Origin of the sequence: Vibrio sp. 1457 (assembly GCF_033340195.1) — a bacterium.
GTDB lineage: Bacteria > Pseudomonadota > Gammaproteobacteria > Enterobacterales > Vibrionaceae > Vibrio > Vibrio alginolyticus.
The window spans coordinates 261852-319522 of sequence record NZ_JAWOWA010000004.1; the positions used below are offsets into that span (position 1 = coordinate 261852).

A 57671-nucleotide genomic window follows, 5' to 3' on the forward strand; every position below is an offset into this window, starting at 1 on the left:
CAAAGCGCGCAAAGCGAAGCAAGCAGACTCAACCGAAGCGGAAGAAGCTGACGCACCTGCCGAGCAAACCGACGATCTGAAAAAAGCCGCCGTGGCAGCTGCCATTGCACGTGCCAAAGCACGTAAAGCGAAGCAAGAAACGCAAACTGAGCCTGTTGAAGACGCAACTTCTGAAGAACCAGAAGTGGATCCGAAAAAAGCCGCGGTTGCCGCAGCAATTGCGCGCGCGAAGGCTCGTAAAGCGAAACAAGCAGACTCAACTGAAGCGGAAGAAGCTGAAGCACCTGCCGAGCAAACCGAAGATCCGAAAAAAGCCGCCGTGGCTGCTGCCATTGCACGTGCCAAAGCGCGTAAAGCTAAGCAAGAAACGCAAACTGAGCCTGTTGAAGAAGCAACTTCTGAAGAACCAGAAGTGGATCCGAAAAAAGCCGCGGTTGCCGCAGCAATTGCGCGCGCGAAGGCCCGCAAAGCGCAACAAGAAGCTAATAAAAATAATACTGAGGAGAACGAGTAGTGTCGTTTTTTATTGCCAGTTCACCGCATACCCACAGTCGTCGTAGTACGCCAGACTTAATGAAATGGGTGGCACTTTGCGCACTTCCAGGTTTAGTAGCTCAAACCTACTTCTTTGGCTGGGGAACGCTTATTCAGCTGATTTTTGCCATCGCAGTCGCTGTATCACTTGAAGCCTTAGTTATGGTCTTCCGTAAACGTTCGCCGATGCGAGCACTACGTGATAACAGTGCGATCGTTACCGCTTGGTTATTAGCCGTTGCTATTCCACCATGGTCTCCGTGGTGGATTATGGTGATCGGACTTATTTTCGCGATCGTAATTGCTAAACACCTATATGGTGGCCTTGGTCAAAACTTATTCAATCCTGCCATGGTCGCTTATGTGGTCTTGTTAATCTCATTCCCAGTGCAAATGACGAGTTGGAGTGCCCCGACGTCACTCATACCTGATCACGTAAATTTTGCAGATACACTCTCTTTAATTTTTACGGGCTATGATTACGACGGCTTATCACTTCAGCAAGTTCGCTCAGGTGTTGACGGTGTGACAATGGCGACACCACTTGATGCATTTAAGACTGGCATTCTTACAGGTGCCACTCCAAGCGAAGTAATGTCGCAGCCGATATTTGATGGCTTAGGTGGTATTGGTTGGCAATGGGTAAACCTTGCTTACCTTCTTGGCGGCATAGTCATGATCAAAAAGCGTATCATCCAATGGTATATTCCAGCAGGTTTCCTTGCGAGTCTGACTCTGTTTAGCCTAGTGTTCACGTTGCTGACGCCAGGGGGAACTGCGTCGCCAATTTTACACTTGTTATCTGGTGCAACCATGCTTGGCGCATTCTTTATTGCAACCGATCCCGTTTCGGCGTCTACCACCGTCAAAGGACGTTTAATCTTCGGTGCGCTTATTGGTGCTTTGGTTTTTATCATTCGCAGTTGGGGCGGTTTCCCAGATGGTGTTGCATTTGCAGTGTTGCTTGCAAATATGTGTGTGCCACTGATCGATTACTACACCAAACCTAGAACTTACGGTCACTGAGGTAAACATGTTAACCGCTATTAGAAAAAATGGTCTGACACTCGCGATATTTGCATGTGCAACAACCGGATTAGTCGCCCTTACTCAGTACCTAACAAAAGACCAAATCAAGGTACAAGAGCAAAAACAATTACTTTCTGTTTTGAATCAAGTCATTCCAGAAAACATGCATGACAACGCACTCACGCAAGCTTGTACAATGGTCACGTCTCCAGATCTGGGGACATTACGTGCGATGCCAGCCTACCTCGCCACGAAGAATGGTGAACCAACAGCAATCGCAATAGAATCTATCGCGCCAGATGGCTACAATGGTGAGATAAAAGTGATTACTGGGATTGATAATCAGGGCAATATTTTGGGGACACGCGTCCTAAACCACCAAGAAACCCCTGGTCTGGGCGATAAAATCGATCTTCGTGTCACCGACTGGATCCTGAGCTTTACAGGAAAACAAGTCACGGAAAACAATTGGAATTCGTGGAAAGTTCGTAAAGATGGCGGCGATTTCGATCAATTTACTGGTGCAACGATCACGCCAAGAGCCGTCGTAAAAGTGGTGCGAAATACCGTTAACTACGTAAACCAATCTCGTGAAGACATTCTTAGCCAGCCTTTGGGCTGTGAAGGAGAGCAGTAATGAGTGAAAATAAATTGCTGATGAAAAACGGTATGTGGAGCAATAACCCTGCTCTCGTACAGCTGCTGGGTCTGTGTCCACTACTAGCGGTTTCTTCCACGATAACCAATGCCTTAGGTCTTGGTATTGCAACCTTATTAGTGCTGGTCGGCTCCAACGTCACGGTTTCTCTTATTCGTAATTACGTACCAAAAGAGATCCGCATTCCTGTGTTCGTGATGATCATTGCCTCTCTCGTTACCTGTGTTCAGTTATTGATGAATGCCTATGCGTATGGTTTATACCTATCTCTTGGTATCTTTATTCCTCTGATTGTAACCAACTGCATCATTATTGGTCGAGCTGAAGCATATGCTTCAAAAAATGATGTTGCACCCGCTGCGCTAGATGGTTTGTGGATGGGCCTTGGTATGACGAGCGTCTTGGTTGTTTTAGGTGCCATGCGCGAATTAATTGGTAATGGCACACTATTCGACGGAGTAGACCTTCTCCTAGGAGACTGGGCTTCAGCTCTACGGATTCAAGTTTTCCAATTTGACAATAGCTTCCTGTTAGCGCTTCTCCCACCTGGTGCATTTATCGGTGTTGGGCTGTTGATAGCGCTCAAAAATGTCATAGATAATTCAATTCAGGCACGTCAACCAAAAGAAGAAAAACCAACCATAGAACGTGCTCGCGTCACTAACGCATAACAAGATAAGGCTCTGTCATAGGAGCCTTTTTCATAAACCGCAGAGACGGTATTGGAAGTCAGCAATGAACAAAATAAAAAGAATCGAAATTCTTGAGCGATTACGAGAAAACAATCCGAATCCTCAAACTGAGCTTAACTGGAGCTCCCCTTTTGAGCTGCTAATCGCTGTATTACTATCAGCTCAAGCAACCGATGTAAGCGTCAATAAAGCCACCGACAAGCTTTTCCCTGTAGCGAATACACCTCAAAGCATTCTTGATTTGGGAGTCGATGGCTTAAAAGAATACATAAAGACCATCGGTTTGTTTAACTCAAAGGCAGAAAACACAATCAAGACTTGTAAGATCTTGTTGGAAAAACACAATGGTGAAGTTCCTGAAGATCGTGCAGCGTTAGAAGCGCTGCCAGGCGTAGGTCGCAAGACCGCAAACGTCGTGCTCAACACCGCTTTTGGTTGGCCAACTATTGCCGTCGATACGCACATTTATCGCGTGTCGAATCGCACTAAATTTGCGATGGGAAAAACGGTTGATGATGTCGAGCAGAAGCTATTAAAAGTTGTGCCAAAAGAGTTCAAACTCGATGTGCACCACTGGCTCATTCTTCATGGTCGTTATACGTGCGTAGCAAGAAAGCCTCGCTGCGGTAGCTGCATTATCGAAGATTTGTGCGAATATAAAGAGAAAGTATACCCAGATAGCTAACGCTATTTGTAAATCAAAGCTAGGAGCAAAAAATGTCAAACGGTCGAATTCTCCACACTATGCTTCGCGTAGGTGATCTAGACAAATCCATCAAGTTTTACACTGAAGTTATGGGCATGCAGCTGCTTCGTACTAACGAAAATAAAGAGTACGAATACACGCTAGCGTTTCTTGGTTATGGTGACGAATCCCAAGGTGCAGTGATCGAACTGACTTACAACTGGGGTAAAACTGAGTATGACTTAGGTACCGCTTTTGGTCATATCGCCATTGGTGTTGATGATATCTACACAACTTGCGACGCTATCAAAGCGGCGGGCGGTAATGTGACGCGTGAGCCAGGTCCAGTAAAAGGCGGAAGCACGCACATTGCATTCGTAAAAGACCCAGATGGTTATATGATTGAGCTTATTCAAAACAAGCAAGCTTCAGCAGGTCTTGAAGGCTAAGCGGCACTTCTAATAATCACTTGTACTGCAAGTTGAACTCCGATTACAGGCAGGTCTGCGATCTGCCTGTCCTTTTATAAACAAAACTCTTTACTTGATAATAGTTATCGTTTAGATTTATCCGCAACTTCGATATGCGGGATTACGATAATGATCAGTGAATGGGAAAAACACACACTTCTAGCCGATACGGCACTTCAACTAGATGACCCTGTTCGCAGCATTCTTCATTACCAGCAAGCCCTAAGCCTGAGTGAAGATATCAGCGAATGTGTGGAAATTGAGGCGGACGAGCGATTATTAATTTCTGTGATTTCTTGTCATAACTTAGCTCAGTTCTGGCGTTGGGCCGGAGATACTGACTATGAACTCAAATACCTTCAACTGGCCTCTGAGAAAGTCTTAACACTTATCCCACAATGCCCAAATAAAGAGTGTGCAAGCTTTATCGACTCGATAGGATGCTGTACTAAGGCGTTGATAGACTTTATGAAGCGTCACCCTAATCCAGCTATTGCCAAACAGGTTGAAAAAATAGATACCGCAACCAATTGCGAAGTCATTGCCAAATTCCGCTTAAACTAACATTCAAATTATACAGCAGGAATCACCGAAAGGTGCTTGGCAAAATACCACTAAAATATTATTAACAACGTCAGTAAATCAAAAACGCCGAAGCTTTCAGCTTCGGCGTTTTTATAAGCATCACACTTGGGTTCGCCCTAGAGATATCACGACTCGGCGGTTTTTGTCTTTTCCTATTGGCGAACCGTTATCTGCAATAGGACGACGCTTGCCGTACCCTTGCACTTGAATTCGATCTTCCGGTAGCCCTAGAGACTGAAAATAGTCACGAAGTGACTCTGCACGTCGCTCTGATAAACTTTGACTCGCACTTTTACCATCGGTTGAATCTGTGTACGTCGCCACCAGCACGAGATCGATATCTTGATTATGTCGGATATAATCTGCAATTTGTGATAAACGCTTTTTAGAAGCCTTGGTTAACTGATCACCTTGTCTTTCGTAGTGCAAAATCGTAAAAGCAATGTCCTCAAAACTATATTTCAATAAGTTGGAAATACAGTCGCTAAACGCGTTGTACTTGTTTTGAAATAGTACTGATGACAATGCGACTTCAATTCTCTGATCTCGGCTCTGCCAATCTTGGTAACTAAAAGTCGGATAACGGCCTTTTTCCAGCTCAGACAAAATGCCCCATGCTGTTTGCCCTCCGACATAACCATCAAACTGTTTAAAAAACTTTAGGTTTGTAATTCGATCGGCGTGTTCACCTGGCCGCCAAGGTGGCGGCATAGAAATGAGACTGACGTTACGTGTTTCTCCCATCGGACGACGCATTTTTAACTCAAAGTCTAAATTGATTTTTTTATTTGCACGAGATGAAAATACCGCATCTCCAAAGCTTGGAATGGGGTGTACAAGCTGACATTCTAATGGTGTATTGACCACCATTTCCCATTGAGATTGCTGTGGAGTTGCAGCATAACGTTTGCCCATCAAAGCGAAGCTGCTTGTGCTAAACAACGAAAATACAACACCACTGGTAATCAGCCATTTCTTCATCTAATACTGTCTCTTAAACGGCAGTCTGTTGCCGTCAAATTGCATCAATAAAACCACTTCAACCGGCATGCAAAAATCTCGCCAATATCGGAATATCTGTCACACTGCCATTAATGTGAGCCATAGTGTTCCAATCACCTTAACCGCCACTTAGCGTTTTACTTCCTCATGTTTTATCGGTTTACATGATGCAAAGTATGGCGAATAAACGTCTACATAATATGCAATACAAACTTATTGATTGGATGCAAAATAGAATTCCGGTTTTCTCTTAAATTGCGGTTTTTCTCATCGGTATAATCTGCAATAATGCAGCCTTCGTCACACAAAAATAAGCCAACATGACACTAGAAAATGAAGCTCTAACCTTGAAAAAACGCTTTCGTGGTTATTTCCCTGTGGTAGTAGACGTTGAGACCGCTGGTTTCAATGCTCAAACTGATGCACTTTTAGAAATCTGTGCCGTTACGTTGAAAATGGACGAACATGGCGTGTTGCATCCGGCCTCCACCATTCATTTTCATGTGGAACCATTTGAAGGCGCTAACTTAGAAAAAGAAGCGCTTGAATTCAATGGTATTCGTGACCCTTTCAGCCCTCTTCGTGGTGCTGTTTCTGAGCAAGAGGCGCTAAAGGAAATTTATAAGCTTATTCGCAAAGAACAAAAAGCCGCAGATTGCTCACGTGCAATTATGGTTGCTCATAACGCAGCATTCGACTTGGGTTTTGTAAATGCAGCAAATGAACGCTGTAAACTAAAAAGAGTCCCTTTTCATCCCTTTGCTACTTTTGATACGGCTACATTAAGTGGCCTTGCTTATGGCCAAACAGTTCTCGCTAAAGCATGCAAAACAGCCGGGATGGAATTTGATAACCGTGAAGCACACTCTGCGCTTTACGATACACAAAAAACAGCAGAATTATTCTGCGGTATTGTCAACAAATGGAAGGCCCTCGGCGGTTGGCCGCTTGTCGACGAAGAATAATAAGTAAACACAACATATTAGGAAAAGTATGAATCCTGTCGTTATATCAGTGTGCGTCATGCTCGTGTTAGCATTGATGCGCGTAAACGTGGTGGTTGCCCTCACGTTTAGTGCCATCGTAGGCGGCCTAGTCGCAGGCATGAGCCTTGGGGATACGGTTGCCGCATTTGAAAGTGGTCTAGGTGGCGGTGCAACTATCGCGCTAAGCTACGCCATGTTAGGTACTTTCGCTGTTGCCATCTCGAAATCAGGCATCACGGATCTACTGGCCAAAAGTGTTATCAAGCGCTTAAATGGCAAAGAAAACTCCGCTTCCACTACTGGCTTAAAGTACGCCGTGTTGGTGGCATTAGTGCTTGTTACGATGTCGTCTCAGAACGTAATTCCGGTCCATATCGCCTTTATTCCAATTTTGATTCCACCTCTTTTGGGCGTATTTGCGAAACTTAAACTCGACCGACGTTTGGTCGCGTGTGTTCTTACCTTCGGTTTGATCACACCTTACATGATCTTACCTGTTGGTTTCGGCGGTATTTTCTTAAACAACATTCTATTAAAGAACCTACATGACAACGGTTTGGAAAACGTGGTTGCAAGCCAAGTCCCAACCGCCATGTTACTGCCAGGTGCAGGGATGCTGTTTGGTCTATTACTGGCTATCTTTGTTAGCTATCGTAAACCGCGTGTCTACAAAGAAACTGAGTTGACTGTCGTTGACGAAACCGATCATGTCATCAATAAAAAGCACATCTTAGTTGCGGCACTTGGTATTGTCGCTGCATTGGGTGTTCAGCTTTACACGGGTTCAATGATTATCGGTGCTCTAGCTGGCTTTATGGTGTTTACTTTCGGCGGCGTTATTGCATGGAAAGAGACGCACGACGTGTTCACTAAAGGTGTACACATGATGGCAATGATTGGCTTCATCATGATTGCAGCGGCAGGTTTTGCAGCAGTAATGAAGCAAACTGGCGGTGTTGAAACACTAGTACAATCGCTATCAACCAGCATCGGTGACAATAAGCCTCTAGCTGCACTACTGATGCTGATCGTTGGTCTATTAGTAACAATGGGCATTGGTTCATCGTTCTCTACGATTCCAATCCTTGCAACTATCTATGTGCCTCTTGCGCTAGCATTCGGCTTCTCGCCGATGGCAACGATTGCACTGGTAGGTACTGCGGCTGCGTTAGGTGATGCAGGCTCTCCAGCTTCTGACTCTACATTAGGCCCTACATCTGGTCTAAATGCCGACGGTCAACATGAGCACATTTGGGAAACAGTCGTTCCAACCTTTATCCATTACAATATCCCTCTAATCATCTTTGGTTGGATTGCAGCAATGGTGCTTTAATACTATCGTTTGGATGGATATACATTTAGTTACGAAAAAGCCGCTCAATGAGCGGCTTTTTGTTATTCATAACTGTGGTTATTGCGCTGGCATATTGTCAATAATACGCTCACGAATCAGCTTCAAGGTTGGTTCTGTCGACAGGTAATCGATGGCAATCGGAAAATAAGCGTCGTTAATTTTAAGAACCAAGCTAGGGTAAGAGTTCACACCTAGGCTCTTTGCAAGGCTCAATTGATCTTCGAACACACCCTCTAAGAAAGAGCCATCCATGTCATTCTTGAATTGCTGAACATTCAAGCCAATTTCTCTCGCTAGTTGCAAGTGAGTGGCTTCTTCATGAGGAGGCATCGCACGTAAGTAATACGCATGCTGAATCGCTTCTAGCATCTGCTCATAAGAGTCTTGAAAGCCCGCTGCAATAACCGCACGACAAGATTGGTAAGTGCTTCTAACTGGCGTACAAAGCTTCCAGAAATCGTAGTTAAACTTAGTGCCTAACTGGCGCTCAATCTGCTTCCAAATACCTTCGATTTTTTGTTGCATCTCGGGCGGCATCGGTAAATTAGTATCTGGCGCAAGACCACCAACCACATACTCAAATTGAATCACACCTGGCAGTTGCTGTTTTAGTTTATCCAGCGTTGGTTTGTAACCCCAACACCAACTGCACATTGGGTCATGCACGTAGTAAAGCTTTATGTTCATTCCACTAACCTAAAAAGAAAAAGGAGCCAGTACGGCTCCTTCGTATTCTATCGCTAAATGTGAGTATTTACGAATTACTCAGCTTGATCTTCAGCGCGCGCTGCTGCTTCTTTGATTAGAGGCTGCAGTTCACCTTTTTGGAACATTTCTAGAATAATGTCACAACCGCCGATAAGCTCACCTTCAACCCATAATTGAGGGAAAGTTGGCCATTGCGCGTACTTTGGTAACTCAGCACGGATATCTGGGTTTTGCAGAATGTCTACGTAAGCGAACTTCTCACCACATGCCATTAGTGCCTGTGACGCTTGAGAAGAGAAACCACAGCTAGGTAGTTTCGGTGATCCTTTCATGTACAGCAGGATTGAGTTTTCAGAGATCTGCTGTTTGATTTTGTCGATAGTTTCCATCGCTTCCTCATTCATGGGTTTGAACTTTATTTATTTGCCACATTCTACTCAATAACGACAGAATAAAAACCATATAATTAATAAGGCTTAATTTTAGGTTGCTCATTGGCGAGCAATGCAGCACTTCACCACTGCTAACCTCTTAAAATATTTTCATATCGGGGTTTTAATAAAGTAAAAACTTGCTAAAATACTTAGCAAGTCAGCCTTAAAGGCGACATAGCTATAAAAAAACACTGGAAGCAATCGAAAGGTCATCCTTTCAAATCAATGGAGAATCGAGTAATGGCATTTGAACTACCAGCTCTTCCTTACGCGAAAGACGCACTAGAACCACACATCTCAGCAGAGACTCTAGACTACCACCACGGTAAGCACCACAACACTTACGTTGTTAAGCTTAACGGTCTTATCCCTGGTACTGAGTTCGAAGGCAAAACTCTAGAAGAGATCATCAAGACTTCTACTGGTGGCATATTCAACAACGCAGCGCAAATCTGGAACCACACGTTCTACTGGCACTGTCTTGCTCCAAATGCGGGCGGCGAGCCAACTGGCGCAGTTGCAGACGCAATCAACGCAGCATTCGGTTCTTTTGAAGAATTCAAAGCGAAGTTTACTGATTCAGCAATCAACAACTTCGGTTCTTCATGGACTTGGCTTGTTAAGAAAGCTGATGGCTCTCTAGAGATCGTTAACACTTCTAACGCTGCTACTCCTCTAACAGAAGAAGGTACAACACCACTTCTAACTGTTGACCTATGGGAACACGCGTACTACATCGATTACCGCAACGTACGTCCTGATTACATGAACGGCTTCTGGGCTCTAGTAAACTGGGACTTCGTAGCTGAGAACCTAGCGAAGTAATATACTTCCCCCTAAGTTCAATTTAGTCTTATTCAAAAGCTCGCTATTTAGCGGGCTTTTTTGTTTCGCCTTCCCTAGCACCTTTAAATAATTCCCTCTTTTACTAAAGTTCTTCTTATCCACGCCGTTAAAAGAGCATCGAGCGAGGAACATCATGCAAATTCATACGTTAGACAAAGCTGCAATTATCAACGAACTTCAGTTCGGTAATGGTATTAACCATGCCGTACACGAAGGTCGTCGTGCGGATTTCTCGCTGATTCTGTCTATGTTCTCTAATGATGTTCGCGATGTGGTCCCAGTTGAAGAGGTCCAGGAAGTCATCACCAGTGACAGTATTCTTCGCCAACAATTGGGTTTATCGCAACCTCAAGCTCTTCGTTCTGATAGCAGCAGCTATGAACTCGCAGCTGAACAAGCGAAACAGTTTCACGATGCAGGATTGCCTTCCGCAAAGCTGAGCCATTACCTAAAACCAGATGCGCTGACTTACCTGCCTGAAGACACATTCAACCTACCAGAGGAGGTTTATCACAACCTATCTGGTCATGAGCGACGCAGATTGGGCGAACGCAACAAACAACTGATCCCAGATGCTAGGCTATATAATCAGCTAGTGACGGCTCAACGTCAGCATCAAATTCAAGCTAAAGCATAGAGATCCGCTTTTTATCCAATAGCTTGCAATACCTACACGTCAGAAATGTGACATCTTACAAATTACCGCACAATAGTCCTCACTCGAAAGCGTTAGTTTGAAGCCTTTCACACTGAACCCAACGAATTTCAACCATGCTATTAGCACAAACCACTGGTGTATTGTTTTTCACATATGGATACAGTGAAGGTGCTATGGATATCAAAGAATCAATTATTCTCGTCACGTCTGCAGGCTCGGTTATAGGAAGAACCTGCGCAAATCACTTTGCTCACCTTGGAGCAACGTTGATTCTTTGTGACCAAAATTCTAGCGCTTTGAGAGCGAGCTATGAGCAAATCAGCGCTTTCACTGACAAAGTGTATGCGATGAATGTGTGTAGTGATAACACAACGTCCATTAACTTATTGTTTGACCAGATAGAATCACAGCTACGTGCGACACCAGATGTGATTGTTAATTGCTGGACCAGCTCTCCTATGCCTGGTTTAATGGCGCCAGAACCAATGAGTACTTACATTGATCACTTGTCGTCTGCGGCACGCTTCCTTTATACCTACGGCCAAGTAGGAGCAGAGCGCTTTCGAGCCAGAAACAAGAAAGGCGTCATTGTTAACGTCATTTCTCATGACAACCATGAAGACTTTACGGGAGTTGAAAGCATGGCGGCGTTGGTGTCAGGTTTTACTCACAGCTGGGCAAAAGAACTCACACCATTCAACATTCGAGTGGGCGGCGTTATTCCCTCGGTAAATCATACAAAAGAAGAGCTCAACGAGAGGCACTGGGCTGAGATCCAAGACGAACTAGTCCGCAACACAGCATACATCGTCGCGAATGAATACTTCAGTGGCCGAGTAGTTGCGACCGAAGTGTAAGCATACACAGCAACTCTGTTTTCCCAAGCCAGATGTAACTCCTGCACCAAAATAAAAAAAGCCCCTGTCATTTGACTGGGGCTTTAACCTTTTCCCGATTAAGGTTCCGTGCTAGCGAAAACCTTGCTCACTCGATTTTTTAATTACGCGTCAGCTTTTTCTTTCTTTGCTTTAGGTGCTGCTTTTGCTGCTTCTTGGTCTGCTTTCTTCTTGATAACAGTTGTACCTTCGAAAGTTTCGCCTTCAACAAATGCTTTACCGTAGTAAGAAGCCATCAACACATCTTTAAGTTCGCTGATTAGAGGGTAACGTGGGTTCGCACCAGTACATTGGTCATCGAACGCTTCTACCGCTAGCTCATCCAGTTTCGCTACGAAATCTGATTCAGCAACACCTGCCGCTTGGATAGACATTGGGATGTCTAGGTTAACTTTTAGTTCATCCAACCATGCTAGTAGACGTTCAATCTTCTGAGCAGTACGGTCACCTTCTTGGCTTAGGCCTAGGTGGTCAGCAACTTCAGCGTAACGACGACGTGCTTGTGGACGGTCGTATTGAGAGAACGCAGTTTGTTTAGTTGGATTGTCGTTCGCGTTGTAACGTACCACGTTAGAGATAAGTAGTGCGTTAGCTAGGCCGTGTGGCAAGTGGAACTCAGCACCCAGTTTGTGAGCCATTGAGTGACAAACACCTAGGAATGCGTTCGCAAATGCAACACCAGCGATAGTAGCTGCGTTGTGTACTTTCTCACGAGCGATTGGGTCATTTGCACCGTTCGCATAGCTTGATGGTAGGTACTCTTTTAGCATCTTAAGTGCTTGAAGAGCTTGGCCATCTGAGTATTCGTTAGCAAGAACTGATACGTAAGCTTCTAGAGCGTGAGTTACTGCATCGTAACCACCAAATGCTGTTAGAGACTTAGGCATGTTCATTACTAGGTTCGCATCAACGATTGCCATGTTTGGCGTGATTTCGTAGTCAGCTAGTGGGTATTTCGCACCAGTCTTGTCGTCAGTAACAACCGCGAATGGAGTAACTTCTGAGCCAGTACCTGAAGTTGTAGTGATACATACAAGCTCAGCTTTTTTACCCATTTTAGGGAACTTGTAGATACGTTTACGGATGTCCATAAAGCGCATTGCTAGTTCTTCAAAGTGAGTTTCTGGGTGTTCGTACATTACCCACATGATTTTCGCTGCATCCATTGGTGAACCACCGCCTAGCGCTAGGATAACGTCAGGTTGGTAGCTAGCCATTTGAGCCGCACCTTTTTCTACTACAGACAGTGTTGGGTCAGCTTCAACATCGAAGAATGTTTGAACTTCCATGCCTTGAGCTTTTAGTAGGCTTACTACGTCATCTGCGTAACCGTTGTTGAATAGGAAACGGTCAGTTACTAGGAATGCACGTTTCTTACCTTCTAGGTCGCCCAGCGCGATTGGGAGGCTACCACGACGGAAGTAGATTGACTTAGGTAGTTTATGCCACAACATGTTTTCAGCTCGCTTCGCTACAGTTTTCTTGTTGATTAGGTGTTTAGGACCTACGTTCTCAGAGATAGAGTTACCACCCCAAGAACCACAACCTAGCGTTAGAGATGGCGCAACGTTGAAGTTGTACAAGTCACCGATACCACCGTGAGTAGTCGGGATGTTGATTAGGATACGAGCTGTCTTCATCTTGTCACCGAAGTAACGGATACGATCAGCGTTAGTATCTTGGTTAGTGTAAAGACCAGATGTGTGGCCGATACCACCAATCTCAACCATAGTTACCGCTTGAGCAACCGCGTCTTCGAAGTTGTCAGCACGGAATAGACCTAGAGTTGGAGATAGTTTCTCGTGAGCGAATGCGTCATCGTGAGATACTTTACCCAGACCTTCACCAACAAGAACTTTAGTGTCTGCTGGAACTTTAACGCCTGCCATTTCAGCGATTGCTGCTGCTGGCTGACCTACGATTTTCGCGTTTAGCGCACCATCGATAAGAAGCACTTTACGAACTTTATCAGCTTCTGCTTTGCTTAGGACATAAGCTTTGTGAGAAGCAAAGCGCTCTTTCACTTCGTCGTATACTTCATCAACTACGATTGCAGCTTGCTCAGAAGCACATACTACACCGTTGTCGAAAGTCTTAGACATAAGGATAGAAGCAACAGCACGTTTGATGTCTGCTGTTTCATCGATAACAACAGGAACGTTACCTGCACCTACACCGATTGCTGGCTTACCAGAAGAGTAAGCGGCTTTAACCATGCCTGGACCACCAGTTGCAAGGATAAGCGCGATGTCATCGTGTTTCATTAGAGCGTTTGAAAGCTCAACAGAAGGCTGGTCGATCCAACCGATGATGTCTTTTGGTGCGCCTGCTGCTACTGCTGCATCTAGAACGAGTTTAGCTGCATCGTTAGTTGAGTTTTTCGCACGTGGGTGTGGTGAGAAGATGATACCGTTACGTGTCTTCAAAGAGATTAGAGATTTGAAGATCGCTGTAGAAGTTGGGTTAGTCGTTGGTACGATACCGCAGATGATGCCTACAGGCTCAGCGATAGTCATAGTACCTAGATTGTCATCCTCTTCTAAGATGCCACACGTTTGTTCGTCTTTGTATTTGTTGTAGATAAACTCAGAAGCGAAGTGGTTCTTGATTACTTTATCTTCAACAATACCCATACCAGATTCTTCTACCGCTTGTTGAGCTAGCGGGATACGGGCCTGGTTAGCTGCAAGCGATGCTGCACGAAAGATTTTATCTACTTGCTCTTGAGAGTAAGTAGCGAACTCTTCTTGCGCTTTCTTAACGCGAGCAACCATTGCATCTAGTTCAGCCATATTAGTTACAGGCATAGGGAATCTCCTAAAATTAACAAATATTAAAAACTTTTTACTAAGGCTATTACTTATCGTTTTTACTGTTTATCAGTCACTTAGAAAACAAACGTCTTAGTAAATTGCTTTCAGGACTGAGTATAATATTTCAGAGTGTGAAAAAAATTGACTTGGATCAGTTCTCACCACCTAAATACTACCAAAGTGGTGCCTCATCACACCAAAATGACATAAATCACTGATAAACAAATAAATTAACTTTCATTTTTTATTGAGCAAAAAAGAAGCAAATGGACAAATAAATAAAAGAAACTACAACAATCTGTAAAAAAGTTTCATTTTTGACCAACAAAATTACATGTAGGCCCAATTCTTTGTGCTACTGAGAGTATATCGAACCGAATACATCTCTCTACAAACCACCTTGGTTTTTATCAAAAATGTGCGAATGTTAACGTTTATATAAAACAGTGCAATTTATCAGCAACTTTATACGTAACATTTCCTTTCCAGATTAGATACAGTTTCTTAAAGAATTAGTTTTTCTCACTTAAATGGCAGGGAATGCGTTAGTTTTTTTCATTTCTTACAACCTAACTTTTGCCTTACATTACGCCCAAATTACCCCTTCTCCTTTTCACTAATGTGAACTTTGATGAGTACGCAACATGCAAACTTTTGAACTTGCTATCTTCTTGCAGTTTTTTCTCGGTTTGGTCGCCGCAGTAAACCCTGTTGGTATCATGCCTGTGTTTGTGTCACTAACCGGGCATATGACACCAGACGAAAAGCGCAATACGGCAACAACAGCAAATGTGGCTGTTGCGATCATCCTGATCATTTCGCTTTTTGCTGGTCAGTTACTGTTAGACATGTTCAGTATTTCTCTGGATTCGTTTCGTGTCGCTGGCGGGTTGCTATTACTTAGCATCGCATTCTCGATGATGAGCGGTAAACTGGGGGAAGATAAGCAGAACAAACAAGAGAAAACGGAATACGTCAGTCGTGAACAGATTGGTGTGGTCCCTCTTGCAATGCCTTTAATGGCAGGTCCTGGTGCAATCAGTTCGACTATTGTTTATGGTGCACGCTACCCAAGCATGTTCGATACCGTGGGCATTAGTATTACGATTGGTTTGTTCTGCCTTTGTTCATGGCTATTGTTCCGCTCTGCCCCATTGATCGTACGATTTTTAGGTCAAACTGGAATCAACGTCATTACTCGTATCATGGGTTTGATATTGGGCGCGCTTGGCATAGAGTTTATTGCGAATGGCTTACGCAACTTATTTCCAGGATTAGCCTGAGTTTCTATAAAATTGTATGATAGAGCGATTCAACAATGGATCGCTTTGTCATGACGACTGACTCTCTTAAACATACTCTATATGTCACCATTTTTGGTACTCATACCAAAGCTGGTAAAACGTTCGATATTGCTCTCATTATCGCGATCATCAGCTCGTTAATCGTACTGGTGTTAGATTCGATACCCTCCGTTCGGGCCGAGTGGGAAAAAGAGCTGAAGTTTATTGAATACACATTTACTGGCCTATTCACGATTGAATACCTTCTAAGGCTTTATTGCTCTCCTAAACCTGCCGCCTACGCAAAGAGTTTTTATGGTGTCGTCGATTTACTTGCGATTTTGCCCACTTATTTAGCACTCTTCTTCCCATCCGCTTCGTTTATGGGTGTGATCAGGGCGCTGCGAGTGATGCGAATATTCCGCATACTCAAGTTAGTCCGATACCTCCAAGAGTCCAATATCCTCTTACGTTCACTGCTTATGGCGCGCAGAAAGATTTTTATCTTCTTTAGTTCCGTCGCCATTATGGTAACGATTTTCGGCTCGTTGATTTTTATCATTGAAGGACCTGAAAACGGATTTACTAGCATTCCTAAGAGTATTTATTGGGCGATCGTGACCATCACAACGGTTGGGTATGGTGACTTGGTCCCTCAAACAGACCTAGGTAAAGGGCTTGCATCACTCACCATGTTACTGGGTTATTCCATTTTGGCGGTACCTACAGGTATTTTCACTGCCGAACTGCACCAAGAGATGCAATCGCACAAAGTATTGGTGAAATGCCCAAACTGCTCCCACGCAGGGCACGACTCTGACGCAATTTACTGTAAACATTGTGGTAGTGAACTAGCCGATCCAGACAAAAGAGTCGTTCGAACGGAAGACGACGCATGAAAAAAGAGCTCCCTAAGGAGCTCTTCTATTTTGTCATCAAATAAAGGATGATGTGATTATGCTTTCTCAGACAGAATAATTCGCAGAGTACGACGCAACGGCTCCGCAGCACCCCAAAGCAGTTGGTCACCAACAGTGAAAGCATTTAGGAAATCATCACCCATTGCCATCTTACGTAGACGACCCACTGGTACAGACATTGTGCCCGTAACTTTTGCCGGTGTTAGCTCTTGAGCAGTGATGTCACGGTCGTTAGGAATCACTTTCACCCAATCGTTATGAGTGGCGATGATTTCTTCGATTTCGTCCATTGGTACATTTTGTTTAAGCTTGATAGTAAGTGCTTGAGAGTGACAACGCATCGCGCCAATACGCACACAAGTACCGTCAATTGGAACAGGTGAACTTTGAGAACCCAAAATTTTATTCGCCTCAGCGCCCGCTTTCCACTCTTCTTTACTCTGACCATTATCGCGCTTCACATCGATCCATGGGATCAACGAACCAGCTAGTGGCACACCGAATTTATCGGTAGGGAAAGAGCCGCTGCGCATTGTATCCGCGACTTTCTTATCGATATCTAGGATAGAGCTTGATGGGTTTGCAAGTTCAGAGCTAACAGAGTCATTGATAACGCCCATTTGCGAGATCAATTCACGCATATTTTGCGCACCAGCACCAGATGCGGCTTGGTAAGTCATTGCGCTTGTCCACTCAACAAGGCCTTTCTCAAATAGACCACCTAGCCCCATTAGCATTAAACTAACCGTACAGTTACCACCGACAAATGTGTTCGTGCCACCGTGGATGCCTTGTTGGATTTGCTTTAAGTTCACTGGATCAAGTGTGATGATCGAATCTTCAGCCATACGTAGCGTAGAGGCCGCGTCAATCCAGTAGCCTTTCCAACCAGCCTGACGAAGTGCAGGGAAAACTTTTTCTGTGTAGCTACCACCTTGACAGGTGATTACCGCATCAAGCTGTTTTAAGCTTTCAATATCATATGCGTCTTGCAGTAAGCCTGCGTCTTTTCCTAAGTTAGGAGCAGGAATACCAACTTGAGAAGTACTGTAGAATACTGGTTCGATTAGGTCGAAGTCTTTCTCTTCAACCATACGCTGCATAAGGACTGAACCAACCATACCGCGCCAACCAACTAAACCAACTCTCATCGTATTAACTCTCCATGTATTAAAAAACCTACCCCATAGTTAATTTTTCACAGCAAAATCTCAACCCCTATTTTGTAAATAAGCGCGTTTTTTAACCTTTTCCTCTGAAAAACCGGGTTACACGAGATTTTTTAGTGTTTGGTTTGCGGTTTTAACCATTTTTCAAGTAGGGAAAGCACTTTAGTCCCCTAATTGGTCTTACCACTCAATGAGAAAATAACACATGAAGCACAATAATTTCACATTACACAACATTTAAAACCAAAAAAGTTAAAACAAACTAACAGTTAATTTCACAAGCAAACGTTTTTACCGACGAACATCAAGATAAAAAACCAAATGTTCGAAATATAATTTTTGTTAATGTATGTTATGCGCGATTACAACAAGGAGCGCCTTCCTCTATTGCTCCAAGATTGACAGAGGCACATATGAAGCAAGTTACACCACGCCTACCAAGCTTGATACAGGTATTTATCTCGCTCGGTTTATTTCTCCTGCTGGCATTTTCGTTCACAGCCAAGCTAGACCTACCGATTCAGCTAGCGCTATACATCGGTTGGTTCATTGTCATGATATTGGGCATAAAGCTTGGCCATCAGTATAAAGATCTGGAAAAAGCAGCACTAAATGGCATTTCCAATGGACTTGGAGCCGTTTTAATCCTTTTGGCCGTTGGCGCGCTTGTAGGTACTTGGATCTCTGGTGGTATTGTTCCAACCATTATTTACTACGGCCTTAAAGCAATCCACCCTTCTATCTTTTTGCTCGCGACCATGATCATCTGTTCATTGACTGCGCTAGCGACTGGCACATCTTGGGGTGCGGCTGGCACGGCAGGTATTGCAATGATGGGTATCGGTCAAGGTCTTGGTGTTCCTGCGCCAATCACTGCAGGTGCCGTACTTTCAGGCTGTTACTTTGGTGACAAAATGTCGCCTCTATCGGATTCAGTAATCCTTGCTTCATCTATGTCTAACGTTGAAGTGATGGAACATATTAAAGGCATGTTGCCGATAGCACTCATTAGCTACATTATTACAGGCATTATGTTTACTGCATTTGGCTTCCACTACGCAGGTCAAGTTGACATGAGCCAGGTAGACTCTGTCATTAAAGCGATGGAACAGCAGTTCTACATCACCCCTTACTCATTTGTTCCTGTGATCATCGTATTGTCACTTCTAGCGATGCGTATGCCTTCATTCCCAGTGATCAGTTTTGGTTCTCTGCTAGGTATTATTTGGGCAGTGATGCTCCAAGATGTCGATTTCCTAACCGCGTTCAACACGGCTTGGGCTCCGTTTGCAATCTCATCTGGCGTAGATTTCATTGACTCAATCCTTAACCGTGGCGGCATGTCTTCAATGCTTGGGTCGGTAGCGGTTATCGTATTCGGCCTTGGTTTTGGCGGTCTACTAGATAAAGTAGGCGTGCTAGAGACTATCGCGAAGCTGTTTGAAAAACGCGTTCAAAGTGCAGGTTCATTGGCAACAAGCACAATTGGTACGGCCTTTATGGGCAACGTATTTGGTTCAGCGATGTACGTTTCACTTATCCTGACCCCAAAAATCTGTGCGAAGAACTATGACCGTCTAGGCTACAAACGTAAGAATTTGTCTCGTAACGCAGAATTTGGCGGCACGCTAACCTCAGGTATGGTCCCTTGGAGTGACAACGGTATCTACATGGCCAGTATTTTGGGTGTTGCTACACTGTCTTATGCCCCGTTCATGTGGCTGAGTTTTGTATGTATCATCGTAACGATCTTCACTTCTTACATGGGTTGGTTTGTTGATAAGTGCGAACCAACAGCAGAAGCAGTTGAAGAAGCTGAAGGCGAATTAAAGCAGCAAACCGCTTAACTTCGTAGAGATAGGAAGAACCTCCCTTCCGAATTCAATACTAAAAAAGAGCGCTTTAAAGCGCTCTTTTTTTATTTCCAAAACAAATCGTTAGCTTTGTTTTACTGGCGTTTTTACGGCTGCACGCTTCCCAAACCAATAGCCCAAGCCAAGCGGTGCAAAGAATATAACGGCAATGAACAGAATAAAGTAGATGATGGTACTTTTGACAAGTTCAATCAGCTTAGTCATGGCGAGATTCACAACCTCTTGCGACACTCGATCCATATCTTGAGCAAACTTCTCGCGCTCATGGGTAATGATCTGTGCGATTTCTTGACGTTCTCTGGCAACCATCAGCTCTATAGCTTGGCGTTCTTCACCCAACTGAGATAAACGCGCCTCCGTCCTTTGATCGATATCGTCAACCAAAGGTTGTAACTCCAGCGCCATTTGTTCTGCCAAATAACGCATGTACTCTGGGTTGTTATCGATAAAATCCCTCATCGAATCAGCGGTAACTTGCAAACTATTGAGCGCCGCATTGACTTTTTCGATACTGGCAGAGCTATTCAAGGCCAACAACTGCGCTTTCCACGTCATAATTTTTGGTGTCTGTTCTGATACCAGACTTAGACGATCAGAGACATCCCCAAGTGCTTCTGGCATCGTGCCTAGCGTTGTAACGGCTTCCTCTTCGCTAATTTGGTTTGCATCTAACCACCCACGGTAAGCCGGAGTCCTAATCATGCTTAAATCAGCGAATGGATGCTGCTTGGCGAACTCTGCAACAAACGTTTGTGTCTTGATGTATGCTTCTTTCTTCAATAAAGATTGAGCCAGTTTATCTACCTCTTTCGCTAAATAAACGGAAACTAACTTGGCCTCACCGGACGCAAAGAGCTCATTACCAGAAGCGGTAGTAAAGAACTGTTCCATTTGTAGCGTGAAAGTCCATGTATCAATCAGTGCAGCCATTGGGGACACTTGATACGCAGAAGCTTGGATGCCCTCTTCAGCATTTATCTTCCAAAGTAAAATATAAGATTGATGAACTTTATCATGAGGATCATATTGTTCGTGTAGTGCATCTGCTGCTTGCTCAACCTGAGCAAAAAACTGCTGCGCATACTCACGAGTCAAAAGACGCATATTGAGCTCTTGTTTGGTAAGAGGGACGGTTTGACTCTCGATCTTGACTTCGAGCAGGGAGCACCCTGAAAGCATCATAACCAGCCCTATCAACATCATTGAAGACATTCGGCGAACGGACATGAAAACACCTTTAACAAATTGTATAGAACAGGAATAAAGCGAACTAAGTCATATAGTTCGAGCCTTTATTACCTCAACTCTTATGACATTAAGTCAGAGCAATATCAATCTGTTAGCGCTTCTGTTATCTTTTCACTATTGAGAACATTATTAGCAAAAAGTATGGTTTGTTTTAGGACATCATCTAAACATGCCAACTTCTCTTCCGGCACTTTTTGCCCTTGTTTAATCAACAGTTCAATATCACCCGAAATACAGTGCAATGGCATTGCACCTAAACTCCCTGAGACCCCTTTAAGACTGTGTGCGGCTCTTTGCGCTTGCTCTTTATCCTCTTCTAACAGCTGATACATTTTAGTGCCATCGCCAGAGTGGTCCTGAATAAAGACCTCCAGTAACATCCGCACAGCGCCCTCGTCACCAGACAGAGAATCTAACATTTTATTGATATCTATGTACGGCTCACGTTCCAATACTTCCACTTGTGATGAATTCACCTCATTACAACTTTTTTCGTTCATTTGGACGTTTTGAAAATTTTCTGACTGAGCTGAGGGAACAGTGTTAGCTCCATTTTCATCATCGCCAACTTGCTCTGACTTTTTATCATCGGTTCTGGGTAGTGGTATCGGTTGAATCGTTTTTGGGGAGAAGGCTCCCCATGAAATGAGGAAAAGGAGCAAACCACTGATTACAGACAGCCAAACAATAAAAGTCATTAGCTTCTGTTCCAACTGATCATTTATCGAAGTTAACTGGTTCGGGAAATCTGGATTAAGCAGTTGATTAGATAAATAACTGCCCTGTGCCTGAGCAGATAGTGCGCTTGAGGTTTGAGCAAGCTGGCGCTGAAGAGCACTTCGCTCTTCGGGAGAGAGTGCCTCTGATTCAATAAAAAGTCGGTCTAAGTCACGGTAAGTATCGCTATTCGTTGCAGAGTCACTAAAGACAGACTCAAAAACAAGCGCACCTAAGCGATAGTACATTGCCTGAATTTGCTCAGAGTTTTCTGTTCGAGCACGGCTGCTTCGTAACTGTTCTGCTAACGAAACCAATTCACTGTCACTTCTTACAAAAGCTCGAGCACTTTCTAAAAATCGGTCGGTCGTATAAAGTAATTGAGTGATGTCTGGTGTGATTTTCCCTTCAGAAAACTCACTTTCAAGCTGTAAGCGAACTGCATAAGCCAACTGAAGTTTCAGTGAAATTTGGTCGACGTGTTTAACACGGTAAGGCAGATCGAAGTTAAAAAAGTGCCTGACTTCTTCAACTTTACTTCCTAACTCATTTACAGTCGAAATCGTTTGAATCGTTTGTTTGGCTTGCAGCCAAATGCCAAGTGCTAAAACACACCACAAAACGAACCAGAACCAAACAAACCGCCGTATTCCTTCTTTTAGCTTCAGCAACACTTGCCCCTCGCATATCTCCATTAATTACAAGCATATACTATGGATGTTTCTTATTCACATAAAAAAAGAGAGCCGTTTGCTCTCTTTATTTAACGATATGATTTTAATTGCGACTTAACTGATCTTTTAGATTTGGAGGCGTCCCTTTAATCGTTAAGGTATCCGTCTCTGGATCATAAAAAATACGCTCGCCAAGTAAGAGACTATCGAAGCTAATATTCAAACCACCACCAGCTCCAACAAATTTAGTCAGTTTGCGAACCGTCGCACGATCACCTGGGAAAGACTCTTCAAGTTCGTACCCTTGCTCTTTGGTGAAATCCATAAAGCTCGTGCCATCTTGGCTTTGAGGAAGCTCTCCGGAAAGTTCTGAGATTTGAACTTCATCACCGGATTTAATTTGCTCATTGCAGTAGTCGTAAACTTGTTTCTTGTACTCGTTCACTTCTTGCTTTTCTAGCTTCGAGTCAGCACAAAAATCATCCACCGCCTGCATCAACACTAAGTTTTGTTGTTTAGTATCTAAGCCAATATCCGCTTGCAGAAAATCTAGGAAGAAGTCCGCCACTTTACGGCCAACGCGTCCTTTAATGTATTGCAGATAACGATTGGATTCCTTGTCGGTCTCGTAGCTCGACAGGTCGATGCGTGCGGCAATATCCATTTTGGTGATATCTAAGTAATCTGTCGCACTGATGTCCAAACCTTCGGTCACTTTTAAACTCTGATTCATTGGTAAGATACCGATGAACAAGTAGTCCGTTGCTAAACTCTGATACTCAGCGAAAACCAAGATACCTTCATCCGCAAATGGGTACTTAATCAACTCTTCTTTCAAGCGATTTGCACTAATTTGTGAGAAGTCGTAAAAATCTCGCTCTCCTTTGCGCATTTCTTGAAGCCAAAATTGAAATTCGCTGTCTGACTGGAAAGCGCCAAAACCTTTACCAGCTTTAGAATGGAATACTCGGTGAAGCTCAGCGACTAAGTTTTCTGTAGATGCATCGTTCTCTAATGATGCTGGACGAAAGTTTACAACCAGCTCGTCCTGATCGTTTTTGCACAGTTGATGCAGAATAACGTTTGAAAGATGAAGACTCATAGTGATTTTATCTTGCTACAAGGTTTTAGTTGATGGGCATTGTAGGTTATCATAAGCCGCTTTTACTATCATTATTAGAGTCTTTATGCCGATTACATCTAAATATACTGACGAGCAAGTAGAAAAAATTCTTGCTGAAGTAGCAACAGTTCTTGAAAAACACGCTGCTTCTCCTGAGTTGACGCTAATGATTGCCGGAAATATCGCAACCAATGTCTTAAATCAACGTGTTGCTGCTTCACAACGCAAAGCGATTGCTGAAAAATTTGCTCAGGCGCTGATGTCTTCTTTAGAAACACCAAAAACACACTAATCACGGACAATAGAACACATACATGGTAGACAGCGGAAACTCATACGGCGAACGTGTATCTCGACTAGTTGGTTGGGGTCACTGGTTTGCATTCTTCAATATCGCTGCGTCGATGTTGATAGGCACACGCTACATTGTTCAGTCTCCTTGGCCCGAGACGTTACTTGGTCAGTTTTATCTGGCGGTTTCTTGGGTTGGTCACTTTGGCTTTCTAGTTTTCGCACTTTACTTGCTTGTTCTATTCCCGTTGACGTTTATCCTGCCATCGCGGAAGTTGTTCCGTTTGGTGGCAGTGATTTTCGCAACCGTTGGGCAAACCATATTATTAATTGATACCCAAGCGTATCAGTCGATCAATTTGCACTTAACTCCCGTTGTCTGGGAGTTACTATTCAGCGAAGACAAAAGTGCGCTCAGCACTGACCTACAACATTTATTTGTTGTGATGCCGCTGATCTTCCTTATTCAACTCGCACTATCCGAATGGGTATGGCGAAAACAGCGCAAACTATCTCATAAGCACGTAGGACGCCCTCTCGCGGCCGTCTTTTTCCTCAGCTTTATGACCAGCCATTTGGTTTACATTTGGGCAGATGCGTATTTTTACAACCCAATTACTAGCCAGCGTTCAAACTTCCCTTTGTCTTACCCGATGACGGCGAAGAGTTTTATGGAAAAACATGGTCTACTTGACCGTGAGGAATACCTAAAACGTTTGGCAGAAAACGAAGGCAACGTAGAGTTAGTCAACTACCCTCTTGAAAAGCTTGAGTTTAACCGCCGAGTTAATAAGCTCAATGTGTTGATGATCAGCATAAACAATTTACGAGCGGATGCGCTGAACCAAGAAGAGATGCCTAACCTCTATGAGTTTGCTGAAAACAATCAGAACTTCCGTAATCATTACAGCTCAAGTAATGATACATACGGGGCCTTTGGTTTGTTCTATGGCTTACCGACCAGTTATGCATCAAGCATCAAGGCGCAAGGTGCTTCCCCAGTATTGCTCGATGTACTGAAAGATCAGGGCTACAACTTTGGTTTATTCAGTGGCAGTGGGTTTGAAGATGATCTCTACTCAGAAATTATTTTCCGCGACTTGAACTTAGCGGAAGACCTAGATGGCACGCAAGCTCATACCGATAAACAATCTATCGCAAACTGGAATACATGGTTAGCAGAGAAAGCAAGTCAGCCATGGTTTAGTTACATCGAAGTCACCACCGTTGATAATTTTGAATCGATTCCTTCAAATAATGACGAAGAAATGCCTGCAAGTGAGCGATTCAAAAAAGCTTATGAATATGCAGTGAAGTCGGCGGATAGAACTATCGCCGGTATTATTGATGAACTGGAAACGACGGGACAACTGACAAACACCATCGTAATCATCACTTCTAATCACGGTAGTGAATTTAACGAAACCAATACGAACAGCTGGGGAGCAAACAGCAACTACAGCCGTTATCAATTACAAGTTCCGATGGTGATCCATTGGCCTGGAATGCTGGCTGGCGAATTTAATCACAGCACAAGTCACTTGGACCTCTCAGTTACACTGTTGCAAGATATGCTCGGCGTATCTTCCAACCCATATGATTACAGTAGTGGTCGCAACCTATTCGATGAAAGTCGTCGTCGCTGGATCTTGGCGGGCGATACTCGCGAGCTTGCCTTAATTACTAGCTCACAAACCACAGTGATCGATAAGTTTGGCAACTACAAGCTGTATGACAAAAACTACAAACGACTTCGAGATGATGCACCGAAGTTGCCAGTTTTGATGCAAGGTTTAACTGAGTTACAGCGTTTTTATTCTAAAAACGATTAATACCTAGCAATCCATATACTATTCAAACTCCCCTTTTTGGGGAGTTTTTGTTTATTTCAACAACACAAACCACAAATTTGCGCAGTAAACATCCAATCAGTTCAACTAGGGGTTTACAACATTTTCAAAGCCTTATATTATGCGCCTCAACAACGGAGAGATGGCTGAGTGGTTGAAAGCACCGGTCTTGAAAACCGGCATACGTTAATAGCGTATCTAGGGTTCAAATCCCTATCTCTCCGCCACATTTAGAAAAAGCCCGCTAAGAAATTAGCGGGCTTTTTCGCATCTCCAGACTTAAAAAGATTTGTACAAATCACTTATCACTTCTTGAACGCAACTAAGCACTCCGCCACACTCAGAAAGAACCCACAAAAAATTAATGCCCTTTTCGTTCGTTCCAGTGTTGAATCAATTTGATATTTACGTCTAGTTGTATCTACTCATCAATAAAGACTTCTTTAGCGGCATTGATAAGCTGCAAATGGATTGGGACGAGGTCAGCATGATTCGTTCGATATCCACCTCCAACGACAGCTGCGACAGGGATACCTCGAGATTTCACTGTTTGCATTAAAAATCTATCACGTTCTAAGATCCCTTGCGTCGACACATCAAAATATCCAAGCTCATCGTCTTGATGTATATCGACACCAGCATCGTAGATAACTAAATCAGGGCGATGAAGATTAAGTGCCATATCGACCACTTCTTTAAACGCCATTAAAAAGTCCTCATCACCTGTTCCTCGCACCAAAGGCACATCGAGATCAGACTGAGGCTTCCTCGCTGGGAAGTTTTTATCACAGTGGAAAGAAAGCGTGATGATATCTGGCTCATCGTCACATAAAGTTGCTGTTCCATCCCCATGGTGAACATCACTGTCAATGATCAATACTTTATCGACATGCTCGACTTCGAGCGCTTGCCTGGCCGCGATCACTAAGTCATTAAATAAACAAAAACCACTGCCAAACTCTTTGTGTGCGTGGTGATACCCACCACTCAAATGAATGGCCACACCGTACTCAAGTGCCTTTTTTGCGGTCAGAGCCGTGCCCGCTGCTGAAGTTAGCGTTCTGGTAATGAGAGACTCACTCCAAGGAAAACCTATTCGGCGCATCTTCGCAGCTGGCATGTTTCCACTAACAAGTAACTCGACGTATTCCTCGTCATGAACACGTTTTACTTCCCCAACAGTTAATGCTTCGGGCTGGAAAAACTGCGCGTGCTCTTTCCAGTTATCTTTCTCTATATGCACCAATACCGATTCATAGAGGTACTGGTATTTCATAATTGGGTAACGATGCCCCTCTGGCAACTCAAGTTGAGAATAAATCGGGTGGTAGATAAATGGCAGCATGAGAAATTCTTAATAACAATGGTAACGAAATAGTATCAACTTCAAGGGTTGAATAAAATGCAATTTAATTGATAATGATTTTCAATATCAATTAAATTTAATATACATATGAATTCTACTTTCTTTGCTATTCTCGGCGCACTGTTTGGCTCTCTTTGTGCTCTGTCCCTATTTTCATCTCTCGTTGTTGGTGCGTGGTGGTTGGTTGATTTTATTGTGCTTAGCTAACACAATGACTTTCAACTGAAATCAAAAAAACATAGGTGTTTGTATGAGTCAAACCGTCTTTATTACCGGAGCAAATCGCGGCATTGGCCTTAGCTTAACTGAGCTGTACCTGAAGCAAGGCCACCAAGTACATGCTACTAGCCGTTCCTTAGAGAACAGTTCAGAACTACAAACTCTAGCCTCACAATTCAGCAATCTGGTTTTGCACGAACTGGATGTCACTCACTACGAACAAGTCGCTAAGCTTGCCGATAAACTCCCTGCCATCGACTTACTCATCAATAATGCAGGATATTACGGCCCCAAGGGATATGGCTTTGGAAACACTGACGTAGAAGCATGGCGTAAAGTCTTCGAAGTAAACACCATTGCTCCGTTAAAACTGGTTGAGTACTGTTACCCTCGCTTACAACAAGGCAAGATGAAAAAGATTGCTTGTATCTCATCAAAAGTCGGCAGTATGACCGAAAATACGTCCGGCGGCGGCTATATTTATCGCTCATCGAAAGCGGCGCTTAACTCGGTTGTGAAAAGCTTGAGTAATGATTTAACACCTGAAGGATTTACCGTTTTAGCGCTTCACCCTGGTTGGGTAAAAACGGCGATGGGCGGGCCAAATGCTTTGATAGATACGCAAACCTCCGCGCTAGGCCTAGCGAACGTGATAGAACTGAGCACACCGCAGCTTTCAGGTCGATTTATTAACTACGATGGTACTGAGTTACCTTGGTAGCAGCATTAAGACACAACCATCACTAAACCAAATACCATCAAAGCCAGGCTTCATAATCGTGACTTGGTTGGCAAACATAATGTTCATCAGTGATCCACCAGCATAATTCGCGCAATCTAACTTGAATTTATCTACATCCAATCCAGACTTAGGAAAAAGTAGAACAAATAAGGAGAAAGCACGATGGCAGCAGATAGGGATTTGGTTAATTTTAGCGAAGAGCACGAACTAAATTACTGCTTGAGAAGTGCTGGTAAACGCCAAACTCAAGCGAATCGAGATACATTAGTTGACTTGGGCAACCAGGTGAAAGAGGTACTGGACAAACGCGTGTTAACTCAAGGTGAAGTAAGAGGCGCGATCCAAAACCACGGTGATCTGTTCGAGTAATCTATTTTCAAGCATGCGCGGAGTTTAATTACGCCGCGCTTGTCCTATGCCTGCTTACCTTTGGTTGCACGAGATTTAGTCGCGCCACCATTCTTTGAATAACTGCGCTTTTTACGTTTAAACGCAGGACGTTCCACCTTGGGTAGATGACGTAATGAATCAGGGATAGGCCCTGCTTTTACTTGTGCCATCAAGCTATCAACGCGTTGTTCCAGTGCTTGCATGAACGGCTGATATGCTTGATTTCTCTCTGCCATACCTTGTAACTGGTGCTCCCAATGAGCCGTCATATCAGGGTATGTTGAATCTTCTGGCAAGGCATGAATGAGACCTCTTCCCGCAGGAGAACTGAGAATTGACTTACCTTGACGCGTAAGCAGTTGGCGTTTGAACAGCGTGTCCAAAATACCAGCGCGAGTCGCTTCCGTGCCTAGCCCATCAGTGTCACGAAGGATTTTTTTCAGTTCTTTATCCGCAACGTAACGGGCGATCCCGGTCATCGCTTGCAACAGCGATGCTTCGGTAAAATGCTTTGGTGGCTCGGTTTTTCGGTCTTTTATTTCCCCTTCACGACAAGTTAACACGGTGCCTTCGGGTAGCGGTGGCACGGCATCAATACCTTCATCTTCCTTGTCAGTTTTGCCCATTAGCGCTTTCCAACCCGGCGAAACTAACTGACGACCTTTCGCGACAAACGTACCACCAGCGATATCGAAAACCAATTTCGCTTCTGCGTAAACCGCCGCCGGATAGAACTGCATGAGGTACTGGCGCGCAATCAATTGATACACTTTCATCTCATTGCCGGAAAGCGCATTCACATTAGCTTGCTTCGGTGTAGGGATAATCGCATGGTGCGCATCCACTTTTTTATCGTTCCAGGCTTTGGACTTTAATGTTAAGTCTGCTCCCTGAACGGCAACTTGCAACTCTTTTGCGTTATTCGCAATAGCAGTTGTCACCGTCCCTGCTTGTGAGTAGTGTTCCATCGGTAAATAGCGACAATCTGAACGCGGGTAAGTGATCAGCTTGTGCTTTTCATACAATGCCTGACAAGTATCTAGTACTTGTTGCGCACTCATACCATAGCGCTTCGCGGCATCGATCTGTAAAGCAGATAACGAATAAGGTAATGGTGCTGATTGCTTGGTTTGCTTTTGTTCCGACTCTGTCACTTTTGCGGGTTGATTTGCAATACGGTTTGCAACATTTTCTACCAACTTACGGTTTAATACTCGACCTTCTTCGTCCTGCCAAGGCTTACATGCCTCACTTGGCTTCCAACGAGCACGAATATCAAAAGTACCATTGGCATCTTGATATGGGATCAGAGCATGTAGGGTAAAATAGTCCTTCGGGACAAAGTTTTCGATTTCTTCATCACGACGCACCACTAAGCCAAGAACTGGCGTTTGCACTCGCCCTACCGAGAGAACACCTTGATACCCTGCTTTTTGACCAAGCAAGGTATAAGCACGAGACATGTTCATACCATACAGCCAATCAGCCCGAGAGCGGGCCAATGCTGAAACTGAAAGTGGGATAAACTCGCGATTACTGCGCATAGAACTGAGAGCACGTTTAACCGCAGGTAAGTTCAAGTCGGAAATCAACAAACGCTGTGTAGATTCCTTCTTGGTTTTAGATAACTTGCAATAGTCCAGAACTTCATCAACTAACAGCTGACCCTCTCGATCTGGGTCTCCTGCATGAATGACTTCGTTAGCTTCTTTGAGCAATTTACGAATCACTGTTAATTGCTTACTTGCACTTTTCCTCGGTCTGAGCTGCCATTGCTGCGGAACAATTGGTAAATCTGCCATATTCCACTTTTTATAACGCTCATCGTAAGCGTCGGGTTCGACTTGTTCGAGTAAGTGGCCGATACACCAAGTAACGATATCCCCGTTCCCACAGCGGATGAATCCTTGATCTTTCTTTTGAGGGTTTGGCAGTGCAGCGGCAATCGCACGGCCTAAACTTGGTTTTTCAGCAATAAACAGACGAGACATAACGTTTTGGAAATAAATATAATTAGGGCCACATTATCGAATGTAGCCCTAATAAATCAAGAAAAACTGTATAAATAAACAGTCAGTTTATTTAAGTTTTTAGTTATAGGAATTCAACAAACTGAGAAAGGTCACGCTCAGGAACTTTCATCGGTGTACAACCAGGCGTGCCTAAGTACAAGAAACCAACAATCTCATCGTCACCCTCTAAACCAAATGCTTGATGAACTTCTGGATGGAACATCCACTTACCTGAGCGCCAAAACCCTTGAAAGCCTTGCGCTACGGCTGCCATTTGCATCGCTTGTACAGCGCATCCCGCAGATAAGTGTTGCTCTAGTGCTGGTACTTTCTCATGTTCTGTTACTTTAGCAATCACCGTGATCACCATTGGTGCGCGAAATGGGGCATTCTTTACCTTTTCGACCACCGCTTCATCACTATTTTCAGCTTCTGCCGCTTTTACCAATATATCTGACAGTTTTTTCAAACCATCGCCCTGTGCGATAACGAAACGCCAAGGGGTTAATCCCGCATGGTCAGGCGCACGAAGGCCAGCACGAATGATGTTCTCAAGTGCTTTACCTTCTGGAGCAGGCGCGGATAACTTCGCGATAGATCGGCGATTGAGCAAAAGATCGAGAGCGTCCATGAAAGAATCCTTATTGAATATCGTTGTTATTTTGTTTACGCCACTTTAGCACAATCTGCTCCTGCGAATAACAACCGGTTTTCTGTGGGCTTGATAACGTGCTTCACTTAACATCAATCTGGGTTTAATGTTAATTTATTCGCGAAATGAATAAGTTGAACATAGGCAGGTTGATGAACAAGGACAAACAAAACAGCATTTACGAAAAGATCGTTAATGACGAAGATGCCCGTGCCTGTAAGGCGATTCCTGAATCAGCTTGTCATCAAGTTCCCGGCAACTTTCTTAAAATCATTCTCGCTCAGTTTTTAACGAAGGTCGGCGATGCGTTAATCAACCCTAAAGTCACGTTGCCGTGGATACTACAAAGTCTCGGGGCACCGGTTTATTTAATTGGTTGGCTGGTTCCTATTCGTGAGTCAGGATCCCTTATCCCACAACTTAGCATCGCGCACTACATCCGACGCCTTCCAGTAAGAAAATGGGTCTGGGTAATTGGCAGCATCTTGCAGGCTCTTTCCATATTTGCAATCGGATTGGTCGCATTAACTCTAACAGGAGCAGCTGCGGGTTATGGTGTGATTGCATGTCTTGTGATCTTCAGCCTCTCACGCGGTTTAAATTCCGTCGCATCAAAAGATGTATTGGGCAAAACCATCCCTAAAAACCAACGAGGTCAAGTCAACGGCTGGTCTTCAAGCGCTGCTGGCCTGGTTACGCTGCTTTTCGCTAGCCTTCTGGCACTAGCCTGGTTATGGGACGTAGAGCCGACAGAGCGCTTTTACGGTCTGAGTTTAGGCTTAGCGGGCGTCATATGGCTCATCGCGGCATTAGTCTATGCGCGAATTAATGAGTATGCCGGTGAGGTAGACGGTGGTCGAAATGGCGTCCTTGAGGCATTTAAACAACTCGCGTTACTTAAAACAGACGTGACCTTTCGTCGATTCGTTATCACGCGGACACTATTTTTATGTTCTGCGCTGAGTGCACCGTACTACGTTGTGCTGGCACAGCAATCTCTCGGTGGACAACTCTGGGTGCTAGCTCTCTTTATGTTTGCGAGTGGCTTGGCCTCCTTTGTGTCAGGTCCTTTCTGGGGAAGAATGTCCGATCGCTCTAGCCGCAGTGTGATGGTCATCGGCGCAACGATGAGCGCGCTACTTGGCGTTGTTTTATTTGTTTACGATACGTGGGTCACCGCTAGCCAAAGCTTCCTATTCGTGATTCCTCTGCTCTACTTTTGTGTGTGTATTGCCCACGACGGAATACGAGTCGGACGAAAAACCTACTTAGTTGATATCGCAGAAGGTGACAAGCGGACAAGCTATGTAGCCGTGAGTAACACGGTGGTTGGGATAATGCTGCTTCTAATGAGCTCTCTTGGTGTTATGTCGAACTTCTTGAGCCTTTCAGCTGTGGTGTTAGTGTTCTCTTTTATTACTTTTTCTGGCGTGGTAATGGCCAAACAACTGCCAGATATCAGTGACTAGTTCTATACAAAAAAGCTGCGCTCAAAGCGCAGCTTTTATGGTAAACACACATTAAAAGGCTAGAGTTTTACCGCCAATTTAACACCTTGACGAATCGCACGCACAGCATCAAGTTCACCCGCATGGTCAGCTCCGCCAATGATATGAATCTTCTCTCCGAGTTCAGACCATTTATCTTCAAACGGACGTACAGACTCTTGCCCAGCACAAATGATAACTTTGTCTGCATTAAGTACCTGCGCGCTTCCGTCTACATGAATGTGCAAACCTTGATCATCAATTTTATCGTAAGACACACCACCGACTAAATGTACGCCCCGTTTTTCAAGGGTACGTTTATGGATCCAACCTGTCGTTTTACCCGGACCTTTACCTACACGACCTTTACGACGCTGAAGTACCCAGACTTCTTTATCGCTAACCGCATCAGGGTAAGGGTATAAACCACCCGGCTGAGACATCTCCTTGTCGATTCCCCATTCATGCAACCAGTCATCCAACGTTTGTCCAACTGGCTCTGTGAGCATGGTCGCGACATCTACGCCAATGCCACCAGCACCAACGATAGCCACTTTCTCACCGACTGGCGTTTTGTCTCGAATGAGAGTTTGATAGTCGACGACTTTCTCTGGGTTATCAATTCCATCAATATTGACTTTACGTGGCTCAACACCCGATGCCATCACTATCTCATCGTATTCTGTGAGTAAGTCATAGTTCGCTTCCGTCGATAAGTGCAGATTCACGCCTGTTTCATCAATACGGTTAGCGAAATATCGTATCGTCTCTCGAAACTCTTCCTTACCAGGGATCTGCATCGCAAGACGGAACTGACCACCGATGCGGTCGTTCTTTTCGAACAGATCAACCTTATGGCCACGTTCAGCCAGTGTGGTCGCACAAGCCAAGCCCGCAGGTCCAGCACCAACAACTGCAATGTTTTTCTTTTTAAAGGCTGGTTCAACAACAATTTCGGTTTCATAGCACGCTAGAGGGTTCACTAAGCAACTGGCGCGCTTACCTTTAAACACGTTATCTAGACACGCCTGATTACAACCAATACACGTATTAATAAACTGCGCTTTTTCCTGTTCGGCTTTAGCAACAAAGTAAGGATCGGCCAAGAATGGGCGCGCCATCGAAACCATGTCGGCATGACCTGAAGATAAAATACGTTCTGCTTCATCTGGCGTATTTATACGGTTGCAAGTGATAATAGGAACCGAAACGTGAGGTTTAACTTTTTCCGTAACCCATGTAAACGCACCGCGTGGTACTTGAGTCGCAATTGTCGGAATTCGAGCCTCATGCCAACCGATACCCGTATTAATAATCGTGACGCCAGCCTCTTCAAGTGCTTTCGCCAATTCGATAACGTCTTCAAAAGTGCTGCCCTGCTCGACAAGATCCAGCATAGAAAGACGGAAGATGATGATGAACTTGTCACCTACCGCCTTGCGTACCGCTTTAACAATTTCTAGCGGAAAACGCATACGTTTTTTATAGCTGCCACCCCATTCGTCGTAACGCATATTAGTACGTTTACATAAGAATTGGTTTATCAAGTAACCTTCCGAGCCCATTAACTCGACGCCATCATAACCAGCAAGCTGTGCTAACTCCGCACTATTAGCAAACGCGTCGATGGTTTTCTTTATCTGGCGGTCGCTCATTTCACTCGGAGCAAACTTTGCAATTGGCGCTTTAATGCCAGATGCACTTTGCGAGAATGGATGCATTGCATAACGCCCAGCATGGAGAATTTGCAACGCAATTTTACCACCGTGCTTGTGCACCGCTTCTGTCACAACTTTATGGGCTTTAGCATGTTTTGGCTTGCTGAATTCAGCACTCAACGGGTGTAAACGACCGCGTAAGTTAGGAGAAAAACCTCCGGTTACAATCAGTCCGACACCGCCTTTCGCGCGTTCTTCATAAAAAGCCGCGAGCTTCTGTAATCCTTCTTTGTGCTCTTCTAAGCCAGTGTGCATTGATCCCATCAGAACTCGGTTTCGTAATTGTGTGAAACCGAGGTCCAGTGGCTTTAATAGGTTTGGGTACATGGCAGACATCACTTAACATCCATTGTTATTATCATGGTCTGACCAGATTAAGCCTGCTCAACCAAAAAATCAAACAAGCGTTTACATTTTTGTAACACCGATCAATCTCGTGTGAAAATATGCCAATTGTTGAGTGGTCGTGATAAGCTAAAAAAATGTTATCTTTTGAGATCTTAGAGATAAGAACCCATACTTTGTTAGACTCGGCGTAACTATCTCGTTATGGAGACAAGATGAAAAAACTCTTCAAATTTATTGGTTTGATATTTAAAGGGATATGGAAAAGTATCACTTTCATCAGACTCGCACTGGCAAACCTAATTTTCTTGCTGATGATTGCCGTTTTCTACTTTGCCTTTACTTATACCGGAGACGGTCAACCTGTCGTCGAAAAAGAATCGGCATTGGTGATGAACCTTTCAGGCCCAATTGTCGAACAAAGACGTTATGTAAACCCAATGGACTCTTTTGCTGGTTCCCTTTTGGGTAATGAGCTACCGAAAGAAAACGTCCTTTTCGATATCGTTGATACTATTCGCTACGCGAAAGACGATCCTAAAGTGTCTGGATTAGTGCTAGCACTGCGAGACATGCCAGAAACAAATCTCACGAAACTACGTTACATCGCGAAAGCGTTGAACGAATTTAAAGCATCAGGCAAACCCGTTTACGCCGTAGGTGATTTCTACAACCAAAGCCAATATTACTTGGCAAGTTACGCCGATAAAGTTTATCTGGCACCTGATGGTGGTGTATTGATTAAAGGTTACAGCGCTTACTCAATGTACTACAAAACGTTACTTGAAAAGCTTGACGTTTCTACTCATGTTTTTCGCGTAGGTACTTATAAATCCGCTATCGAACCTTTTATTCGTGATGACATGTCCGATGCGGCGAAAGAGTCAGCAACACGTTGGGTTACTCAATTATGGAGTGCTTTTGTTGATGACGTAACAACAAACCGAAACATTGATGCGAAAGTGCTTAATCCAACCATGGATGAGCTGATTAACGAGATGAAGTCTGTAAATGGCGATATTGCTCAGCTCGCAGTCAAATTGGGGCTAGTGGATGAACTCGCGACACGCCAAGACATTCGCACTCTATTTGCAAAACAGTTTGGTAGCGACGGCAAAGACAGCTACAACGCGATTGGTTACTACGACTACCTTGCAACGATTCGTCCTGATTACACACTACCTCAACACGACATCGCCGTTGTTCTAGCCAGTGGCGCGATTATGGACGGTCAACAACCTCGCGGAACTGTTGGTGGTGACACGGTCGCAAGCTTGCTGCGTCAAGCACGCAATGATGAAAAAGTGAAAGCGGTCGTGTTACGAGTAGATAGTCCAGGAGGCAGTGCCTTTGCTTCTGAAGTGATTCGTAACGAAGTAGAAGCTCTGAAGCAAGCAGGTAAGCCGGTTGTTGTATCCATGTCGAGTTTGGCCGCTTCTGGTGGTTATTGGATTTCAATGAGCGCAGACAAAATCGTTGCTCAGCCAACAACCCTGACGGGCTCCATTGGTATATTTAGTGTCATCACCACGTTTGAAAAAGGCTTTAGCAAGTTAGGTATTAATACTGATGGCGTTGGCACATCGCCGTTCTCAGGTGACGGTATTACCACTGGCCTTTCTGAGGGCGCGTCTCAAGTGTTCCAGTTAGGTATCGAGCACGGTTACAAGCGCTTTATTTCTCTAGTTGGCGAGAATCGCGATATGTCTCTAGAGGAAGTTGACAAAGTTGCTCAAGGTCGAGTTTGGACTGGCCAAGATGCACTATCCTTTGGTCTTGTCGATCAAATGGGTGACTTTGATGATGCTGTAGAGCTAGCGGCGAAACTAGCGAACGTGACCGATTATGGCATTTACTGGGTAGAAGAGCCTCTTTCACCTACTGAACTATTTCTACAAGAGTTTATGAAACAGGTGAAAGTCTCTCTAGGTATTGATGCAACAAGCTTGCTACCAAAAAGTCTTCAACCCGTAGCTCAACAATTCGAACAAGACGCAAGCTTGCTCCAAAGCTTCAACGATCCTAAAGGTCAATACGCATTTTGTTTGAACTGCCAAGTGCAGTAGTTTTTCCATCAATATTACAAAGGGCACTTCTACTTGAAGTGCCCTTTTTATTAGGCTTTGCATCTCCTCAGATGACTTTCTGATGCTGTGCGTATAGCCTCGCATCTCAAGGTTATTTAGGTATATAATCCCCGCCTCTGTTCCCCTACACGAAAGAAAAAACGATGACTAGAAAACACATCTACATCGCTTACACCGGTGGTACCATCGGAATGCAAAAATCCGACCACGGCTATGTGCCTGTTGCTGGCTTTATGGAAAAGCAATTAGCAAGCATGCCCGAATTCCATCGTCCTGAAATGCCGGATTACACCATCCACGAATACGACCCTCTGATTGACTCATCAGATATGACACCTGCTGACTGGCAGCAGATTGCGAATGATATTCGTGACAACTATGACAAATACGATGGTTTCGTTATCCTACATGGTACTGACACCATGGCGTACACAGCGTCCGCATTGTCTTTCATGCTTGAAAACCTTGGTAAGCCAGTGATTGTAACGGGTTCACAAATCCCTCTCGCAGAGCTGCGTTCTGACGGCCAAGCAAACCTATTAAACGCGCTACATATTGCGGCAAACTACCCGATCAACGAAGTAACTTTGTTCTTCAATAATCAATTGATGCGTGGTAACCGCAGTACAAAATCTCATGCAGACGGTTTTAATGCCTTTACTTCACCAAACCTTCCTCCACTATTGGAAGCTGGGATCAATATTCAAGTTAGCAACAGCGTAACCGTTGGTGCACAACCAGAAGGTGAGTTTAAGGTTCACAACATCACGCCACAACCAATCGGTGTGATCACCATGTACCCTGGTATTTCACACGAAGTTATCCGCAACACGCTTCGTCAGCCCGTGAATGCGATGATTCTTCTGACTTTTGGTGTCGGTAATGCTCCTCAGAACCCTGAGCTGCTTGGTCACCTGAAAGAAGCCTCTGAGCGCGGCGTTATTGTCGTAAACCTAACTCAGTGTTTGGCAGGTAAAGTGAATATGGGCGGATATGCCACAGGTTGTGCTCTCGCAGACTCTGGTGTTATCAGTGGCTTTGACATGACGCCCGAAGCGGCGCTGGCAAAACTACACTACCTTCTAAGCCAAAACCTTTCTTACGAAGAAGTAAAAGAGAGAATGCAACAAGTACTGCGTGGTGAAATGAGCCTGTAAGTTCAAGCTTTCTACGATCTAAAAAGCCCAATACAATTTGGGCTTTTTTCTTTCAAAATCAAAATAATAAAATTTTGAGAAATAAGGCGTAAGGATTAATCAATGTTCGGATTGACACGAACAATATCGCTCTCTTCTCCGCTGAATTGTTTTTTAAGCTCTTGTTTTGATTTAAAACTGATTTCACCACCGGCTGCAACCGTCATATGCTGCGCATCAGTATTATGTTTTGATTGATACAACATCACAGCTTGCATACACGAATCTCGCTGCTCTTTAGAAAGTGTTGTACCCTCAGGCCATCTTCCCGTTTCTACTGCATAGACTAAGCGATCATAAACTTCTGGAGTCATCGCTTGTAATAGTTGTTCTGCGTCCATAGTGTACCTTCTTATTACATTCTATTTACAGAACATAACGGGTTAAGAAACTGAGTCAAGAATACGAAAATGAATTGGTGTAACGGATCACAAGCAAAGCCATGAAAAGAACAAACTGGTTACTTCTCAGCCTCGCATGTTTTGCGCTATCGGGCTGTTTTGAAGGTAACGTGACAACCGAAGAGTTGTGCCAAAAAACACCAGAGCTACGTTGCGAGCAGCTCAATATGGATGACGGCCAATGTCGAATTCCAAGAACAAATTTGGTTTGGCATCGGTTTGAGCAATTGAAAAACCCATCAGAGGCCAACCAAATCATCGAATACGGTCTGGTCGCTGAATATAGGAAATGCTTAGAACTCGCCTCCCAGATCACCCCTATTGATCAAAGTGCTCTCAAAAGACAACGCTTTAATGCATTGGTACACAGTATTGATGAGCTAGAGCGCATTGTAAACGAGTTAAAAGGCTCAGAAGACCCGGCTACTTTGTATTTCTTATGGTCTCAAACGGGAGATACTCAAGCTCGGCGCGCATTTTTACAAATGGAAGGGTCTCCCCAATTAAATAATGCTGAGATGCAATATGCATTAGCCACTTTTTATACCAACCGAGATACCAAGAAAACCCTGGAGCTTCTTAATAACGCGTTGTCTTTATCTGATGAAGACAACATCAATCCGGTCATTCTCAAGTCAATGGCAAGTATTCATCAGGGGCTTGGAGACAAAGAGCAAGCGTATCTATGGGCAATGGTCGCGAAGAGATTCGACGTACCGCTTGCTGATGAAAAGCAGCTCCAACGTATGTTCAATTTCAGTCATCCAGAGCGATATAAGCAGTTGGATGAATTAGCCGAATCGGTGGCGAAAGCCATAGAGAAAGGTATCTATTCCCCAGCAATGATACCCAGTGAGATATAAACGAAAAACTCCCGCAATGAGCGGGAGTTTTTCGTTTAAGTAGAGCGACACTCAGATCACCGTTGAGCATGAATCATCCTGAAAGGATAAAACAATCTCGAGCACAATTTTGTCGTTATTATTCTGATTTGTTGAAAATTAACGACACAGAATTAACACAAAACCGCTCTCCTGTGGTCTGTGGGCCATCTTCAAAAACGTGCCCTAGATGGCTATCACACGTTGCACAACGAATCTCTGTACGTACCATTCCGTGACTTAGATCTTCTAAATAGCGCACCGCTTGATCGTTGATAGGCGCATCAAAACTTGGCCATCCGCAGCCAGAGTCATACTTGTTATCAGAGACAAAGAGAGGGGCATTACAACAAGTACAAGCATAAACACCAGTTTCCTTATTATGCAGTAGCTTACCGCTGAAAGGAGGCTCTGTACCTTGCTCTCGGCAAACACGGAACTCTTCATCAGACAGTTGCTCACGCCACTGTTCATCTGACTTCGTCACTTTTTTCCCGCTTTGTTCCACGACTTTCGGCTCCTTATTTACTGTTCTTGGTATTGACTTTTTTAGCAAAAAACTTGCTTCTCTTAACAGTTGTAGCACATACTTTCTCACCAGGACACCATGCGTAATTAATTTGATAAGAGCACTTATCTCACCAGTTATATTACGCCAACTGGGCTACAGAAGAATCAGTTAAAAGTTTAAAAAACGTACATTTGCAAAGAATTGTTAAAAAAAGCGTCGCTTTTTTTTGACTTTAAACAAGTTAAGTCCGATTATCACTTGCAGATGTTTACTGGATTCTGTAATTTTACTACCAGTTATCTTTAATCAGAAATTAAGTTGTGGAGCAACTATAATGACTATCAAAGTAGGTATTAACGGTTTTGGCCGTATCGGTCGTTTCGTATTCCGTGCAGCGCAAGAGCGCAACGACATCGAAGTAGTAGGTATTAACGACCTTATCGATGTAGATTACATGGCATACATGCTTAAGTATGACTCAACTCACGGCCGTTTCAACGGTACTGTTGAAGTTGAAGGCGGTAACCTAATCGTTAACGGTAAAACTGTACGTGTTACTGCAGAGCGCAACCCTGAAGACCTAAAATGGGACGAAATCGGTGTTGACGTTGTAGCTGAAGCAACTGGTCTTTTCCTAACTGACGAGACTGCACGTAAGCACATCACTGCTGGCGCGAAAAAAGTTGTACTAACTGGTCCTTCTAAAGACGCTACTCCAATGTTCGTTAACGGCGTAAACTTCGACACTTACGCTGGTCAAGACATCGTTTCTAACGCTTCTTGTACTACTAACTGTCTAGCGCCTATCGCTAAAGTTCTTAACGACAAGTTCGGTATCGAATCTGGTCTTATGACTACAGTTCACGCAACTACAGCAACTCAAAAAACTGTAGATGGTCCTTCTGCTAAAGACTGGCGCGGTGGTCGTGGTGCTTCTCAAAACATCATCCCATCTTCAACTGGTGCTGCTAAAGCTGTAGGCGTTGTACTTCCAGAAGTAAACGGCAAACTAACTGGTATGGCTTTCCGCGTACCAACTGCTAACGTTTCTGTAGTTGACCTAACTGTTAACCTAGTTAACGGTGCTTCTTACGAAGACATCTGTAAAGCGATGAAAGAAGCTTCTGAAGGCGAACTAAAAGGCGTTCTAGGCTACACTGAAGATGCAGTTGTATCTCAAGACTTCATCGGCGAAGTTTGCACTTCAGTATTCGATGCTAAAGCTGGTATCGCACTAACTGACAAATTCGTTAAAGTTGTATCTTGGTACGACAACGAAATCGGTTACTCAAACAAAGTTCTAGACCTAATCGCTCACATCTCTAAGTAATTAGAAAGTTAGCAATTAGCGAATAACTTCGTTAAAGAAAAGGCGGCTCTAGAGTCGCCTTTTTTGTATCTGGAATTTGAGAGAATGCAGGCTCGATGTTGCATTTAATGTGAGAAGCGCGTCTAAAAGCTCTCCCCAGCGATAGGAAACTATACATGGATTTAAAAACTCTCCCAGCCCTAACGGTGCTATCTGATAACGTCACTATCGTTGAAGTTGATCAGATAAAAATCATCCGCGTGATTCATGACAAAGCAACGGCAGGCATCTCGCTACACGGTGGTCATGTCGTGTCGTTCACGCCTGAAGGTCAAGAAGATCTGATCTGGATGAGCGAAAAAGCTGTCTTCGATGGTAAAGCTGCTCTTCGCGGTGGTATTCCGATTTGTTGGCCTTGGTTTGGGCGTATTGCTGCTCCAGCTCACGGCTTTGCCCGCACCGCAGAATGGGAGTTGGTTGAACATCGTGAGAACCATAACGGTGTGATTGTTGAACTTGCTCTGTTCCCGACAGAAGAAATCCACGATATTTGGCCCCATATGTTTGACGCTCGTTTGGTGATTGAAGTGGGCGATGAGCTAAAAGTGACGCTCAAAGTCATGAACATTGATGACGAGGCTTGGACCTTCTCTGGCGCATTACATACTTACCTAAACGTTGGAGACATTAAGCAAGCACAAACGACAGGCATGGGTGCCGAGTACATTGATAGCTTGAAAGCTGATGCGGTATGCCAAGGTGGTAATGTTCTACAACTAACTGACACCATTGATCGCGTTTACACGCAACCAGAAGCGAAAATTTTGGTAAAAGACCCGGTATTGGATCGTACGCTAAGCGTACACAACCAAGGCCACAACTCAGCAGTATTATGGAACCCTTGGGCAGAAGGTGCGCAAAGCATGGGTGACATGGCTGACGATGGTTATCAAACCATGTTGTGTGTGGAGTCTGCTGTTCATGCACCAAGTATTGAGCAAGGTCAAACGCTCCAACCAGGTGAGACACATGAACTTGTCACTGTCATTTCAGCGCAGTAAGAATCACCATATAAAGGCCGGGGATACCCGGCTTTTTTGTAATAAAAGCTCTGCTTAGATGGTCCTATCTTTACTAACTTATTGGTTACTGGTCACTTTTGACGGTTTCATTAATAAATATCAAAAAAATTGATCATATAAACCGATAGCATACCGATACAAAACTCATAAATAATAAAAATATCAGGAATTAGTCTATGTTAGAGAGATACCGAAATCAAAGTGTCGGATTCCAGTTGAAACTGGTGATCACTTTGTGTCTATTCATTGCTTTCAGCAGTATTGCAGCGCTTGTTTACCGCAACGCTTCCGATGTTCTATTGGAAAGCACACTGAAAGAACACCAATCTAAAGTAGAATCAATGGCAAAAACCATTGCTGGCCAATTCGATGCTTACCTGCACACCGCTAAAGTCCTCGAATCTACTTTTCGCAATGGCTACCTTGCCGGTGTCTATGTCGAAAATTACACGGTTGACTTCATGGGACATGAAGTACCAAACATCACTCAATACAGTGAAAGCTTAATTAATGACACCAAGTTGGTCGACAGTTTCACACGTGATACCGGCGCTATAGCAACGCTATTCGCACCATTGGGTGACGACTTTATTCGGGTGTCCACCTCCCTAAAAGATCCACAAGGTCAGCGAGCGGTCGGAACCACGCTAGGCATCAACCATCCTGGTTATCAGCAACTTAAAGCAGGACAACCGTATTACGCTCAAATTAAATTGTATGGCGAGCGCTACATTACCTACTATGCCCCAATCAAAGATGCGACAGGAAAGGTAGCAGGCCTATCGTTTATTGGCTTACCAGTAGACCAAGCGACACAAACCTTATTCGATGCACTCGAAGAGATAAAATGGGGCGACACTGGTTACACCATTATCGTTGATAACGACGAAAACAATCTTGGTAAATACCTACTTCATCCAGCAAAAAGCGGCTCAGATTCGTCAATACTAGAAGTCGCCGACTACAATGGTCACAAGCCTTTTGGCCAGATTTTCGAACAATCTAGTGGATTAATTCGCTACCCTTTCGAGTACCAAGGTAACGTAGGCGAAAAGTATCTTGTCTACACAGAGGTTCCAGGTTGGAACTGGAAACTGCTAGGCGGTACGTTTATCAAAGAAGTTACAAAAGGTAGCGACACGCTTCTCACACTCATTGCCATCATTTCTTCGGTAGCGGCAATCATTACTTTTGTTGTACTGACACTTTTCTTGAATCACAGCTTACAACCTCTCACGACTCTAAACTCATACATGACTCGCTTAGCCGGCGGCGAAGTCAGCTTGAGCATCCCAGCGTCTCGTAAAGCATCAAAGAATGAAATTACGAACCTGAGCTCGGGTGTCGCCAGTATGGCAAGTCAGCTCAATGAACTTGTCGGTAAGATCCGTTCAACAAGCGACTTAGTGGAGAGCAACTCCACCAGCGTTGCCAACGATGCACATAGCAATTTGACCCAAGCCGACCGACAACAACAAGAAGTCGAGCAAGTTGTGACAGCGATTGAAGAAATGGCCTCTTCCGCTCAATCTGTCGCACAACAAGTCGAAAGCATTGCGGAAAACGTACGCTCAGCAAATACCGATAGCCAGTCTGGTCTCGCGATTGTTGAAGGCGTATGTATCGACGTTGCTCAACTTAACGATCAATTGGATCAATCAGCAACGGCTATCGAGCAAGTAAATCGCGATAGCGAGAGTATTCAAACCGTCACTAAAATGATTGATGAAATTGCTGAGCAAACCAATTTACTTGCCTTGAATGCCGCCATTGAAGCAGCACGAGCAGGTGAACAAGGTCGTGGCTTCGCAGTTGTAGCAGATGAAGTGCGCACACTTGCGCACCGAACCCAAAGCTCAGTTCAGGATGTCGTGGAAATTATCGAGAAACTAAAAGGGTCGACTCATAATGCAGTTAATATGATGACAGACAGCCAACGCAGTGCAAACCAGGTCTTGGACAAAGCACAAGACGCGGGCACAGCATTAGAAGCCATCGCAGTACAAGTGCAGTCGATAGCCTCTCAAGCCGACGCCATTGCAGCGACTTCAGAAGAACAAGCTCAAGTTTCACAAGAAATTGCAGCAAATGCCCATTCTATCAGTGAACTTAACCGAGAAAGCCGCAACACGAGCGCAAAAACCTCGCAAAGTGCGATTGAACTTCAACAACAAGCACGAAACTTGAAAGAGCAAGTCGACTTCTTCCACTAATACTTAATAAGAGCCGACCCAGTCGGCTCTTTTTGTTTCACTTGATACCACGCTTTTTGATAGAATTTGCCGCCCTACTTTCTGTTCGAGATCGTCATGAACTATCAATGCCCTCTATGCCACCAAGCTCTAGCGTTAAATGAAAAAACGTTTAAGTGCGAAAACAATCATCAGTTTGACTTAGCAAAAGAAGGCTACGTTAACTTGATGCCAGCGCACCACAAACGTTCTAAAGATCCTGGTGACAACAAAGAGATGATGCAAGCTCGTCGTCGATTCCTCGAAGGAGATTACTACAACCCAATGCGCCAAGAAGTGGCGCAGCTGTGTGCAACATACACTGAGGGGAGCACCCATCAATTATTAGATATTGGTTGTGGTGAAGGTTACTACACAGATCAAGTACAAAAGACGATAGAAACACAAGCGAACCATGCCACGATTTATGGCTTAGACATTTCCAAAGTTGCCATTCGTTACGCGGCGAAGCGTTACACGCACTGCAACTTTAGTGTGGCTTCTAGTCACCGACTTCCCTTCGCAAATGAATCCTTAGATGCCATTTTGCGCATTTATGCCCCGTGTAAAGCTGAGGAGCTGCAGCGCGTTGTAAAAAACGACGGCGTTGTTGTCACGGTTACTCCTGCTAGCCGCCACTTATACCAACTGCGTGAGCGCATTTATCAAGAAGTTCGTCTTCACAATGAAGAACCAGAACATATTGAAGGGTTTGAATTAGAGCACCAGCAGCATCTTAACTATGTTATGGACTTGAAAAACGGAGCCGCAATCGATTTATTGCAAATGACGCCATTCGCATGGAAAGCAACCGATGCTCTTCGTGCAGAGTTGAAATCCGCTACACTTTTCCAATGTGAGGCTGATTTTATGTTGCGTGTATATCGCAAAAAAACACTCAATTAATAAGTCAAAAAAAACAACAAACGCAAATAGTTATCATTTATATTGATTCATTGCTCAGCCTCCATTAATATCATCCGGACATTTTTGGAGGCTTTTCAATGCGCTTTTCTACTTTGAGCTTGCTCTTTGCAGGCTTACTTACTGGTTGCTCTTCATATACGCACACCAACTCTCACGCAACCTCAGCGGAAGTCACTAGTTTTTACGACTATCAACTATACACCCCTTCTGGCGAGCACATCGCTCTAAGCAAACTGCCAATTGAGCTGCAACAAGCAGATGTCATTCTTATTGGTGAATGGCACACACACGCCGGCGTTCATCGCTTTCAAACCGATATGCTCAAACAACTTACGTCCTACGACCGCTCACTCGCGTTATCTATGGAACAATTTACCCGCGACAAACAACCTGTTGTTGACGCTTACCTACGTGGGGAGATCGGCGAACAGTACTTAATGAAACAAGCCAACGCTTGGCCCAATTATGAAAGCGACTATCGCCCTCTCGTGGAGTTTGCTAAGCAGAAAAATCTCCCGGTCATTGCAGCAAATGCCCCAAAGAGCATTGTCCGATGCATTGGTCGACAAGGGCTAGATTACATTAACAAGCTCGATGATGATCAGCGGATGTTCATTGCACAAGCCATCAACACTGGTAGTAGTCCGTACAAAGAAAAGTTCATGGCATCCATGCATCACGGTAAGCCAGAGCAGACGGAAAAACAGTTTGCAGCTCAAGTTACTTGGGATGAAACTATGGCGGAATCTATCGTTAGCTACCTAGACGACAACCCAGGCGCTCAGGTTGTCCATGTTGCAGGCAAGTTTCACACCGAGCAAGGGTTGGGTACGGCAGCATCAATCTTAAGCCGCAACTCGAGCTTAAAAGTGGTTGTAATTAGCCCAACAGATAACGTGCTTTCCGATAATACTGACTATCAGTTAGAGGTTCTCGCACCACCAGTACGGTATGTACAAGATGCTCACCGCATGGCGGCATATCAACATCTAACTAAACGCAATAACGATCTTCAATGTAAGTAGCTGGTCTTCAATTTAAGTTACTACCTAGCGTTGCGTTGCGTTGCATCATCACACCGCTCCGAGTTCATAGGGTGACAACGGTCTGCTTCCTGCTGGTCTATTTTTTGCTAATGATCACCAATAGAAACTAGAAGCGGCAAAAGCAGACCTGTTTTTATCCAAATAGCTTCAGAAATAAACTTTGCCGCCGATAAAAATATAACTGCTTTTTGCCCGCACTCAGTGACCGAGTGTCGATGTTCCAAGGAGTATTCGATGAATCCAGTAGGAAGCACTTCTGTTAATAGCTATGCCAAACAATCTGTCGCCTCTAAACAAGCAAGTATTGCACAAGAAGAAACTAGTGCTTCGCCTCTGAAAGTCGAACACAATAAGGTGACGCTTTCGACCGAGGGCAAAGCGCTACTTGCCGCTCTGCAACAAATCGAGCACGACAGCAAGAAAATAGAAGCAGAAGATAAATCTGTTGGTGAAAAGGTCGAATCTTTCACGCATGGTGCGCTTGGCATGGATCACCCTGATAAAATCGAGAAAGAAGAGGATGGCTCATATTCTGCGGGTCAATACCTGTCTGCGGCACTTACCGTTGGTGGCATCATATTGGCATTAGTCTGATAATCGTCACGACAACAAATCCTATTTGAACCAAACACTTACTGCAGCCCATAATTTAATAAGCCAAAGAACGATATGATGCAAACGTAAGTGAATTCGACCGCTCTTGTGGCCCGATAATACATGCTCGTTTATTGCTCCCTAAACTAGGTTTCTTGTGAAGGCACTGAATGGATAACTTTAGTCCATGCTTTCAACTCCTAAGCGTAATCCAAGCCCACGTTTGTGGGCTTTCTTCTTTCCAAACTAACGAACGTTAGAGAGCGACTCATTTTTTCTGCAAAACCAAACAAAAACGACAATTTGGTTAAACTTTTATTACCGACACAAAACCTTCATAAATCATTGCTTTAATGCCTGCGCTTTCAATAAACAAGGAAAATATAATGAAGCGCTTAGTATCTCCAATCGTTACGGCAGTGGCTGCATCTACCCTCTCTTTCAATGCACTCTCAGCTGAAATCAAAAACGTCATTTTGATGATCGGCGACGGCATGGGTCCTCAACAAGTTGGTTTACTCGAGACCTACGCAAAACACGCACCTAACTCGGTTTACAAAGGCGAAAGCACAGCGTTATACAAACTCGCTCAAGAAGGTGTGATTGGATCATCACTGACCAATCCAGAAGACGCAATTGTCGTCGACTCTGCGTGCTCAGCTACGATGCTAGCGACAGGAATCCCTACCGCTTCTGAAGTCATTGGCATTGATAGCCAAGGCAACCATGTCGAAACTATTTTAGAAAAAGCCAAAAGTAAAGGTAAAGCAACTGGGCTCGTCTCTGATACGCGTATGACCCACGCAACGCCAGCAGCATTTGCCGCTCATCAACCACATCGCTCCCTAGAAAACAGTATTGCGGCGGATATGCTCGAAACAGGCGTAGACGTGATGATGTCTGGTGGACTTCGTCATTGGATTCCAAAGTCGACAAACGACAAGGGAGAGACATACGAGCAGCTTGAAAAGCTCACTGAAGGAAATGTCTACCTAAAATCGAAACGCAAAGACGAACGCAACTTGCTTACTGAGGCGCAAGACCAAGGTTACAACCTGGCTTTCAGCCGCGATATGCTCACACAAGCTAAAGGTGAAAAATTACTTGGACTTTTTGCTTACTCGGGCATGAACGATGGTATTGCCTACAGTCAAAGCAAAAACGATCCAAAACGCACGCAGCCATCGCTGAAAGAAATGACCACCAAAGCAATCGACATTCTTTCAAAAGACAAAGACGGTTTTTTCTTGATGGTTGAAGGCGGCCAAATTGACTGGGCTGGCCACAGTAATGATGCAGGTACGATGCTGCATGAAATGCTTAAATTCGATGAAGCGGTAAACTCAGTTTATGAGTGGGCAAAAGGCCGTGATGACACCCTGATCATTGTTACTGCTGACCACGAAACCGGCTCTTTTGGCTTTAGCTACTCATCAGCAAACTTGCCTAAACCACAAAAACGCGACGGCGAAGCATTCAAAAATCAGGATTACGCGCCAAACTTCAACTTTGGTCAGTTCGAGATCCTCGATGGTTTATACAACCAAAAGAAAAGTTACTACGGCATGATCAGTGAATTCCAAGCGCTTGATAAGAAAGAGCAAACTCCAGAGAAGTTTGCGGAAGTCGTGAACGCAAATAGCGATTTTTCGATTACGCCTGAGCAAGCAGAACGCGTATTAGCAAGTAAACCAAATCCATACCGACTCGCTGGACACAAATACTTAAGCGAAGAGAACGTTCCGACAATCAATGACTTTGATGCTTTCTTTCCTTACAACGACCGTGGCAACTTGCTAGCGCGTGAGCATGCAACAAAGCAAAACACAGTATGGGGGACGGGTACTCATACGCATACTCCTGTCAACGTATTTGCTTGGGGACCTGCAGAAACTATCCTTCCGGTATCAAAAATCATGCACCACTCGCAACTAGGCGAGTACTTGAAGCAACAAATTAAATAATCAACTTGCACTTACTTCACAACTCGTGATGTTTCAACGCTCTCGCAAGGGAGCGTTTTTTTATGCATGAAAACAGTTGACGTTTTAAATCGTACACCACAATAATTATGGGTCTTTAATTATATGAATAAAGAAAATGTGCGAAATCTTTGCTAAGCAACCCCAAGACAACTATCAGTTCATCACCCGCTCTATCCGTATTGATGGTCACGCGACCAGTGTAAAACTTGAAGCGAGCTTTTGGACAATTCTTGAGGAAATCGCTAGTGCTCAAAACATGACGGTTCCTAAATTCATAAGCACTGTTTATCAAGAAGCACTCGAATACAATGGTAAAGTGAACAACTTTGCCTCCTTACTTCGATGCGCTTGCCTCACTTACGCCCGCCAACCTCAAGAGACCACTCGTCAAGCACTTGCGCAACTTAACAGTTAATAGCAACCAACCGAGCAATAACCATCCTAGGCTATGCATCCGTATTATAAACCCTTGAGCATCTTCTAATTTGTCGTACTAGAGTACTACCCAGACTCCTTTTGAAATCGCTAACCTGTGCGGACTATCAAGGAGTACCTATGACAAAAATGATTCACACCATGATCCGAGTAAGTGATCTGGACCGCTCTCTACAATTTTACTGTGACGTACTTGAACTAGAAGTCGCTGATCAATACATCTTTGATGGCTTTTCTCTAACCTATCTAGCCAACCAAGAAACTGGCTTTGAATTGGAACTGACGCACAATCACGACCAAAGTGAGCCCTACACTCACGGCTCAGGTTACGGCCACCTTGCCGTCAGCGTGGAGGACATTGAACAAGCCCACAAACGCATTAAATCTCTCGGCATTGAAACTGGTGACATCAAAGCCTTTGACCATCAACAAAAGCATTTAGCAACGTTCTTTTTTGTAACCGACCCTGATGGTTACAAAATTGAGTTCCTGCAACGCCAAGGGCGTTACCTATAACAAAAAGAGTAAACATTATGATTCACTTGACGGCTACCTTTCATGCACAACTGGGAAAAGAACAAGAGTTGAAAGAGGTACTTACCCGAGCGCTTGAACCTACTCGCAATGAAGAAGGTTGCGTTCGTTATCAATTGTTCCAAGATAAAGACAATACATGCCACTTCGTTTTTCAGGAGCAATTTAAAAACCAACAAGCATTTGAGCTTCATGGTAAAACAGAACACTTTGCTCTTTTGATTAGCCAGATCGACAACTTGTTAGAATGCGAGCCGAAACTGGTGTTCTTCGACGAACTGTAACTATAGCGCTAACCGAAGATCAAAAAAGGCACTCTATCTAGAGTGCCTTTCACTAGTTGGGACCTGTGATTAAGCGTCTTGCTTCTCCACCATATGCAAATGCACATCTTGTTGTGGGAAAGGAATCGAAATACCTTCTCGGTCGAAGCGTAGTTTCACCTCTTTTGTCACATCCCAGTATACATCCCAGTAATCATCCGTTTTTACCCAAGGACGCACAATAAAATCTACAGAAGACGTATTTAATGTATGAACTTTGATCATTGGCTCTGGAGTGCGAAGTACCGAAGGGTGAGAGGTAATGATATCAGACAATACTGACTCCGCTTTTAAGAGGTCATCCGCATAGCCAATGCCAAACACCATATCCACGCGGCGAATGCGTTCATGCGTGACGTTCTTAATAACATCTCCCCAGATTTTGCTGTTAGGCACAATAATAATTTGGTTATCAAACGTACGGATTGTGGTGTTCACCAAACTCATATGGCTTACCTTGCCATCCACACCGCCAGCATACACAAAATCACCAACATCAAATGGGCGATAAATAAGCAGCATCATACCCGCCGCGAAGTTGGATAACGTGTCTTGCAACGCGAAACCAATAATCACACCAGCAATACCGAAACCGGTTAGGATTGGCGCTAGGTTCAAACCAAGCTGAGATAAGCCCACCATGATACCGATCACCCACACGAATTTGCCGGACATCGAGATAAAGAAGTCCTGCATCAAGTGGGAAAGTTTTAAGTTTTTCGATGCAACTGCTTTACGGACGACTTTGCGAGTTAACTTAGCCAGTCCGCGAGCGATCAATAAAATCAGCGCAAAAACAAACAACTGGAAGATATGCTGCGGTGCATTCTCGGCAAACCAATCCAGTGCCGAGTTGGACCAGTGACTCAGTATTGACCACACAACTTTGGTATTCAGTAAATCATGGGTGATATTACCCGTCACTTCAAAAATTTGGCGTTTGTATTCAGACGTTTCTAAACCGACTTTATCACCAATTGAAATCAGGTTGCGTAAGCTTTCTGTCGCAATATTTAGCCTTTGTTTAGTAATGAGCTGACTAAGTTGCAACGACGCTTTTTCCGACTCTGGGCTAGACGAAAGTTGGGAGCCAATGATCTCACTTTGCTGACTCAAGTACTCAATTGAAGCAGACAGTAAGCGCATACGTTTATCAATTTTATCTTTTAGTTCCGCTTCTGCGCGCTCGTTTTGGGCCCCTAGCTCCTTCAACCAAGCGAGATTTTGCCAGCTCGAATCGAAGCTAACATCAAGATAACGCTGTAGCTCTCGATAATCATTAACAAGAGCAAGCTTCTCTTCATCCTTAGCCTTATTTAAATCCTCGACGACTTTCTTTATTTTTTCCGATAGATAGTTCGTCGCGTCCTCAGAGTATTGTTCTTGTTTTTTAACTAGCAAGATCAGCTTGTCGCGAGAGATAGTTTCACGTTCAATCGCTGACGCTAACTGGCTTCTTAATTCTTCATTCTTTTGGAATAGTTGCAGTTGAAGGGCATCACGCTCGTCGCCACTCGCTTGCGAGAGGCTTTGGGATAAATCCACAATCTCTCGGTTCAAGTTGTCAATCGAGATTTCGGCAGCAGAAGGCTCTTGGATATCGTCAGTAGCAGTCGCATGAACAGCCATTGGGGAGAACATAATGACGGCAAGTGCGAATAATGTCACCCAAGATGTCAGGCGCAGTTTCTGGGGGAAATGAAACGTCATGTTTACCTCATAGGAAACAATCCTGATCAAAACAATCAGGAATAGAAGTGTAAAGCGTTGAAATCATACTCCTAAGTTTACAACACTAAATAATAAACTGAGCAGCATTTCGTTAGCGAGACGTCAAAGTTGGGAGCCCCAATAGCAAAAAAGCCTTTCATTTAATCAATGAAAGGCTTGTTTGTATTCGACTAAGGACGGTTGGGATGATTTAAAATATGGTCTTCCCAATCCACCACATCAATCTCGTAAACGACTTTGTTACGGACACTTTCCCCTGCCGCATGCATTGCGGACTTAGAGCCTGTAATCAGCGGATGCCATTCTGGTAAAGGCTGCTTTTCAGCCAACAGACGGTAAGCGCACGTGTGTGGCAGCCAAGTAAAATCGTCGATGTCTTCTCGGGTCAGCTTGGTGCACTCTTCACCCGAAGTGAAACGGTTTGGGTAATCCTTACATGAACACGTTTTACTGTTCAGCCAGCTACAAGCCACATTGGTATAGTAGATTTCATCGGTATCTTCATCCATAAGCTTATGCAAACAACATTTGCCACAACCATCACAGAGAGATTCCCATTCCTCTTCTGTCATCTGCTCTAACGATTTACTTTGCCAAAATGGAGTGCTCATACTTCAGGTCTCACCAAGGGAATTTAGGGGGCGATTTATACTCTTCTCAACGCAAAAGTTCAAGTTTTGAGAAGATCTTGCATCCTTCCCACATAACGGTGGAGATATTCAACTACTTTCGTTTTACTGTTCTATCCTTAAACAAGTTTCCATTACTCAATTGATCAAGAAGGCATTAAGGAGTTTTCATGGGTATTATTTCTTGGATTATTTTGGGCTTAATCGCCGGCGCACTTGCTAAATGGCTCATGCCAGGAAAAGATGGGGGCGGTTGGATTGCAACAATGTTACTTGGTATTGCAGGGGCATTTGTAGGTGGCTTCCTTGGCGGCATTCTCGGTTTCGGCGGAGCCACTGGCGTCAACATTGGTAGTATCATTACCGCAACACTAGGCGCATTTATTCTGTTGTTTGTTTATAACCGTTTCTTAAAATAATCACGATGATTTAAAAGCAAAAAACCAAAAAGGGAGCGTAATGTTAAGCGCGCCCTTTTATTTTTTTCTTTCTTCACTCTTCCAATCCACGTCAAAATGACCATAATTGCCCCCTTAATTTTTAAGAGGTTTACATTATGGATTGTCGATTAGGATGTGGAGCGTGCTGTATTGCGCCAAGTATCTCTTCACCAATACCTGGAATGCCCAAGGGCAAACCTGCAGGTGTTCGTTGTGTGCAACTCAACGACGACAATTTGTGCAAGCTATTTGGTAAGCCTGAACGCCCTAAAGTCTGTCACGATTTTAAACCGTGTCCGATTGTATGCGGCAACACCAATCAAGAAGCACTCGACAACATCACTGAATTAGAACAATTGACGTAATGCGACTCTAGACCACACGTTTAAAGTTAGTACCTCGGTTGTTTCTCTCCGAGGCAGTAATCAAAGCAAACTCAAGATTTAGCACTTTCCCCCTCTGCTTTTTATCTCACCCTTGAGAACTCTTGCCACATAGCGTTCCATTTGCGGTTTTCGCGCGATCTCCCTCACAATTTATTGACAATTCTCGACTATGTTCAGCGGGTCATTTAATTAAAGATCAGGAAAGAACATGAATAAGTATTTGGCTGAGGCTTTTGGCACGTTCTGGCTAGTGTTAGGCGGCTGTGGTAGCGCGGTGTTGGCTGCGGGTTTCCCTGAAGTGGGTATTGGTCTGTTGGGCGTTTCTTTGGCATTCGGTTTAACCGTTCTGACGATGGCATTTGCTATCGGTCATATTTCAGGTTGTCACTTGAACCCTGCAGTGACAGTTGGCCTTTGGGCTGGCGGTCGTTTTGAGACAAAAGACGTTGCTCCCTACATCATCTCACAGGTTATCGGCGGGCTTATCGCAGGTGGTGTGCTTTACGTTATTGCATCTGGACAAGCAGGATTCGATGTTGTGGGTTCTGGCTTTGCCGCCAATGGTTATGGTGAACACTCTCCAGGCCAATACTCGATGATCGCTGCACTTGTGACTGAAGTTGTCATGACGATGATGTTCCTGATTGTCATTATGGGTGCAACAGACAAACGTGCGCCACAAGGCTTTGCACCTATCGCAATTGGCCTGTGTTTGACTCTCATTCACCTGATCAGCATTCCTGTCACCAATACGTCAGTAAACCCTGCTCGTAGCACGGCAGTCGCAGTATATGTGGGTGACTGGGCGGTTTCTCAGCTATGGCTGTTCTGGCTTGCTCCTATTGTGGGTGGCGTGCTTGGTGCGGTTATCTACAAAAACCTTCTTGGTAAAGAATCGAACGATTAATCGTTCCTAACTCCCAAAATCAAAAAAGCCGCTGAATTCAGCGGCTTTTTATTAAATTCTGTGTCGACCTAATAGCGAATGTGACAACGTCGTGCCATCAACAAGCTCTAGCTCCCCACCGACAGGCACACCATGCGCGATGCGGCTGGCATCAACTTGGTGCTCTTTACATAGCTCTGCGATGTAGTGGGCAGTGGCTTCACCTTCAACTGTTGGGTTTGTCGCCAAAATCACTTCGGTAATATCACCGCGACGTAAGCGGTAATCAAGGACATCTAATCCAATATCACTTGGACCAATACCATCTAATGGCGACAAATGCCCCATAAGAACAAAATACCGACCAGAATATTGGCCTGTTGCTTCAACGGCTGCGATGTCTGCCGGGCTTTCTACCACACAAATTTGACCATTTTCTTGGCGTTTTGGGTTGGTACAAATATGACAGACTTCTTCTTCGGTGAAGGTTCGACACTCAGTACAATGACCTATTTCTGTCATTGCCTGACTCAGCGCATCTGCAAGCTGCAAACCGCCTTTTCTATCGCGCTGTAACAAATGAAAGGCCATACGCTGCGCTGACTTGGGGCCAACCCCAGGTAGACAACGTAAGGCCTCCATCAATTGCTCCAGCATATGACTGGTACGCATTAAAAGTCCGCTTAATTAAATATCAGCAGATTAGAATGGCATTTTCATGCCTGGTGGTAGTTGCATACCGCCAGTTACAGAAGCCATTTTCTCTTTTTGAGTTTCTTCAACACGACGGGCTGCATCGTTGAACGCCGCAGCGATCAGATCTTCAAGCATTTCTTTGTCGTCTTCCATCAAACTTTCATCGATGTCAACACGACGTACGCTGTGACTACCAGTGATAGTAACTTTAACTAGGCCAGCACCAGACTCGCCAGTTACTTCCATATTCGCGATTTCTTCTTGAAGCTTTTGCATGCGATCTTGCATTTGCTGGGCTTGCTTCATTAGGTTGCCCATACCGCCTTTACCAAACATGTTTATCTCTCTGGTTTAATGAGGTGTTGCATCAATTAATGGGGTTATACCTTTGGGTTTTCAACCCCATTCCATTCGATTATTAGATAGGGCGCACACTATCTTTATCAAGCTCTGCAGCAAAACGACGTTCAATAAATTGAACATTTGGATCGTTTTCTAAACTGTTCAGCGCTTGCTGTAATTTCTCTTGGTAGAGCCTATCTCTCAGTTCAAGTGGTGTTTCTCCACTCTCCCCTATTTCGATGCTCATGTGGCACTCTTCACCTAACACGGTATTAAGTGCTTTGAGCAATTCGGCTTGAGCTCTATCAGTATTCAAATGAGCTTGGCTGCTTCTCAATAGTAACGAAACGGTTGTTCCTTCCTTACTATAATGAGAGTTTAGCGCAAGTTGCTCTACCAGCTTAGGGATCTCCATTAAGCTGATGAGCTTCGCCCATTCATTATGTTCTAATGACTCATCGATGAGCTTTTGTGCCATTTCAGGCGTTTTCTCATGCTCAAGTGCCTGCTTGAGCTGCGTAGGTGTCAGTTTTGTATTTACTTTTGTCTCAACAGGCTTGCTTGGACGCCAGCGATACGCTTCCTCAACTTGTGGCTCCGTCGACTTCGGAGCTGAGTTTGGCGACACCTGCGCGGAATTGCCATGCAATTGCGCTACTCGGTCGATAACCGATTCTGGTTGTGCAGATGCCGCTTTAGGCTTTTTTGAGCCACCATTTTGAGGAGTGTTCTGTTGTAGGCCTTGACGCTGAGAACGTAATTGGTGACGTAAACCGCTTAGACCACCGCGCGCCGGTGTTGAAACGCTCTCTTGCACTTGTTGAGGTGGCGTTTCATGCTGCGGTGCAGGGTTTTCGCTCATCGGCGGCGCCATATCATACTGTGGCGGAACCCTCTCATATCCACTCGCGTGATATTCAGGTTGTGAATTGGATGAAGGTTGAGGCGCCACTTGTGGTGAGCTTTGTGCTGGACTCGGCTGCTGAGCTCGAGGAGCTGCTACTGTCTGAGCTGGTGCAGTCTTTGATTGACTGGCACTTTGAACTGGGGCTGAAGCTGATTCGCAGTTACTGGAAACAACATTTGCCCCACTGTTACTTGATGGGCGGAACGCCATCATACGCAGCACAATCATTTCCAGACCGACTCGCCCATTTGGCGAGAGGGTCAAATCTTCACGACCTTTCAATGCAATTTGATAGTAAAGCTGAACGTCTTGCGGGCTTAGAGCTTTACTCAACAGCTCAATTTTCTCTGCATCTGGTTGTGCTCGGTCTAACGACGCGGGCAACGCTTGATACATCGCAATTCGGTGTAACTGTGTTGCGACTTGCTGCAACAAACCATCCCACTCAACACCATTTGCCGCTAATTGTTGGATTTTATCCATAGCTTGTTGAGGTTTCTTGCTGCTGATTGACTCTAGTAAGTGAATCGCTTGGTCGGTATCAATCGTCCCCAACATGTGGCTGACAATATCGGCTTGCACCGCACCGTTACCTAATGCAATTGCTTGATCAGTCAAGCTAAGAGCATCACGCATACTGCCATCTGCAGCATGTGAAATCATACCCAACGCTTTTGGCTCTGCTGAAACTTGCTCTTGACCTAGGATGTAATCAAGTTGCTGGTGAATATCATCAACGCTGATTGGTTTCAGATGAAACTGAAGACAACGCGACAATATAGTGACAGGCAGCTTTTGTGGATCAGTTGTTGCGAGTAAGAACTTCACATACTCTGGCGGCTCTTCCAGGGTTTTCAACAACGCATTGAAAGAGTGACGCGATAGCATGTGCACCTCATCGATGAGGTACACTTTAAAACGTCCACGAGCAGGTTTGTATTGAACGTTGTCTAACAGTTCACGAGTGTCTTCAACTTTAGTACGTGATGCTGCGTCGATTTCAAGAAGATCGACAAAGCGACCTTCATCAATTTCACGACAAGTATCACACTTACCACAAGGTGTCGCGGTAATGCCGGTTTCGCAGTTCAAGCCTTTGGCAAACAGCCTACCGATACTCGTTTTACCCACACCACGAGTCCCGCTGAACAGATAAGCATGGTGTAAACGGTTTTGCGCCAGTGCGTTTTCCAACGCCGTCAGGACATGTTTTTGTCCGACAACTTGGTCAAACTGATTAGGACGCCATTTTCGCGCTAAAGCTAAATAACTCATTGAATGTATTAATGTCCTTCAAAATCGCAAATGCTGTACACGTTTAGACCTAGTGCTTCTAAACGTTTATCACCACCGATTTCTGGTAGGTTGATAACGAACGCAGCGTGCTCAACTTCACCACCCAGTTGGCGAATCAGCTTAGTCGTCGCTTCAATAGTACCGCCCGTTGCCAATAAATCGTCGACAACCAGTACTTTGTCGCCTTCAACGATGGCATCTGTATGGATTTCTAGTGTATCAACGCCGTATTCAAGCTCATAAGATTGAGCAACAGTAGGACGTGGTAGCTTGCCTGGTTTACGCACTGGTACAAAACCAACACCTAGCTCAAGCGCTAAAGGCGCACCAAATAAAAAGCCACGAGCTTCCGTACCCACAACCTTGGTAAAGCCCATATCTTTGTA

At 44.4% G+C, this 57671-nt stretch carries 55 protein-coding genes, 1 tRNA gene and 1 pseudogene (1 of these 57 only partly in view); 37 read left to right on the forward strand and 20 right to left on the reverse strand.

The genetic code is table 11. The features are described 5' to 3' along the window. The 7 genes and pseudogenes from R7Z41_RS06420 to R7Z41_RS06450 all read left to right on the forward strand — a co-directional run. Window positions 1-514 (forward strand): annotated as a pseudogene (locus tag R7Z41_RS06420) (electron transport complex subunit RsxC); the annotation flags it as partial. Next, a complete protein-coding gene (gene rsxD, locus R7Z41_RS06425; protein ID WP_206970943.1) occupies window positions 514-1560 on the forward strand; it encodes an electron transport complex subunit RsxD in 1047 nt (348 codons plus the stop codon). The pseudogene R7Z41_RS06420 and the gene rsxD, both read left to right, overlap by 1 nt. Before the next feature lie 7 nt (window positions 1561-1567). Beyond that, complete coding sequence (rsxG, locus tag R7Z41_RS06430) at window positions 1568-2200, forward strand: electron transport complex subunit RsxG (protein ID WP_005380747.1); 633 nt, start codon at window positions 1568-1570, stop codon at window positions 2198-2200. Beyond that, entirely contained in the window at window positions 2200-2892 is a 693-nt protein-coding gene (locus R7Z41_RS06435) for an electron transport complex subunit E (protein ID WP_225477536.1), read from the forward strand. Before rsxG ends, R7Z41_RS06435 begins: the two co-directional genes overlap by 1 nt. A gap of 64 nt (window positions 2893-2956) precedes the next feature. After that, window positions 2957-3598 (forward strand): endonuclease III, encoded by a 642-nt coding sequence (nth, locus tag R7Z41_RS06440; RefSeq protein ID WP_005380743.1) that lies wholly within the window; start codon window positions 2957-2959, stop codon window positions 3596-3598. 32 nt (window positions 3599-3630) lie between these two features. After that, the gene (gloA, locus tag R7Z41_RS06445; RefSeq protein WP_005380739.1) at window positions 3631-4047 is read left to right on the forward strand and encodes a lactoylglutathione lyase; all 417 of its coding nucleotides are present in this window, start codon (window positions 3631-3633) and stop codon (window positions 4045-4047) included. 150 nt (window positions 4048-4197) lie between these two features. After that, complete coding sequence (locus R7Z41_RS06450; protein WP_005384886.1) at window positions 4198-4632, forward strand: DUF2753 domain-containing protein; 435 nt, start codon at window positions 4198-4200, stop codon at window positions 4630-4632. A 120-nt stretch (window positions 4633-4752) separates the two neighbouring features. Here R7Z41_RS06450 and motY read toward each other — a convergent pair whose 3' ends face one another. Next, entirely contained in the window at window positions 4753-5634 is an 882-nt protein-coding gene (gene motY, locus R7Z41_RS06455) for a flagellar protein MotY (protein ID WP_005384887.1), read from the reverse strand. 341 nt (window positions 5635-5975) lie between these two features. On the opposite strand from motY, the gene rnt reads away from it, so the two are divergent. Next, a complete protein-coding gene (rnt, locus tag R7Z41_RS06460; protein ID WP_005384888.1) occupies window positions 5976-6620 on the forward strand; it encodes a ribonuclease T in 645 nt (214 codons plus the stop codon). Window positions 6621-6648: 28 nt separating this feature from the next. After that, window positions 6649-7974 carry a Na+/H+ antiporter family protein gene (locus tag R7Z41_RS06465; RefSeq protein WP_017821192.1) on the forward strand — a complete coding sequence of 442 codons (1326 nt, stop codon included), beginning with the start codon at window positions 6649-6651 and terminating at the stop codon, window positions 7972-7974. A 78-nt stretch (window positions 7975-8052) separates the two neighbouring features. Here R7Z41_RS06465 and R7Z41_RS06470 read toward each other — a convergent pair whose 3' ends face one another. Both R7Z41_RS06470 and R7Z41_RS06475 read right to left on the reverse strand, forming a co-directional pair. After that, complete coding sequence (locus R7Z41_RS06470; RefSeq protein ID WP_206970945.1) at window positions 8053-8682, reverse strand: DsbA family protein; 630 nt, start codon at window positions 8680-8682, stop codon at window positions 8053-8055. 74 nt (window positions 8683-8756) lie between these two features. Continuing rightward, window positions 8757-9092, reverse strand: a complete 336-nt coding sequence (locus R7Z41_RS06475) for a Grx4 family monothiol glutaredoxin (RefSeq protein ID WP_017635833.1) — start codon at window positions 9090-9092, stop codon at window positions 8757-8759. A 285-nt stretch (window positions 9093-9377) separates the two neighbouring features. Here R7Z41_RS06475 and sodB point away from each other — a divergent pair, with 285 nt between their 5' ends. The 3 genes from sodB to R7Z41_RS06490 all read left to right on the forward strand — a co-directional run bounded on the left by sodB (window position 9378) and on the right by R7Z41_RS06490 (window position 11498). After that, window positions 9378-9962: a superoxide dismutase [Fe] gene (gene sodB / locus R7Z41_RS06480; protein WP_206970946.1), complete on the forward strand. Its 585-nt coding sequence runs from the start codon at window positions 9378-9380 to the stop codon at window positions 9960-9962. Between the two features lie 154 nt (window positions 9963-10116). Continuing rightward, the gene (locus R7Z41_RS06485) at window positions 10117-10620 is read left to right on the forward strand and encodes a VC2046/SO_2500 family protein (protein ID WP_206970947.1); all 504 of its coding nucleotides are present in this window, start codon (window positions 10117-10119) and stop codon (window positions 10618-10620) included. Window positions 10621-10754: 134 nt separating this feature from the next. Then, window positions 10755-11498, forward strand: coding sequence for an SDR family oxidoreductase (locus R7Z41_RS06490; RefSeq protein WP_005380732.1), 744 nt, complete (start codon window positions 10755-10757; stop codon window positions 11496-11498). A 143-nt stretch (window positions 11499-11641) separates the two neighbouring features. Here the strand turns inward: R7Z41_RS06490 and adhE are convergent, their stop codons facing one another. Then, a complete protein-coding gene (gene adhE / locus R7Z41_RS06495) occupies window positions 11642-14344 on the reverse strand; it encodes a bifunctional acetaldehyde-CoA/alcohol dehydrogenase (protein ID WP_005380731.1) in 2703 nt (900 codons plus the stop codon). A 650-nt stretch (window positions 14345-14994) separates the two neighbouring features. Between adhE and R7Z41_RS06500 the strand changes: the two genes are divergently transcribed. Further along, window positions 14995-15633 carry a YchE family NAAT transporter gene (locus R7Z41_RS06500; protein ID WP_005380729.1) on the forward strand — a complete coding sequence of 213 codons (639 nt, stop codon included), beginning with the start codon at window positions 14995-14997 and terminating at the stop codon, window positions 15631-15633. A gap of 35 nt (window positions 15634-15668) precedes the next feature. After that, window positions 15669-16532, forward strand: a complete 864-nt coding sequence (locus tag R7Z41_RS06505; RefSeq protein ID WP_005380728.1) for an ion transporter — start codon at window positions 15669-15671, stop codon at window positions 16530-16532. A 56-nt stretch (window positions 16533-16588) separates the two neighbouring features. On the opposite strand, the gene asd is transcribed toward R7Z41_RS06505, so the two are convergent. After that, window positions 16589-17704, reverse strand: a complete 1116-nt coding sequence (gene asd, locus R7Z41_RS06510) for an aspartate-semialdehyde dehydrogenase (RefSeq protein WP_005380727.1) — start codon at window positions 17702-17704, stop codon at window positions 16589-16591. A 431-nt stretch (window positions 17705-18135) separates the two neighbouring features. On the opposite strand from asd, the gene nhaC reads away from it, so the two are divergent. Next, on the forward strand, window positions 18136-19569 hold the full coding sequence (gene nhaC / locus R7Z41_RS06515) for a Na+/H+ antiporter NhaC (RefSeq protein ID WP_206970948.1): 1434 nt from the start codon (window positions 18136-18138) through the stop codon (window positions 19567-19569). A gap of 90 nt (window positions 19570-19659) precedes the next feature. On the opposite strand, the gene R7Z41_RS06520 is transcribed toward nhaC, so the two are convergent. From R7Z41_RS06520 to yejK, 3 genes are all read right to left on the reverse strand, one after another. Next, entirely contained in the window at window positions 19660-20823 is a 1164-nt protein-coding gene (locus R7Z41_RS06520) for a chemotaxis protein (RefSeq protein ID WP_104975507.1), read from the reverse strand. Window positions 20824-20927: 104 nt separating this feature from the next. After that, a complete protein-coding gene (locus R7Z41_RS06525) occupies window positions 20928-22256 on the reverse strand; it encodes an Hpt domain-containing protein (RefSeq protein WP_225477534.1) in 1329 nt (442 codons plus the stop codon). Between the two features lie 82 nt (window positions 22257-22338). Further along, complete coding sequence (yejK, locus tag R7Z41_RS06530; protein ID WP_005380723.1) at window positions 22339-23337, reverse strand: nucleoid-associated protein YejK; 999 nt, start codon at window positions 23335-23337, stop codon at window positions 22339-22341. 85 nt (window positions 23338-23422) lie between these two features. On the opposite strand from yejK, the gene R7Z41_RS06535 reads away from it, so the two are divergent. The 3 genes from R7Z41_RS06535 to R7Z41_RS06545 all read left to right on the forward strand — a co-directional run bounded on the left by R7Z41_RS06535 (window position 23423) and on the right by R7Z41_RS06545 (window position 25726). After that, window positions 23423-23650, forward strand: coding sequence for a YejL family protein (locus R7Z41_RS06535; protein ID WP_005380722.1), 228 nt, complete (start codon window positions 23423-23425; stop codon window positions 23648-23650). Window positions 23651-23672: 22 nt separating this feature from the next. After that, window positions 23673-25481, forward strand: coding sequence for a DUF3413 domain-containing protein (locus tag R7Z41_RS06540; RefSeq protein ID WP_206970951.1), 1809 nt, complete (start codon window positions 23673-23675; stop codon window positions 25479-25481). A gap of 154 nt (window positions 25482-25635) precedes the next feature. Then, window positions 25636-25726 (forward strand) — tRNA-Ser (locus R7Z41_RS06545). Window positions 25727-25920: 194 nt separating this feature from the next. Here R7Z41_RS06545 and R7Z41_RS06550 read toward each other — a convergent pair. Beyond that, on the reverse strand, window positions 25921-26844 hold the full coding sequence (locus tag R7Z41_RS06550) for a histone deacetylase (protein ID WP_053304185.1): 924 nt from the start codon (window positions 26842-26844) through the stop codon (window positions 25921-25923). A gap of 271 nt (window positions 26845-27115) precedes the next feature. Between R7Z41_RS06550 and R7Z41_RS06555 the strand changes: the two genes are divergently transcribed. Beyond that, window positions 27116-27805: an SDR family oxidoreductase gene (locus tag R7Z41_RS06555; protein ID WP_054575561.1), complete on the forward strand. Its 690-nt coding sequence runs from the start codon at window positions 27116-27118 to the stop codon at window positions 27803-27805. A gap of 183 nt (window positions 27806-27988) precedes the next feature. Then, the gene (locus tag R7Z41_RS06560) at window positions 27989-28195 is read left to right on the forward strand and encodes a hypothetical protein (protein ID WP_005380717.1); all 207 of its coding nucleotides are present in this window, start codon (window positions 27989-27991) and stop codon (window positions 28193-28195) included. A gap of 44 nt (window positions 28196-28239) precedes the next feature. Here R7Z41_RS06560 and R7Z41_RS06565 read toward each other — a convergent pair whose 3' ends face one another. Both R7Z41_RS06565 and R7Z41_RS06570 read right to left on the reverse strand, forming a co-directional pair. Beyond that, on the reverse strand, window positions 28240-30207 hold the full coding sequence (locus tag R7Z41_RS06565; RefSeq protein ID WP_206970952.1) for a DNA topoisomerase III: 1968 nt from the start codon (window positions 30205-30207) through the stop codon (window positions 28240-28242). Window positions 30208-30310: 103 nt separating this feature from the next. Continuing rightward, window positions 30311-30859 (reverse strand): NAD(P)H nitroreductase, encoded by a 549-nt coding sequence (locus tag R7Z41_RS06570; RefSeq protein WP_005380711.1) that lies wholly within the window; start codon window positions 30857-30859, stop codon window positions 30311-30313. A gap of 173 nt (window positions 30860-31032) precedes the next feature. Between R7Z41_RS06570 and R7Z41_RS06575 the strand changes: the two genes are divergently transcribed. Further along, the gene (locus tag R7Z41_RS06575; RefSeq protein ID WP_225477530.1) at window positions 31033-32349 is read left to right on the forward strand and encodes an MFS transporter; all 1317 of its coding nucleotides are present in this window, start codon (window positions 31033-31035) and stop codon (window positions 32347-32349) included. 59 nt (window positions 32350-32408) lie between these two features. On the opposite strand, the gene R7Z41_RS06580 is transcribed toward R7Z41_RS06575, so the two are convergent. Next, a complete protein-coding gene (locus R7Z41_RS06580) occupies window positions 32409-34421 on the reverse strand; it encodes an NADPH-dependent 2,4-dienoyl-CoA reductase (protein WP_171342834.1) in 2013 nt (670 codons plus the stop codon). A gap of 224 nt (window positions 34422-34645) precedes the next feature. Here R7Z41_RS06580 and sppA point away from each other — a divergent pair, with 224 nt between their 5' ends. Next, window positions 34646-36496 (forward strand): signal peptide peptidase SppA, encoded by a 1851-nt coding sequence (gene sppA / locus R7Z41_RS06585; protein ID WP_005380705.1) that lies wholly within the window; start codon window positions 34646-34648, stop codon window positions 36494-36496. Between the two features lie 164 nt (window positions 36497-36660). Next, window positions 36661-37674, forward strand: coding sequence for an asparaginase (ansA, locus tag R7Z41_RS06590; protein WP_017635822.1), 1014 nt, complete (start codon window positions 36661-36663; stop codon window positions 37672-37674). A 95-nt stretch (window positions 37675-37769) separates the two neighbouring features. On the opposite strand, the gene R7Z41_RS06595 is transcribed toward ansA, so the two are convergent. Then, complete coding sequence (locus R7Z41_RS06595; RefSeq protein ID WP_005380700.1) at window positions 37770-38054, reverse strand: YeaC family protein; 285 nt, start codon at window positions 38052-38054, stop codon at window positions 37770-37772. A 101-nt stretch (window positions 38055-38155) separates the two neighbouring features. Here R7Z41_RS06595 and R7Z41_RS06600 point away from each other — a divergent pair, with 101 nt between their 5' ends. Then, window positions 38156-38977 (forward strand): DUF2989 domain-containing protein, encoded by an 822-nt coding sequence (locus R7Z41_RS06600; protein ID WP_017821139.1) that lies wholly within the window; start codon window positions 38156-38158, stop codon window positions 38975-38977. A gap of 118 nt (window positions 38978-39095) precedes the next feature. Here R7Z41_RS06600 and msrB read toward each other — a convergent pair whose 3' ends face one another. Next, window positions 39096-39503 (reverse strand): peptide-methionine (R)-S-oxide reductase MsrB, encoded by a 408-nt coding sequence (gene msrB, locus R7Z41_RS06605; protein ID WP_005380698.1) that lies wholly within the window; start codon window positions 39501-39503, stop codon window positions 39096-39098. A 337-nt stretch (window positions 39504-39840) separates the two neighbouring features. On the opposite strand from msrB, the gene gap reads away from it, so the two are divergent. The 10 genes from gap to R7Z41_RS06655 all read left to right on the forward strand — a co-directional run bounded on the left by gap (window position 39841) and on the right by R7Z41_RS06655 (window position 49933). Next, complete coding sequence (gene gap / locus R7Z41_RS06610; RefSeq protein ID WP_005380697.1) at window positions 39841-40836, forward strand: type I glyceraldehyde-3-phosphate dehydrogenase; 996 nt, start codon at window positions 39841-39843, stop codon at window positions 40834-40836. A 155-nt stretch (window positions 40837-40991) separates the two neighbouring features. Further along, entirely contained in the window at window positions 40992-41876 is an 885-nt protein-coding gene (locus R7Z41_RS06615) for a D-hexose-6-phosphate mutarotase (RefSeq protein ID WP_005384929.1), read from the forward strand. A gap of 197 nt (window positions 41877-42073) precedes the next feature. Further along, window positions 42074-44110: a methyl-accepting chemotaxis protein gene (locus R7Z41_RS06620; RefSeq protein WP_033907353.1), complete on the forward strand. Its 2037-nt coding sequence runs from the start codon at window positions 42074-42076 to the stop codon at window positions 44108-44110. A gap of 96 nt (window positions 44111-44206) precedes the next feature. Continuing rightward, complete coding sequence (gene rlmA / locus R7Z41_RS06625; RefSeq protein ID WP_033907354.1) at window positions 44207-45034, forward strand: 23S rRNA (guanine(745)-N(1))-methyltransferase; 828 nt, start codon at window positions 44207-44209, stop codon at window positions 45032-45034. 98 nt (window positions 45035-45132) lie between these two features. After that, a complete protein-coding gene (locus R7Z41_RS06630) occupies window positions 45133-46080 on the forward strand; it encodes a ChaN family lipoprotein (protein WP_064376892.1) in 948 nt (315 codons plus the stop codon). A gap of 255 nt (window positions 46081-46335) precedes the next feature. Then, window positions 46336-46695 (forward strand): hypothetical protein, encoded by a 360-nt coding sequence (locus R7Z41_RS06635; protein WP_005380688.1) that lies wholly within the window; start codon window positions 46336-46338, stop codon window positions 46693-46695. Between the two features lie 386 nt (window positions 46696-47081). Then, on the forward strand, window positions 47082-48659 hold the full coding sequence (locus tag R7Z41_RS06640; protein WP_170893561.1) for an alkaline phosphatase: 1578 nt from the start codon (window positions 47082-47084) through the stop codon (window positions 48657-48659). Window positions 48660-48795: 136 nt separating this feature from the next. Then, complete coding sequence (locus R7Z41_RS06645; protein ID WP_005380686.1) at window positions 48796-49095, forward strand: ribbon-helix-helix domain-containing protein; 300 nt, start codon at window positions 48796-48798, stop codon at window positions 49093-49095. Between the two features lie 140 nt (window positions 49096-49235). After that, window positions 49236-49631 (forward strand): VOC family protein, encoded by a 396-nt coding sequence (locus tag R7Z41_RS06650; RefSeq protein WP_005380685.1) that lies wholly within the window; start codon window positions 49236-49238, stop codon window positions 49629-49631. Window positions 49632-49648: 17 nt separating this feature from the next. Then, window positions 49649-49933 carry a putative quinol monooxygenase gene (locus R7Z41_RS06655; RefSeq protein ID WP_042522508.1) on the forward strand — a complete coding sequence of 95 codons (285 nt, stop codon included), beginning with the start codon at window positions 49649-49651 and terminating at the stop codon, window positions 49931-49933. Between the two features lie 69 nt (window positions 49934-50002). Here R7Z41_RS06655 and R7Z41_RS06660 read toward each other — a convergent pair whose 3' ends face one another. Continuing rightward, window positions 50003-51682, reverse strand: a complete 1680-nt coding sequence (locus R7Z41_RS06660; RefSeq protein WP_005380681.1) for a mechanosensitive ion channel family protein — start codon at window positions 51680-51682, stop codon at window positions 50003-50005. Between the two features lie 191 nt (window positions 51683-51873). Next, on the reverse strand, window positions 51874-52314 hold the full coding sequence (locus R7Z41_RS06665) for a YcgN family cysteine cluster protein (RefSeq protein WP_005384948.1): 441 nt from the start codon (window positions 52312-52314) through the stop codon (window positions 51874-51876). A 188-nt stretch (window positions 52315-52502) separates the two neighbouring features. On the opposite strand from R7Z41_RS06665, the gene R7Z41_RS06670 reads away from it, so the two are divergent. From R7Z41_RS06670 to aqpZ, 3 genes are all read left to right on the forward strand, one after another. Beyond that, a complete protein-coding gene (locus tag R7Z41_RS06670; RefSeq protein ID WP_005380625.1) occupies window positions 52503-52751 on the forward strand; it encodes a GlsB/YeaQ/YmgE family stress response membrane protein in 249 nt (82 codons plus the stop codon). Window positions 52752-52888: 137 nt separating this feature from the next. Continuing rightward, window positions 52889-53137 (forward strand): YkgJ family cysteine cluster protein, encoded by a 249-nt coding sequence (locus R7Z41_RS06675; RefSeq protein WP_017820793.1) that lies wholly within the window; start codon window positions 52889-52891, stop codon window positions 53135-53137. A gap of 229 nt (window positions 53138-53366) precedes the next feature. Then, window positions 53367-54065 (forward strand): aquaporin Z, encoded by a 699-nt coding sequence (gene aqpZ / locus R7Z41_RS06680; protein WP_104975517.1) that lies wholly within the window; start codon window positions 53367-53369, stop codon window positions 54063-54065. Window positions 54066-54116: 51 nt separating this feature from the next. Here aqpZ and recR read toward each other — a convergent pair whose 3' ends face one another. From recR to apt, 4 genes are all read right to left on the reverse strand, one after another. After that, on the reverse strand, window positions 54117-54716 hold the full coding sequence (gene recR, locus R7Z41_RS06685) for a recombination mediator RecR (RefSeq protein WP_005380619.1): 600 nt from the start codon (window positions 54714-54716) through the stop codon (window positions 54117-54119). Between the two features lie 30 nt (window positions 54717-54746). After that, on the reverse strand, window positions 54747-55076 hold the full coding sequence (locus R7Z41_RS06690) for a YbaB/EbfC family nucleoid-associated protein (RefSeq protein ID WP_005380618.1): 330 nt from the start codon (window positions 55074-55076) through the stop codon (window positions 54747-54749). 82 nt (window positions 55077-55158) lie between these two features. Next, window positions 55159-57264: a DNA polymerase III subunit gamma/tau gene (gene dnaX, locus R7Z41_RS06695; RefSeq protein ID WP_206970954.1), complete on the reverse strand. Its 2106-nt coding sequence runs from the start codon at window positions 57262-57264 to the stop codon at window positions 55159-55161. Between the two features lie 8 nt (window positions 57265-57272). Next, window positions 57273-57671, reverse strand: the 3' portion of a protein-coding gene (gene apt, locus R7Z41_RS06700) for an adenine phosphoribosyltransferase (protein ID WP_005380615.1). It continues 147 nt past the right edge of the window; only the last 399 of its 546 coding nucleotides appear in the window; its start codon lies beyond the right edge, outside the window; it ends in the stop codon at window positions 57273-57275.

What these genes read in the sequence shown, in the direction of transcription:
- rnt (WP_005384888.1), top strand. Translation starts at nt 5,976, where the DNA reads ATGACACTAGAAAATGAAGCTCTAACCTTGAAAAAACGCTTTCGTGGT.
- R7Z41_RS06645 (WP_005380686.1), top strand. Translation starts at nt 48,796, where the DNA reads ATGTGCGAAATCTTTGCTAAGCAACCCCAAGACAACTATCAGTTCATC.
- ansA (WP_017635822.1), top strand. Translation starts at nt 36,661, where the DNA reads ATGACTAGAAAACACATCTACATCGCTTACACCGGTGGTACCATCGGA.
- R7Z41_RS06475 (WP_017635833.1), bottom strand. Translation starts at nt 9,092, where the DNA reads ATGGAAACTATCGACAAAATCAAACAGCAGATCTCTGAAAACTCAATC.
- R7Z41_RS06435 (WP_225477536.1), top strand. Translation starts at nt 2,200, where the DNA reads ATGAGTGAAAATAAATTGCTGATGAAAAACGGTATGTGGAGCAATAAC.
- gap (WP_005380697.1), top strand. Translation starts at nt 39,841, where the DNA reads ATGACTATCAAAGTAGGTATTAACGGTTTTGGCCGTATCGGTCGTTTC.
- R7Z41_RS06555 (WP_054575561.1), top strand. Translation starts at nt 27,116, where the DNA reads ATGAGTCAAACCGTCTTTATTACCGGAGCAAATCGCGGCATTGGCCTT.
- R7Z41_RS06520 (WP_104975507.1), bottom strand. Translation starts at nt 20,823, where the DNA reads ATGTCCGTTCGCCGAATGTCTTCAATGATGTTGATAGGGCTGGTTATG.
- R7Z41_RS06690 (WP_005380618.1), bottom strand. Translation starts at nt 55,076, where the DNA reads ATGTTTGGTAAAGGCGGTATGGGCAACCTAATGAAGCAAGCCCAGCAA.
- sppA (WP_005380705.1), top strand. Translation starts at nt 34,646, where the DNA reads ATGAAAAAACTCTTCAAATTTATTGGTTTGATATTTAAAGGGATATGG.
- R7Z41_RS06485 (WP_206970947.1), top strand. Translation starts at nt 10,117, where the DNA reads ATGCAAATTCATACGTTAGACAAAGCTGCAATTATCAACGAACTTCAG.
- dnaX (WP_206970954.1), bottom strand. Translation starts at nt 57,264, where the DNA reads ATGAGTTATTTAGCTTTAGCGCGAAAATGGCGTCCTAATCAGTTTGAC.
- R7Z41_RS06490 (WP_005380732.1), top strand. Translation starts at nt 10,755, where the DNA reads ATGCTATTAGCACAAACCACTGGTGTATTGTTTTTCACATATGGATAC.
- R7Z41_RS06525 (WP_225477534.1), bottom strand. Translation starts at nt 22,256, where the DNA reads ATGGAGATATGCGAGGGGCAAGTGTTGCTGAAGCTAAAAGAAGGAATA.
- R7Z41_RS06465 (WP_017821192.1), top strand. Translation starts at nt 6,649, where the DNA reads ATGAATCCTGTCGTTATATCAGTGTGCGTCATGCTCGTGTTAGCATTG.
- motY (WP_005384887.1), bottom strand. Translation starts at nt 5,634, where the DNA reads ATGAAGAAATGGCTGATTACCAGTGGTGTTGTATTTTCGTTGTTTAGC.
- yejK (WP_005380723.1), bottom strand. Translation starts at nt 23,337, where the DNA reads ATGAGTCTTCATCTTTCAAACGTTATTCTGCATCAACTGTGCAAAAAC.
- R7Z41_RS06540 (WP_206970951.1), top strand. Translation starts at nt 23,673, where the DNA reads ATGGTAGACAGCGGAAACTCATACGGCGAACGTGTATCTCGACTAGTT.
- R7Z41_RS06660 (WP_005380681.1), bottom strand. Translation starts at nt 51,682, where the DNA reads ATGACGTTTCATTTCCCCCAGAAACTGCGCCTGACATCTTGGGTGACA.
- R7Z41_RS06575 (WP_225477530.1), top strand. Translation starts at nt 31,033, where the DNA reads ATGAACAAGGACAAACAAAACAGCATTTACGAAAAGATCGTTAATGAC.
- asd (WP_005380727.1), bottom strand. Translation starts at nt 17,704, where the DNA reads ATGAGAGTTGGTTTAGTTGGTTGGCGCGGTATGGTTGGTTCAGTCCTT.
- R7Z41_RS06635 (WP_005380688.1), top strand. Translation starts at nt 46,336, where the DNA reads ATGAATCCAGTAGGAAGCACTTCTGTTAATAGCTATGCCAAACAATCT.
- R7Z41_RS06550 (WP_053304185.1), bottom strand. Translation starts at nt 26,844, where the DNA reads ATGCTGCCATTTATCTACCACCCGATTTATTCTCAACTTGAGTTGCCA.
- adhE (WP_005380731.1), bottom strand. Translation starts at nt 14,344, where the DNA reads ATGCCTGTAACTAATATGGCTGAACTAGATGCAATGGTTGCTCGCGTT.
- R7Z41_RS06580 (WP_171342834.1), bottom strand. Translation starts at nt 34,421, where the DNA reads ATGTCTGCCATGTACCCAAACCTATTAAAGCCACTGGACCTCGGTTTC.
- nhaC (WP_206970948.1), top strand. Translation starts at nt 18,136, where the DNA reads ATGAAGCAAGTTACACCACGCCTACCAAGCTTGATACAGGTATTTATC.
- sodB (WP_206970946.1), top strand. Translation starts at nt 9,378, where the DNA reads ATGGCATTTGAACTACCAGCTCTTCCTTACGCGAAAGACGCACTAGAA.
- nth (WP_005380743.1), top strand. Translation starts at nt 2,957, where the DNA reads ATGAACAAAATAAAAAGAATCGAAATTCTTGAGCGATTACGAGAAAAC.
- gloA (WP_005380739.1), top strand. Translation starts at nt 3,631, where the DNA reads ATGTCAAACGGTCGAATTCTCCACACTATGCTTCGCGTAGGTGATCTA.
- R7Z41_RS06570 (WP_005380711.1), bottom strand. Translation starts at nt 30,859, where the DNA reads ATGGACGCTCTCGATCTTTTGCTCAATCGCCGATCTATCGCGAAGTTA.
- R7Z41_RS06535 (WP_005380722.1), top strand. Translation starts at nt 23,423, where the DNA reads ATGCCGATTACATCTAAATATACTGACGAGCAAGTAGAAAAAATTCTT.
- R7Z41_RS06640 (WP_170893561.1), top strand. Translation starts at nt 47,082, where the DNA reads ATGAAGCGCTTAGTATCTCCAATCGTTACGGCAGTGGCTGCATCTACC.
- R7Z41_RS06600 (WP_017821139.1), top strand. Translation starts at nt 38,156, where the DNA reads ATGAAAAGAACAAACTGGTTACTTCTCAGCCTCGCATGTTTTGCGCTA.
- R7Z41_RS06650 (WP_005380685.1), top strand. Translation starts at nt 49,236, where the DNA reads ATGACAAAAATGATTCACACCATGATCCGAGTAAGTGATCTGGACCGC.
- R7Z41_RS06595 (WP_005380700.1), bottom strand. Translation starts at nt 38,054, where the DNA reads ATGGACGCAGAACAACTATTACAAGCGATGACTCCAGAAGTTTATGAT.
- R7Z41_RS06470 (WP_206970945.1), bottom strand. Translation starts at nt 8,682, where the DNA reads ATGAACATAAAGCTTTACTACGTGCATGACCCAATGTGCAGTTGGTGT.
- rlmA (WP_033907354.1), top strand. Translation starts at nt 44,207, where the DNA reads ATGAACTATCAATGCCCTCTATGCCACCAAGCTCTAGCGTTAAATGAA.
- R7Z41_RS06505 (WP_005380728.1), top strand. Translation starts at nt 15,669, where the DNA reads ATGGATCGCTTTGTCATGACGACTGACTCTCTTAAACATACTCTATAT.
- R7Z41_RS06670 (WP_005380625.1), top strand. Translation starts at nt 52,503, where the DNA reads ATGGGTATTATTTCTTGGATTATTTTGGGCTTAATCGCCGGCGCACTT.
- R7Z41_RS06675 (WP_017820793.1), top strand. Translation starts at nt 52,889, where the DNA reads ATGGATTGTCGATTAGGATGTGGAGCGTGCTGTATTGCGCCAAGTATC.
- R7Z41_RS06500 (WP_005380729.1), top strand. Translation starts at nt 14,995, where the DNA reads ATGCAAACTTTTGAACTTGCTATCTTCTTGCAGTTTTTTCTCGGTTTG.
- R7Z41_RS06565 (WP_206970952.1), bottom strand. Translation starts at nt 30,207, where the DNA reads ATGTCTCGTCTGTTTATTGCTGAAAAACCAAGTTTAGGCCGTGCGATT.
- R7Z41_RS06450 (WP_005384886.1), top strand. Translation starts at nt 4,198, where the DNA reads ATGATCAGTGAATGGGAAAAACACACACTTCTAGCCGATACGGCACTT.
- R7Z41_RS06620 (WP_033907353.1), top strand. Translation starts at nt 42,074, where the DNA reads ATGTTAGAGAGATACCGAAATCAAAGTGTCGGATTCCAGTTGAAACTG.
- R7Z41_RS06615 (WP_005384929.1), top strand. Translation starts at nt 40,992, where the DNA reads ATGGATTTAAAAACTCTCCCAGCCCTAACGGTGCTATCTGATAACGTC.
- R7Z41_RS06630 (WP_064376892.1), top strand. Translation starts at nt 45,133, where the DNA reads ATGCGCTTTTCTACTTTGAGCTTGCTCTTTGCAGGCTTACTTACTGGT.
- aqpZ (WP_104975517.1), top strand. Translation starts at nt 53,367, where the DNA reads ATGAATAAGTATTTGGCTGAGGCTTTTGGCACGTTCTGGCTAGTGTTA.
- R7Z41_RS06665 (WP_005384948.1), bottom strand. Translation starts at nt 52,314, where the DNA reads ATGAGCACTCCATTTTGGCAAAGTAAATCGTTAGAGCAGATGACAGAA.
- recR (WP_005380619.1), bottom strand. Translation starts at nt 54,716, where the DNA reads ATGCGTACCAGTCATATGCTGGAGCAATTGATGGAGGCCTTACGTTGT.
- rsxG (WP_005380747.1), top strand. Translation starts at nt 1,568, where the DNA reads ATGTTAACCGCTATTAGAAAAAATGGTCTGACACTCGCGATATTTGCA.
- R7Z41_RS06560 (WP_005380717.1), top strand. Translation starts at nt 27,989, where the DNA reads ATGGCAGCAGATAGGGATTTGGTTAATTTTAGCGAAGAGCACGAACTA.
- R7Z41_RS06655 (WP_042522508.1), top strand. Translation starts at nt 49,649, where the DNA reads ATGATTCACTTGACGGCTACCTTTCATGCACAACTGGGAAAAGAACAA.